This is a genomic window from Chryseobacterium sp. Leaf405 (assembly GCF_001425355.1).
In the GTDB taxonomy this organism is placed as follows: domain Bacteria; phylum Bacteroidota; class Bacteroidia; order Flavobacteriales; family Weeksellaceae; genus Chryseobacterium.
Map to the genome: position 1 here is coordinate 1 of NZ_LMQN01000006.1, position 57,671 is coordinate 57,671.

54 protein-coding genes and 2 pseudogenes (1 of these 56 running past the window's edge) are annotated in these 57,671 nt (G+C 34.4%); 33 read left to right on the forward strand and 23 right to left on the reverse strand.

Annotated features, from left to right (window positions below):
* Positions 1-103: 103 nt before the first annotated feature.
* Positions 104-484: a hypothetical protein gene (locus tag ASG22_RS04725; RefSeq protein ID WP_055981347.1), complete on the reverse strand. Its 381-nt coding sequence runs from the start codon at positions 482-484 to the stop codon at positions 104-106.
* A gap of 134 nt (positions 485-618) precedes the next feature.
* Here ASG22_RS04725 and ASG22_RS04730 point away from each other — a divergent pair, with 134 nt between their 5' ends.
* Positions 619-1,320 (forward strand): CoA transferase subunit A, encoded by a 702-nt coding sequence (locus ASG22_RS04730; protein WP_055981350.1) that lies wholly within the window; start codon positions 619-621, stop codon positions 1,318-1,320.
* Positions 1,321-1,470: 150 nt separating this feature from the next.
* On the opposite strand, the gene ASG22_RS04735 is transcribed toward ASG22_RS04730, so the two are convergent.
* A complete protein-coding gene (locus ASG22_RS04735) occupies positions 1,471-3,264 on the reverse strand; it encodes an ABC transporter ATP-binding protein (protein WP_055981353.1) in 1,794 nt (597 codons plus the stop codon).
* A gap of 121 nt (positions 3,265-3,385) precedes the next feature.
* Between ASG22_RS04735 and ASG22_RS04740 the strand changes: the two genes are divergently transcribed.
* Positions 3,386-4,039, forward strand: coding sequence for a CoA transferase subunit B (locus tag ASG22_RS04740; RefSeq protein ID WP_055981356.1), 654 nt, complete (start codon positions 3,386-3,388; stop codon positions 4,037-4,039).
* Between the two features lie 59 nt (positions 4,040-4,098).
* On the opposite strand, the gene ASG22_RS04745 is transcribed toward ASG22_RS04740, so the two are convergent.
* The 3 genes from ASG22_RS04745 to ASG22_RS04755 all read right to left on the reverse strand — a co-directional run bounded on the left by ASG22_RS04745 (position 4,099) and on the right by ASG22_RS04755 (position 10,264).
* Positions 4,099-5,745: a RagB/SusD family nutrient uptake outer membrane protein gene (locus ASG22_RS04745; RefSeq protein WP_055981358.1), complete on the reverse strand. Its 1,647-nt coding sequence runs from the start codon at positions 5,743-5,745 to the stop codon at positions 4,099-4,101.
* A gap of 10 nt (positions 5,746-5,755) precedes the next feature.
* Entirely contained in the window at positions 5,756-8,869 is a 3,114-nt protein-coding gene (locus tag ASG22_RS04750) for a SusC/RagA family TonB-linked outer membrane protein (RefSeq protein ID WP_055981534.1), read from the reverse strand.
* Positions 8,870-9,463: 594 nt separating this feature from the next.
* Complete coding sequence (locus ASG22_RS04755) at positions 9,464-10,264, reverse strand: DUF4197 domain-containing protein (RefSeq protein ID WP_055981361.1); 801 nt, start codon at positions 10,262-10,264, stop codon at positions 9,464-9,466.
* Positions 10,265-10,367: 103 nt separating this feature from the next.
* Here ASG22_RS04755 and ASG22_RS04760 point away from each other — a divergent pair, with 103 nt between their 5' ends.
* The 15 genes and pseudogenes from ASG22_RS04760 to gldG all read left to right on the forward strand — a co-directional run bounded on the left by ASG22_RS04760 (position 10,368) and on the right by gldG (position 30,600).
* Positions 10,368-12,623, forward strand: a complete 2,256-nt coding sequence (locus ASG22_RS04760) for a beta-N-acetylhexosaminidase (protein WP_055981364.1) — start codon at positions 10,368-10,370, stop codon at positions 12,621-12,623.
* A gap of 33 nt (positions 12,624-12,656) precedes the next feature.
* On the forward strand, positions 12,657-13,652 hold the full coding sequence (locus ASG22_RS04765) for an isoaspartyl peptidase/L-asparaginase family protein (protein WP_185113784.1): 996 nt from the start codon (positions 12,657-12,659) through the stop codon (positions 13,650-13,652).
* Between the two features lie 22 nt (positions 13,653-13,674).
* Positions 13,675-14,337 carry a copper homeostasis protein CutC gene (locus tag ASG22_RS04770; protein WP_055981370.1) on the forward strand — a complete coding sequence of 221 codons (663 nt, stop codon included), beginning with the start codon at positions 13,675-13,677 and terminating at the stop codon, positions 14,335-14,337.
* Positions 14,338-14,476: 139 nt separating this feature from the next.
* A pseudogene (locus ASG22_RS20680) lies at positions 14,477-14,572 on the forward strand (GxxExxY protein); the annotation flags it as partial.
* Positions 14,573-17,056 carry a beta-mannosidase gene (locus tag ASG22_RS04775; protein WP_055981373.1) on the forward strand — a complete coding sequence of 828 codons (2,484 nt, stop codon included), beginning with the start codon at positions 14,573-14,575 and terminating at the stop codon, positions 17,054-17,056. It begins immediately after the preceding pseudogene.
* A 25-nt stretch (positions 17,057-17,081) separates the two neighbouring features.
* Positions 17,082-17,990, forward strand: a pseudogene (locus tag ASG22_RS04780) (AEC family transporter).
* A gap of 383 nt (positions 17,991-18,373) precedes the next feature.
* Positions 18,374-20,821 (forward strand): primosomal protein N', encoded by a 2,448-nt coding sequence (priA, locus tag ASG22_RS04785; protein WP_055981378.1) that lies wholly within the window; start codon positions 18,374-18,376, stop codon positions 20,819-20,821.
* A gap of 158 nt (positions 20,822-20,979) precedes the next feature.
* Positions 20,980-22,452, forward strand: coding sequence for a D-alanyl-D-alanine carboxypeptidase/D-alanyl-D-alanine-endopeptidase (gene dacB, locus ASG22_RS04790; RefSeq protein WP_055981381.1), 1,473 nt, complete (start codon positions 20,980-20,982; stop codon positions 22,450-22,452).
* Positions 22,453-22,546: 94 nt separating this feature from the next.
* Entirely contained in the window at positions 22,547-24,472 is a 1,926-nt protein-coding gene (locus ASG22_RS04795; RefSeq protein ID WP_055981384.1) for a M1 family metallopeptidase, read from the forward strand.
* A 173-nt stretch (positions 24,473-24,645) separates the two neighbouring features.
* A complete protein-coding gene (locus ASG22_RS04800) occupies positions 24,646-25,548 on the forward strand; it encodes a T9SS type A sorting domain-containing protein (protein ID WP_055981387.1) in 903 nt (300 codons plus the stop codon).
* A 195-nt stretch (positions 25,549-25,743) separates the two neighbouring features.
* Positions 25,744-26,940 carry a glycine C-acetyltransferase gene (gene kbl, locus ASG22_RS04805; protein ID WP_055981390.1) on the forward strand — a complete coding sequence of 399 codons (1,197 nt, stop codon included), beginning with the start codon at positions 25,744-25,746 and terminating at the stop codon, positions 26,938-26,940.
* 76 nt (positions 26,941-27,016) lie between these two features.
* Positions 27,017-27,454, forward strand: coding sequence for a hypothetical protein (locus ASG22_RS04810; RefSeq protein ID WP_055981537.1), 438 nt, complete (start codon positions 27,017-27,019; stop codon positions 27,452-27,454).
* Between the two features lie 118 nt (positions 27,455-27,572).
* Positions 27,573-28,124, forward strand: coding sequence for a CopD family protein (locus ASG22_RS04815; protein ID WP_055981393.1), 552 nt, complete (start codon positions 27,573-27,575; stop codon positions 28,122-28,124).
* 78 nt (positions 28,125-28,202) lie between these two features.
* On the forward strand, positions 28,203-28,931 hold the full coding sequence (locus ASG22_RS04820) for an ABC transporter permease (RefSeq protein ID WP_055981396.1): 729 nt from the start codon (positions 28,203-28,205) through the stop codon (positions 28,929-28,931).
* 4 nt (positions 28,932-28,935) lie between these two features.
* Positions 28,936-30,600 carry a gliding motility-associated ABC transporter substrate-binding protein GldG gene (gene gldG / locus ASG22_RS04825; protein ID WP_055981398.1) on the forward strand — a complete coding sequence of 555 codons (1,665 nt, stop codon included), beginning with the start codon at positions 28,936-28,938 and terminating at the stop codon, positions 30,598-30,600.
* A 62-nt stretch (positions 30,601-30,662) separates the two neighbouring features.
* Here gldG and ASG22_RS04830 read toward each other — a convergent pair whose 3' ends face one another.
* The 10 genes from ASG22_RS04830 to ASG22_RS04870 form a co-directional block, all read right to left on the reverse strand.
* Positions 30,663-31,106, reverse strand: a complete 444-nt coding sequence (locus ASG22_RS04830) for a hypothetical protein (RefSeq protein ID WP_055981401.1) — start codon at positions 31,104-31,106, stop codon at positions 30,663-30,665.
* Positions 31,107-31,191: 85 nt separating this feature from the next.
* Positions 31,192-31,383: a bacteriocin-like protein gene (locus ASG22_RS04835; protein WP_055981404.1), complete on the reverse strand. Its 192-nt coding sequence runs from the start codon at positions 31,381-31,383 to the stop codon at positions 31,192-31,194.
* 413 nt (positions 31,384-31,796) lie between these two features.
* A complete protein-coding gene (locus ASG22_RS04840; RefSeq protein WP_055981407.1) occupies positions 31,797-32,711 on the reverse strand; it encodes a helix-turn-helix domain-containing protein in 915 nt (304 codons plus the stop codon).
* 141 nt (positions 32,712-32,852) lie between these two features.
* On the reverse strand, positions 32,853-33,692 hold the full coding sequence (locus tag ASG22_RS04845; protein ID WP_055981411.1) for an SDR family NAD(P)-dependent oxidoreductase: 840 nt from the start codon (positions 33,690-33,692) through the stop codon (positions 32,853-32,855).
* Between the two features lie 125 nt (positions 33,693-33,817).
* Complete coding sequence (locus ASG22_RS21450) at positions 33,818-33,940, reverse strand: hypothetical protein (RefSeq protein WP_262483942.1); 123 nt, start codon at positions 33,938-33,940, stop codon at positions 33,818-33,820.
* A 130-nt stretch (positions 33,941-34,070) separates the two neighbouring features.
* Positions 34,071-34,808, reverse strand: coding sequence for an SDR family oxidoreductase (locus tag ASG22_RS04850; protein WP_055981414.1), 738 nt, complete (start codon positions 34,806-34,808; stop codon positions 34,071-34,073).
* A gap of 116 nt (positions 34,809-34,924) precedes the next feature.
* Positions 34,925-35,494, reverse strand: a complete 570-nt coding sequence (locus ASG22_RS04855; protein ID WP_055981418.1) for a Crp/Fnr family transcriptional regulator — start codon at positions 35,492-35,494, stop codon at positions 34,925-34,927.
* A gap of 97 nt (positions 35,495-35,591) precedes the next feature.
* Positions 35,592-36,410 (reverse strand): DUF2314 domain-containing protein, encoded by an 819-nt coding sequence (locus ASG22_RS04860; protein ID WP_055981421.1) that lies wholly within the window; start codon positions 36,408-36,410, stop codon positions 35,592-35,594.
* A 142-nt stretch (positions 36,411-36,552) separates the two neighbouring features.
* Positions 36,553-36,966, reverse strand: coding sequence for a hypothetical protein (locus ASG22_RS04865; protein ID WP_055981423.1), 414 nt, complete (start codon positions 36,964-36,966; stop codon positions 36,553-36,555).
* Between the two features lie 2 nt (positions 36,967-36,968).
* Positions 36,969-37,397 (reverse strand): DUF4268 domain-containing protein, encoded by a 429-nt coding sequence (locus ASG22_RS04870; protein ID WP_055981426.1) that lies wholly within the window; start codon positions 37,395-37,397, stop codon positions 36,969-36,971.
* A gap of 133 nt (positions 37,398-37,530) precedes the next feature.
* On the opposite strand from ASG22_RS04870, the gene ASG22_RS04875 reads away from it, so the two are divergent.
* The 6 genes from ASG22_RS04875 (at position 37,531) to ASG22_RS04900 (ending at position 42,293) form a co-directional block, all read left to right on the forward strand.
* A complete protein-coding gene (locus ASG22_RS04875) occupies positions 37,531-37,938 on the forward strand; it encodes an RrF2 family transcriptional regulator (RefSeq protein WP_047398206.1) in 408 nt (135 codons plus the stop codon).
* An 87-nt stretch (positions 37,939-38,025) separates the two neighbouring features.
* Positions 38,026-38,718, forward strand: coding sequence for a phosphoadenylyl-sulfate reductase (locus ASG22_RS04880; RefSeq protein WP_409991361.1), 693 nt, complete (start codon positions 38,026-38,028; stop codon positions 38,716-38,718).
* Positions 38,719-38,737: 19 nt separating this feature from the next.
* Entirely contained in the window at positions 38,738-39,646 is a 909-nt protein-coding gene (gene cysD, locus ASG22_RS04885) for a sulfate adenylyltransferase subunit CysD (RefSeq protein ID WP_055981431.1), read from the forward strand.
* Positions 39,647-39,783: 137 nt separating this feature from the next.
* On the forward strand, positions 39,784-41,025 hold the full coding sequence (locus ASG22_RS04890; protein ID WP_055981434.1) for a sulfate adenylyltransferase subunit 1: 1,242 nt from the start codon (positions 39,784-39,786) through the stop codon (positions 41,023-41,025).
* A 1-nt stretch (position 41,026) separates the two neighbouring features.
* Positions 41,027-41,911 carry a sulfite exporter TauE/SafE family protein gene (locus ASG22_RS04895; protein WP_055981436.1) on the forward strand — a complete coding sequence of 295 codons (885 nt, stop codon included), beginning with the start codon at positions 41,027-41,029 and terminating at the stop codon, positions 41,909-41,911.
* Between the two features lie 91 nt (positions 41,912-42,002).
* The gene (locus ASG22_RS04900; RefSeq protein WP_055981439.1) at positions 42,003-42,293 is read left to right on the forward strand and encodes a putative quinol monooxygenase; all 291 of its coding nucleotides are present in this window, start codon (positions 42,003-42,005) and stop codon (positions 42,291-42,293) included.
* A 255-nt stretch (positions 42,294-42,548) separates the two neighbouring features.
* Here ASG22_RS04900 and ASG22_RS04905 read toward each other — a convergent pair whose 3' ends face one another.
* Positions 42,549-43,358, reverse strand: a complete 810-nt coding sequence (locus ASG22_RS04905) for a T9SS type A sorting domain-containing protein (protein ID WP_055981442.1) — start codon at positions 43,356-43,358, stop codon at positions 42,549-42,551.
* 300 nt (positions 43,359-43,658) lie between these two features.
* Here ASG22_RS04905 and ASG22_RS04910 point away from each other — a divergent pair, with 300 nt between their 5' ends.
* The 9 genes from ASG22_RS04910 to ASG22_RS04950 all read left to right on the forward strand — a co-directional run bounded on the left by ASG22_RS04910 (position 43,659) and on the right by ASG22_RS04950 (position 53,043).
* Positions 43,659-45,779 (forward strand): TonB-dependent receptor plug domain-containing protein, encoded by a 2,121-nt coding sequence (locus ASG22_RS04910; protein ID WP_055981445.1) that lies wholly within the window; start codon positions 43,659-43,661, stop codon positions 45,777-45,779.
* A gap of 10 nt (positions 45,780-45,789) precedes the next feature.
* The gene (locus ASG22_RS04915) at positions 45,790-46,878 is read left to right on the forward strand and encodes an HmuY family protein (RefSeq protein WP_055981448.1); all 1,089 of its coding nucleotides are present in this window, start codon (positions 45,790-45,792) and stop codon (positions 46,876-46,878) included.
* A 25-nt stretch (positions 46,879-46,903) separates the two neighbouring features.
* Positions 46,904-47,782, forward strand: coding sequence for a hemin ABC transporter substrate-binding protein (locus tag ASG22_RS04920; protein ID WP_055981451.1), 879 nt, complete (start codon positions 46,904-46,906; stop codon positions 47,780-47,782).
* Complete coding sequence (locus ASG22_RS04925; RefSeq protein WP_055981453.1) at positions 47,766-48,806, forward strand: FecCD family ABC transporter permease; 1,041 nt, start codon at positions 47,766-47,768, stop codon at positions 48,804-48,806. The genes ASG22_RS04920 and ASG22_RS04925 overlap by 17 nt, the downstream gene beginning before the upstream one ends.
* Positions 48,806-49,576 carry a heme ABC transporter ATP-binding protein gene (locus ASG22_RS04930; protein ID WP_055981456.1) on the forward strand — a complete coding sequence of 257 codons (771 nt, stop codon included), beginning with the start codon at positions 48,806-48,808 and terminating at the stop codon, positions 49,574-49,576. Before ASG22_RS04925 ends, ASG22_RS04930 begins: the two co-directional genes overlap by 1 nt.
* A gap of 1 nt (position 49,577) precedes the next feature.
* Positions 49,578-50,228 (forward strand): class I SAM-dependent methyltransferase, encoded by a 651-nt coding sequence (locus ASG22_RS04935; protein WP_055981459.1) that lies wholly within the window; start codon positions 49,578-49,580, stop codon positions 50,226-50,228.
* 4 nt (positions 50,229-50,232) lie between these two features.
* Positions 50,233-51,261 (forward strand): hemin-degrading factor, encoded by a 1,029-nt coding sequence (locus ASG22_RS04940; protein WP_055981462.1) that lies wholly within the window; start codon positions 50,233-50,235, stop codon positions 51,259-51,261.
* A gap of 159 nt (positions 51,262-51,420) precedes the next feature.
* Positions 51,421-52,293: a ChaN family lipoprotein gene (locus ASG22_RS04945; protein WP_055981540.1), complete on the forward strand. Its 873-nt coding sequence runs from the start codon at positions 51,421-51,423 to the stop codon at positions 52,291-52,293.
* Between the two features lie 120 nt (positions 52,294-52,413).
* Positions 52,414-53,043 (forward strand): peptide deformylase, encoded by a 630-nt coding sequence (locus ASG22_RS04950; protein ID WP_055981464.1) that lies wholly within the window; start codon positions 52,414-52,416, stop codon positions 53,041-53,043.
* A 3-nt stretch (positions 53,044-53,046) separates the two neighbouring features.
* Here the strand turns inward: ASG22_RS04950 and ASG22_RS04955 are convergent, their stop codons facing one another.
* The 4 genes from ASG22_RS04955 to ASG22_RS04970 form a co-directional block, all read right to left on the reverse strand.
* Positions 53,047-53,361: a peptidyl-tRNA hydrolase gene (locus tag ASG22_RS04955; RefSeq protein ID WP_055981468.1), complete on the reverse strand. Its 315-nt coding sequence runs from the start codon at positions 53,359-53,361 to the stop codon at positions 53,047-53,049.
* 29 nt (positions 53,362-53,390) lie between these two features.
* On the reverse strand, positions 53,391-54,512 hold the full coding sequence (locus tag ASG22_RS04960) for a lactonase family protein (RefSeq protein WP_055981470.1): 1,122 nt from the start codon (positions 54,510-54,512) through the stop codon (positions 53,391-53,393).
* 28 nt (positions 54,513-54,540) lie between these two features.
* A complete protein-coding gene (locus ASG22_RS04965) occupies positions 54,541-54,792 on the reverse strand; it encodes a hypothetical protein (RefSeq protein WP_055981473.1) in 252 nt (83 codons plus the stop codon).
* A 78-nt stretch (positions 54,793-54,870) separates the two neighbouring features.
* Positions 54,871-55,242: a winged helix-turn-helix transcriptional regulator gene (locus ASG22_RS04970; protein WP_055981476.1), complete on the reverse strand. Its 372-nt coding sequence runs from the start codon at positions 55,240-55,242 to the stop codon at positions 54,871-54,873.
* A gap of 293 nt (positions 55,243-55,535) precedes the next feature.
* Here ASG22_RS04970 and ASG22_RS04975 point away from each other — a divergent pair, with 293 nt between their 5' ends.
* Positions 55,536-56,453 (forward strand): ClpXP adapter SpxH family protein, encoded by a 918-nt coding sequence (locus ASG22_RS04975; protein WP_055981479.1) that lies wholly within the window; start codon positions 55,536-55,538, stop codon positions 56,451-56,453.
* A 121-nt stretch (positions 56,454-56,574) separates the two neighbouring features.
* Here the strand turns inward: ASG22_RS04975 and ASG22_RS04980 are convergent, their stop codons facing one another.
* The 3 genes in view from ASG22_RS04980 to ASG22_RS04990 are tightly spaced (at most 27 nt apart) and all read right to left on the reverse strand, a layout consistent with a single transcriptional unit that may run on beyond the window.
* Positions 56,575-56,997: an organic hydroperoxide resistance protein gene (locus ASG22_RS04980; protein ID WP_055981482.1), complete on the reverse strand. Its 423-nt coding sequence runs from the start codon at positions 56,995-56,997 to the stop codon at positions 56,575-56,577.
* The gene (locus ASG22_RS04985) at positions 56,998-57,432 is read right to left on the reverse strand and encodes a MarR family winged helix-turn-helix transcriptional regulator (RefSeq protein WP_055981484.1); all 435 of its coding nucleotides are present in this window, start codon (positions 57,430-57,432) and stop codon (positions 56,998-57,000) included.
* Between the two features lie 27 nt (positions 57,433-57,459).
* A protein-coding gene (locus tag ASG22_RS04990) for an NAD(P)H-dependent oxidoreductase (protein WP_055981487.1) crosses the window boundary here: on the reverse strand, positions 57,460-57,671 show its 3' end. Its footprint extends 421 nt past the window's final position; only the last 212 of its 633 coding nucleotides appear in the window; the start codon falls outside the window, past its right edge; it ends in the stop codon at positions 57,460-57,462.

Consider the following 57,671-nt stretch of genomic DNA (forward strand, 5'->3'; position numbering starts at 1 on the left):
CGGCGGCTTTGCCGCCGCAGCCAAAAATTTATAAAATGAGCTCAAACAAATGCTGCGATCGGGGCTAGGATTCAGTCAGTTTTAGAACATTTCCTAAATGGTATCAATCATCATCCGTTGATTTCAATGCCCAAGCAATCAAAGGAGCCTGCATAAAAAGTCTTGCAAATCTCTTATTATCGGTATTCAAACCAAAAGAATCTCTTCTGTTTTTATACTGAGCAATGTTTCCGGGAAGAACTGCGGCAAAAAATCCGGCAACGAATTTTCCCATCGTTTTTCTGTATTTTTTAGGAGTGGCAATTACCGTTACTCCTAATGCGATTTCTGCGATACCCGAATAAACAACGGTATCATCTTTTTCCAAAGGAACCCATTCCGGAACCTGAGCCTGAAATTCTTTTCTTGCAAAGGTAAGGTGACCAATTCCTGCAGTAATCAGAAATGCCCCTAAAGCAATTCTTGAAATGTCTTTCGTTTCCATAATATTAAATACTTTTGATTGTGATGTTTTATAATTTAACCAAAATTCAGACCATATAAAATTCAAATATTTCCAAAACACGATAGATATGAGAAAAATTATTAAATTTAAGCCAACAGAAAATCTAATATTTCATGATAGATAAAAGAGTAAAAAATGCAAAGGAAGCCATCGAAGGAATTGAAGATGGAATGACGTTGATGTTGGGCGGATTTGGTCTTTGCGGAATTCCTGAAAACTCAATTAATGCTTTGGTAGATAGCGATGTGAAAGACTTAACTTGTATTTCAAACAACGCCGGAGTAGATGATTTCGGATTGGGATTATTGCTTCAAAAAAGACAAATCAAAAAAATGATTTCGTCTTACGTAGGAGAAAATGCAGAGTTTGAAAGACAGATGCTTTCCGGAGAATTGGAAGTTGAGCTGACTCCGCAGGGAACTTTGGCAGAAAAATGTAGAGCAGCACAGGCGGGAATTCCTGCTTTTTACACGCCTGCAGGTTTCGGAACTGAAGTGGCGGAAGGTAAGGAAGTAAAAGATTTCAAAGGAAAACCTCATATTTTGGAGCACGCTTACGAAGCAGATTATGCTATTGTAAAAGCCTGGAAAGGTGATCATGCAGGAAATCTGATTTTCAAAGGTTCGGCAAGAAACTTTAATCATCCGATGGCTGGAGCTGGGAAAATTACCATTGCTGAGGTGGAAGAATTGGTTGAACCGGGAGAATTAGATCCAAATCAGATTCACATTCCGGGAATTATGATCCAAAGAATTTTTCAGGGTTCAACATTTGAAAAAAGAATCGAGCAGAGAACGGTTAGAAAAAAAGATTAATTTTTTGATCAGTTTCTTAAAAAATAATACCCCGAATTTAATTTTCGGGGTATTATTTTTATCAATTGTTGTCATTCTCAGCGAAACAACGCCAAATTAGGAAATCTTTACTGATGTGAAAATTCACTCATTTATCTTCTAATTTCTATTTTAGACTAAAGTTTTTCGTTCCCCAATCTGCTGTCTCCACATCGCATAATACAAACCTTTTTCCTCAATAAGATTGAGATGCGAACCAGTTTCTATGATTTGTCCGCGTTCCAACACATAAATTCTGTCTGCATGCATAATCGTACTTAATCGGTGTGCAATAAGAACTGTTATTTGTTCTTTTTCTTTAGAGATTTCTTTGATAGTTGTTGTAATTTCTTCTTCCGTAATACTGTCTAACGCAGAAGTTGCCTCATCAAAAATCAATAAATGTGGTTTTCTCAATAAAGCTCTGGCAATAGCAATTCTTTGTTTTTCACCACCGCTCAATTTCAGTCCGCCTTCGCCGATTACGGTTTCAATTCCGTTTTCTGCACGTTCCAAAAGAGGCAGACAACTGGATTTTTTTAAGGCTAATTGCAACTCATCTTCCGTTGCAGATGGGTTTACAAACAAGAGATTTTCTTTTATGGTTCCCGCAAAAAGTTGGGTATCCTGTGTTACAAATCCGATCTGATTTCTCAATTCATCAAAATCAAACTCTTTTCCGTTGACATTATTATAAAGAATGGCTCCGTCCTGTGGCCTGTATAAACCGACAAGCAGTTTTACCAATGTACTTTTTCCTGAACCACTTGGTCCGACAAATGCTATTGTTTCGCCGTTTTTTACATCAAATGAAATAGAATTGATCGCTTTATAATGAGCACTCTGATGTTGAAAAGAAACTTTTTGAAATTTTAAATCCTCAATCGCACCGATCTTTTTAGGTGTCAAAGGTTTTGGCTCCACTTCTTTTTTCATCACACGGTCAAAATTCTGAAGCGATGCCTCGGCTTCACGGTAAGAAATAATAATATTCCCGATTTCCTGCATAGGTCCGAAAATAAAGAATCCGTAAAACATCAATGATAAATATTGTCCCGGAGTAACGATATTTTTAAAAATCAACAATAATAAAGTAAACGTGATTACTTGCTGTAGAAAATTAACCAAAGTTCCCTGTACAAAGCTCAAAGAACGGATACTTTTAACTTTTCGTAGTTCCAGATTCAGGATTTTGTAGGTGTTGTTGTTCAGACGTTCCACTTCCTGATTGGTTAATCCCAAACTTTTTACGATCTCGATATTTCTAAGGCTTTCCGTGGTACTTCCAGCCAAATTGGTGGTTTCTGTTACAATGCTTTTCTGAATATTTTTTATTCTTTTGCTTAATAAATTGGTCACTACTGCAATAAAAATAATTCCAACTACATACACCGGCATAATCGTCCAGTGCAAACGGATTGCATATACCGAAACGAAGATAATACTCACCAAAATTCCGAAAAATACATTGATAAAATTATTGATAAACTTCACCGAATCTTCACGTACTTTAGTTAAAATCGAGAGCGTTTCGCCACTTCTCTGATCTTCAAATTCCTGAAAAGGCAATCTCATAGAATGCTGAAGACCATCCGTGAAAATTTTTGCCCCAAATTTTTGAATAATCACACTCACCACATAATCCTGAAATGCTTTGGCGATTCGGCTGATCATCGCTGTTCCGATCAATAAGCCTAAAAAGTAGAAAACTCCATGATAGATGTCAGTTCCATACAGATATTCATTCATGCTTCTGGGAAGTAGTTTTTCTTTGTCGAAAAAATTAGGATGAGTAACTAATTTGTCTAAAATATTCCCCGTAATTGCCGGAGCAAATAGAGAAAACACCTGATTTATAGAAGCTAATAGAAGAGAAATAAAAATCAGCCACTTATAAGGTTTTAAATAATTTAATAAGATTTTCATTAATAAAATTAAAAGTCTACAAATTTACAACAATTTAAGACGTAAAATTTATCTTATGATAAGAAAGAAACTATTTCGTAATTCTGAAAAAATGGCTAATTTGGCGGGATAAGATTATGCTATGCTAACGAAAGAACAAATTGCGCAAAGAATTTCCAGAGAAGTAAAAGACGGGTATTATGTAAATTTAGGAATCGGGATTCCGACATTGGTTGCCAACTACGTTCCGGACAATCTTTCTGTTGAATTTCAGAGTGAAAACGGAGTGTTGGGAATGGGTCCGTTTCCTTTCGAAGGGGAAGAAGATGCAGACATCATCAATGCCGGAAAACAAACGATTACGATTTTGGACGGAGGTTCATTCTTCGATTCTGCTTTCAGTTTCGGAATGATCAGAAGCCAAAAAGTAGATTTAACTATCCTTGGAGCGATGGAGGTTTCGGAAAATGGAGACATTGCCAACTGGAAAATCCCCGGAAAAATGGTGAAAGGAATGGGTGGTGCAATGGATTTGGTGGCTTCGGCAGAAAATATTATCGTTGCAATGATGCACGTTAACAAAGCTGGAGAGAGCAAAATTCTTAAAAAATGTACACTTCCTCTGACTGGAATCAACTGTGTGAAAAAAGTGGTGACTGAACTGGCCGTTTTAGACGTTACTCCTAATGGTTTCAAACTTGTTGAAAGAGCGCCGGGAGTTTCGGTAGAACATATCATACAATCTACAGAAGCTGATTTGATCATCGAAGGTGAAATTCCTGAAATGCAGTTTTAATAAAATAAAAAAATCCGTCTTACTAGTGTGAGACGGATTTTTTTATATAAATTTTACTTTTAGTAAGCTGGATTTTGCGGGAAATTCTTGTTTTGATTTAAATCCAATACCGTTTGAGGAATTGGTCTTAAAATTTTCTGAACTCCATTATTTCCATTAAAATTTGATGCACTGGTAATTTTATAATTATACTGAACAGCCCTTGAAACAAGAGTTCCGGTACGTTTCAGATCAAACCATCGGTTGTATTCTCCCAACATTTCTCTGCCACGTTCATCTAAAATATAATTAATATTGAATTCTGCCGGTGTCGCATCTGCAACTCCTGCTCTTGCTCTTACTACATTTAATCTTGCCAATCCTGTTGCTGCATTTCCTGATTTTAAATAAGCTTCTGCTGCAATAAGATATGTGTCTGCCAATCTGGAAACAATAATATCTCTGGTGCTTACAGGACCTGTACTTGATGGAGTAGTGGTTGCCGGATCATCAAATTTTTTAACCGGAATAGTCTGATAATCTAAATTTTTAACCAAAGTGTAAGCAGCATCGTATGTTCCTTTATCATGATAAATAAAGCCTGTAGCCAGTTTTGGAGCATTTGCAGTCATCCACGTTGCTTTGTCTGTAGCGGTATACCACATAGGCTCATAAAAATGTTTAATTTTAAGAGTTGACTTGTCTGCTACCCTGAAATAATCGTAATATCTTTCGTATACAACATTCATAAAAGTAGATTCCCATCGTAAATCTCCCTGTTTGAATAAATTTAAAGCATAGGTTGTCGGGCAAAGATTATAACTTCTAAGTGGAGCATTTCCATTGGTTTCTGCCCCTCCCAAATAAGAACTGAAGTAATAAAACTGTTTATTTCCTAAGGTCGTCGGTGATGCTGATGTTGAATTAAAATTATATTGCACAGAGAAAATTGTTTCTGCATTGAGATCTTTATCAGGATGAAACAAATCAGCCGGAGCAATTGTTAAGCCCTGACCTGCAATGGCAGCATCGGCATAAGTTGCCGCCGTAGCAAAGTCTGTAGAAGAACCGAAACTTTCATATCCTCTAGTAAGATATACTTTAGCCAAAAGATCATTTACTGCTTTTTTATTTACTCTTCCACTGGTAGCATAGGCTGTAGTTCCAACTGCTGCAAGTGATGCTTCCAAGTCTTTAATAATATAAGTATAAACGTCCTGTGCCGAATTTCTGTCAAACTGTAAAACGGGCGTCGTAAAATTTTCTTCTACAATAGGTACTCCGCCATAGGTCTGTACTAATAAGAAATAAGCATTGGCTCTCAAAAACCTTGCTTCTCCAATCCAAACAGGAACATTTGCATTAGATTCTGTAATAGCTGAATAATAAACGGTCTTATTAACAGATTGTATCAGTTGATAGCATGCCATATACAATTGATCTACCCCTTCCGAAGCTGGAATAAGCTGCGTATATTGGCTGAGACCAGCTGGTTCAGGACTTCTCCCTTCAGCATACATATCAGTTCCTGCTACAAAAAGCCACGGGTCTCCTCCATAAATACCTTTTAGCCAAGCATAATTAGTATTCACAAGCAACTGAAAACCGGTTGCTGTTTTATAAGCTTCGTCCGCAGGTACATATGATAAACTTTCTTCTTCTATAAAATCGCCACACGAATTAAAAAGCGAAGCAGCAAATAGTAATGTTAATATTATTTTTTTCATGATTATTTAATTAAAATTTAGCACTTAATCCCAATTGTGTAGTTACCGCTGCAGGTCTGTTTATTCCCATATTAGCCGCTGCCCATTCCGGATCATATCCATCAAATTTTGTAAATACAAACGGATCGAGTACGTTTACGTAAATTCTTAAATTGCTTATTTTGATTTTTTGAAGGAAGTCAGGGGAGAAGGTATATCCTAAAGAGATATTTTTCACTTTGGTAAATGAGATATCTCTGTAATAGCCAAATCCTGTTGACCAGAATGCTCCCGCTCCGGTGGCTACAGGTCCGGGTCTTGGATTGGTATTATTTGCATTTGCAGCTAGTCCAGCACTGTTGGTCGGCACAAAATATTCCATTGCCATTTTCTGGCGCCCTCTGTCAGATACATCAGCGAAATTTTGATGGAAAGTACTTAAAACTGTTTGTCCCTGACTGGTAATTATCGAAAAATTAAAATCAAATTTACCTATAGTAAGTCTTGAATAAAAACTTCCCTGCCATTTCGGTACAGAACTTCCAATTACCGTTCTGTCGTTAGCATCAAATTTACCATCTCCGTTGATGTCTTTTGGTCTTGCCTGCCCCGGAGCCATTCCATAAGCTGCTGCCTGGGTAGCTTCGCTTTCCTGCCAAACTCCGTCATAGACATAATTAAAATTAGGATTCAGACTAGATTCCAAAATAAGTAGATTTCCTTTGTCACTTACCTGATCCTGATTGTAAATAGATTCAAGTTTGTTTACATTTTTAGTGAAGGTGAAAGTGGTCTCCCAATTGATAAGATTACTTTTTATATTTTTTGTAACTAATAAAACCTCAACTCCTTTGTTACTTACGGAACCAACGTTTCCATAGGTATACTTTAGACCCATTTCTGCAGGTAACTGCTGCCTGTAGATCAGATTTTCTGAAAGACGATCATACACATCTACACTACCTGTGATTCTATTTCTTAGAAAACCAAAATCCAATCCAAAGTTAAGTTCTCGTGTTTTTTCCCAGGTAAGAAATTGATTGGCAAAAACTGAAGATTGTAGCCCCGGAACTAACGCATTACCGTTGGCATAAAAAGTTTGTTGATCTAATAATGCCAATGATTGGTAAGGTGCTACATTGTCATTTCCTGTATACCCGATACTTGCTCTCAGTTTTAAGTCTGAAATCGTTTTTACATTTTCAAGGAAAGATTCTTTATTGATTTTCCATCCTAATGCTAAAGAAGGAAATGCTGTCCATTTATTCTCTTCGGAAAGTACGGAAGAACCGTCCCATCTGGTAGATGCTGTCAATAAATACTTGTCTTTAAATCCATAATTTAATCTTACTGCATAAGAGTTCAAAGTTCTTTTCATGTAAGGAGTTGCCTGAAGCTGATAGCTGCTCTGAAGACCGAATCCTAAGTTATAGAACCCCATATCAAAAGGCTGTCCGTTTGAATACCCGTAAGATGATTCATCTTCATTGGAATACAAACTTTGAAGCAATAGTAGGCTTACATCATGCACATCATTAAAAGTATGCTTTAAATCAATTTGGTTGTCCCAAGTATAATTGAAATTTTCGGTTTTACTTACCGATGCAGAATTTTTGTTGATTAAAGCAATCCCGACATTGGTCTGAGCTGTATTAGATATTCCTAGGTTACTATTAGAAAATCCTACTGAAAAAGTAGTTTTAAAAGACAACCATTTTTTTGGCTGATATTGGAAAAATAAATTTCCTAAAGTTTGCCAGATTCTTTCATTTTGTCTTGAATTAGCAATCTCCAGTAATGGATTTATCGTACTTGTTTTATTAATTGCCCATGATCCGTCAGGGTAGGTAAGTTTCCCTGGCAGTAAAAAAAGTTGCCCCTGAATATCATTTCCATTGGAATCGATTGCATAAGGCGAAATAAGCGGACTGAAGCTAAACGCAGATCTCATTGCCGAATCACTTCCGTATTCTGTTACGGTTCTTGCTACCGTAATATTGGCACCTGTACTAAATTTAGAATTTATTTTATGATTGATACCAAGTTTGAACGTATATTTATCATTAGAATCATTAGCAATGATACCTTCATTTCCCTGAATACCAAAGGATAAATTATATCCAAACCCACCGTCTGATCTTCCAGAAATATTCACGTAATGATTTTGCATCGTTCCGGGTTGTAATACCGCATCATACCAATCAAAATTGTATCCGTTATTAGCTCTCTGTACTAGTAGAGGGCTCTGATTTCCTGCTAAAGTTGCAAGCTGTGCTGGTGTTTGGTTATTTGGTGTTGCATTCAGATATGCAGCTTGATGAAAATTCCACCATTCTGCTCCCGTCATCATCTTTGGTAAACGGGTTGCTGTTCTAACTCCATAAGAAGTTTCCAATGAAACATTGATTCCGGCTTTGGCTGTTGCTCCGTTTTTTGTGGTGACCAAAACAACACCGCTGGCCCCTCTGGAACCATAAATTGCTGCTGAAGATGCATCTTTCAACACATCCATTCTGGCAATATCCTGAGGATTTAGAAAGTCGATATTGTCTGTAGGAACACCATCTACAACATACAGAGGATTTCCGGATGAGATAAGTGAATTGTTACCACGAATCGTCATTTTAAAACCATCACCGACTCTTCCTGAATTTGAAGTGATATTCACCCCGGCCATACTTCCCTGAATTGCCTCAAGTGGGCTTGTCGTGTTCCTTTCTACAATTTTATCCGAGCTTAATGTATTAACAGAACCAGTTAGATCTGATTTTTTCACACTTCCGTAACCTACCAAAACAACCTGTTCAATAGCTTTTGTCCTCTCTTCCTTCAGCGGAATTGTGATAAATGAACGATTATCCACTGCAATGATTTGCGACTGGAAACCATCATTCTCAACAGAAAGTGAGGATTGATCTTTTAAGAGTTTAATAATGAAATTACCCTTGTCATCGGTTGTAACGGAATTTTCTGTACCTTCTTCCTTTACCGTTACGTTAGGAACAGGAGCCTGTTTGTCGTTTGTAATCTTCCCGCTTACCTCCTTACCCTGCTGCGCAAAAACTACTGCAGAGGAAAACAGAAACAAAACAGCAAGCTTTTGACGAACCCGAAAGCCAGATTCTGCTATTTTTTCAAATGACATAATTTTAGTTTTTTGATGATTTAAATTTTTGCTTTTCAATAAAAAATCTGAGGTAGCTACTTCTCAAATATTTAATGAAAAAAATTAATTAAAAAATTCTATGTAATCGATTGCGCATTCCGATAATTTTATTTGTTTTCTATATTAACCTTTTTTTAATAAAATTTTTATTTTTTTTAATATAATGTTAATTTTTAAATTTAAATATTTGAATATCAGTTTTTTAAATTTTATTTAGAGTCAATACGAAACATGATTTTTGTCATATTTTAATGTTTTTATAGCTGGTTTATTTCCCCAAAAAATATGAGTACTGTAAATTTTCCTAGGTCTGTGAAAAAAAATAGTAAAAAAAATAGGTGAAAATGACGAAATAATATAATTCCTAAATCTGCTTCAAAAAAATTAGAGTTATTCTTAAAATAATGATAATAAATTTGAAAAAGTATTTGGAATTTTATGGTTAAATGTAAAAAGTGAAATTGATCAATAAAAAAATCCACCTCACAAATAGTAAGATGGATTCTTTATGTAAAAAATATTTATCGTTAACTAAGTTTTAAGTTGTAAAGTTTTGTTTCAGTATACAAAAAACTATTTACCATCCTGTGCCCCAAAAACTTTCTGCAAAATGCTTGTAGTTCTCATTGCAGGTGTATTTCTGATTCCGCTTTCTTTGTCGGCCACCATTTTAAAAACACCGTTGATGGTCTCAGTGGTCACATATTCATTAAGATCAGTTGTTACCGCTTGCCCTGTAAGCGTATTATATTTTGAAATTAAATTTGTCCAGACTTTATCAGCACCTACTTTTCCTAAAGATGCCTTCACTTTTGGCTGAAAAGCAGTAAATAATTGGCTTTGAGTTTTTCCCTGGAGATAATTGGTCGCAGAATTATCACTTCCCAACAGAATATTTTTAGCATCCGTAATTGTCATTGAAGTAATTGCTTTGGTGAAAATCGGGGCAGCTTCCGTCACAGCGTCTTCTGCGGCTCTGTTCAATAATTTCACTCCCTGATCAGCCAGACTTCCTAAACCAACAGCACGTAAAGTGGTATCAATTTTTCTTAATTTTTCAGGCATTAAAATTTTGACTGCTTCATTTTTCAGGAAACCGTCTGTTACTCCCAGTTTTTTTACGCCTTCAGTAACGCCCAGACTTAAAGCTTCTTTTAATCCCGAGGAAATTTGTGTTGATGTTAAACTTCCCAAATTAATAGGCGAAGTTGTCGTTTTTGTTGAAGTCGTCGTTGTGGTGGTTGACGTTTTTATGGGAGCATTCAGGTCGACTCCGGTTCTGTCTTTTACAGTAGATTTTATAATATCAAAAATTTGCGCTTGGGCAGAAACTGAAAATAGCAGTCCGCTTACCAATAAAATTGTTTTTTTCATCGTTGATTTTTGCAAAATTAGATGTTTTTAATTTCAATTAGTTAAAAATAGCGAAGAATTTTTCAGAAAAGAATTATATTCGCCTAAATCTTAAACTTATAAAATGCAGCGTTTTTTACTGATATTTTCTGTATTATTTTCAAGTCTTTTTTTCTCTCAAACCAGATTAAATTTAATTCCTTATCCTCAAAAAGTGGAATTCGAAGAAGGAGAATTTCTTATACCTGAAAATTTTAAGTTAGATGAAAATCTTCCAAAAGAAGAAACGGAATATTTAAAAAAACGGTTAGGTTCAGATCTGAAATTTAAAGTTTCTAAAACTGCAGAGGTAAGTTTGGTCTATGTTAAACTTCAAAAATCAGTATATTCAAAACAAAATGATGAGTTCTACAGACTTGACATTACGCCAAAACAGATTATTATCAAATCTTATACAAAACAAGGATATTTTTTGGCTCTTCAAACGTTAATTCAATTATTCGAACAATACAAAAATTCAGGGAAAATTCCTGCGATGAAGATTGAAGACGAACCAAAATTTGCGTGGCGCGGAATGCACTTAGACGTTTGCCGTCATTTCTTCACTGTTGAAGAAGTAAAACAATATATCGACTATTTGGCAATGTACAAACTGAATACTTTTCATTGGCATTTAACAGACGATCAGGGTTGGAGAATTGAAATTAAAAAATATCCAAAATTAACGGAAATCGGTTCAAAACGTAAAGAATCGATGATTGGTGCTTACGTTGATAATACGTTTGATGGAAAACCTTACGGGCCGTATTTTTACACTCAAAATCAAATAAAAGATGTTGTGAAATATGCAGCGGAAAGACACATCACGGTTGTTCCGGAAATTGAAATGCCAGGTCATGCGTTGGCGGCTCTATCAGCTTATCCTGAATTGGCATGTACAAAAGGACCTTTCGAAGCAGCTACAAAATGGGGTGTTTTCGATGATGTTTTTTGTCCAAAAGATGAAACTTTTAAATTTTTAGAAAATGTTTTGGATGAAGTAATGATTCTTTTTCCCTCACAATATATTCACATCGGTGGTGATGAATGTCCGAAAACAAGATGGAAAGAATGCGCTCATTGTCAGGAATTAATCAAGAAAAATAATCTGAAAGACGAACATGGATTACAGAGTTATTTTATCCAAAGAATTGAAAAATATGTAAATTCTAAAGGTAGAAAAATTATCGGTTGGGACGAGATTTTGGAAGGCGGATTGGCGCCAAATGCTGCCGTAATGAGCTGGACTGGTGTAAACGGAGGAATTGAAGCCGCAAAAACCGGTCATTTTGCTGTGATGACTCCTGGCTCTTATTGTTATTTTGATCATTATCAGGGAGATCCTGCAACGGAACCTAATGCCTTCGGAGGTTTTACGCCATTGGATAAAGTGTATTCTTACGACCCAATTCCGACAGAATTGAATGTAAATCAGGCAAAATATATTAAAGGTGTTCAGGCAAATTTATGGACGGAATATATTCTTGATTTTAAACAGGTTCAGTATATGATTTTCCCGAGATTATTTGCACTTTCAGAAGTGGGTTGGGGAACTTCAGATCCTAAAAATTATAAAGAATTTGAAGGAAGAGTGATTAATGAATTTAAGGTGTTGGATAAAATGGATGTAAATTATGCAAAAAGTATTTACAACGTTTCAGGAAAAGTTATTCCAAATAATAATGGTATTTCTTACGAACTTTCAACGTCTCAAAATTTAAACGGAATCCGATATACTTTAGATGAAACAGTGCCAACTGTAAATTCTCAAATCTATCAAAATGTACTTCCTGTTTCAAAATCTTTAACTATAAAATCTGCATATTTTGAAAACGGACAAGTAAAAAGTGCAGTTTCTTCACAAACGTTTACAGTTTCAAAAACAACAGGTAAAAAGATTACATTAGAGCAACAGCCGAGCGAAAATTATTCTTTTGGCGGTGCTTTCACTTTAGTTGACGGAATTATCGGAAATCAAAGACAGTTAGGAAAAACTTGGCTAGGTTTTCAGGGAAAAGATGTTATAGCGACAATTGATTTCGGGGAGAAAACTCAGTTTTCAGAGGTCTATTTTAACACATTAGATAATAAAGGAAGCTGGATTCATTTGGCAAAATCGGCTCAGATTTTTGTTTCGGATGACGGAATGGATTTTAAAATGATTAAAGAAATCGGGAAAGATGAAATTCTTTCGGCTAAAGGAAAAATCAGGTTGAATGTAGAAAATCAAAATTCAAAATATATTAAAATTAAAATAGAAAATGCAGGAATTATTCCAGCTGGAAATCCGGGAGCAGATTCAAAAGCATGGCTTTTCGTTGATGAAATCGGAGTAAATTAATAGATAAAACCTGCATCTAATAACTACAAAATTATGAACTCAAGAAGAAAATTTCTTAAAAATACAGCGCTTGCATCATCCGCATTATTATTGAATCCATTGGATTTAATTGCGAAAGATTTACCTGAAAATAATACAAAAATAATCAACAAACCTATCGTTCTTTCCACATGGAATTTCGGTTTAAGAGCCAACGAAGAAGCCTGGACGATTCTTGGAAAAGGAGGAAGAGCTTTGGATGCGGTAGAAAAAGGCGTTCGTCTGGTTGAAAATGATCCGACCGAAAGAAGCGTGGGGTACGGTGGTCGCCCAGACAGAGACGGAAGGGTAACATTGGATGCATGTATTATGGATGAAAACTATAATATTGGCTCAGTTGCGGCTCTGGAAAATATTAAAAACCCAATTTCCGTAGCAAGAGCGGTAATGGAAAAAACGCCTCACGTAATGTTGGTCGGCGACGGAGCTTTGCAATTTGCCGTTTCTCAAGGTTTTAAAAAAGAAAATATTCTAACGGCTGAATCTGAAAAAGAATGGAAAGAATGGTTAAAAGACAGTAAATATCAACCCATTGTCAACATCGAAAACCACGATACCATCGGAATGATCGCTATGGATGCGAACGGAAATCTTTCCGGAGCCTGCACAACTAGCGGGATGGCTTTTAAAATGCATGGAAGAGTAGGAGATTCTCCCATTATTGGAGCGGGTTTATTTGTTGATAATGAGGTTGGTGCAGCTACGGCAACAGGTCATGGTGAAGAAGTAATCAGAATGGTCGGAACACATTTGGTGGTCGAATTGATGAGGCAAGGAAAAAAACCACAACAGGCTTGTAAAGAGGCTGTTGAAAGAATTGTGAATATTACCAAAAGAAGAAATAAAAATCTGAAAGATATTCAGGTTGGTTTTATTGCGATCAATAAGAAAGGAGAATATGGCTCATATTGTATTCAGGATGGATTTAATTTTGCGGTTTATGATCAAAAAGGAAACCGTCTTGAAAAACCTGAATTTGCTTTGAAATAACATTGAACTTTAAACTAAAAGAATGTCAAAAATAGAAATAGCTTGTTTCAACTCCGAATCTGCAATCATTGCATTCGAAAACGGAGCAGACAGAATAGAATTGTGTGACGGATTAAGCGAAGGCGGAACAACCCCCGATTTTGAAACCGCAAAACAATTGAGAGAAAAAATAAACATTCCGATTTTTGTTATGATTCGTCCTCGTGGTGGTGATTTCACGTATTCTGATTTGGAGTTTGAACAGATGAAATCGGATTTAATTCGATTAAAATCATTACATGTTGACGGTTTTGTTTTTGGAATTTTGGATGAAAATGATGAAATTAATATTGAACAAAATAAAGAATTGGTCGAACTGGCAAATCCTTATCCATGCACTTTTCACAAAGCTTTTGACAGAGCAAAAAATTTGGAAAATTCTTTAGAAAAAGTAATTGAATGTGGTTTTAAAACTGTCTTAACTTCAGGTCAAAAGCCAAACGTTTCAGAAGGTAAAGAAAATCTTAAAAAATTGGTAGAATTATCCAACGGGAGAATAGAAATCCTTGTCGGTGGGGGGCTTCGCTCCACAAATATTGAAGAAATCAGAGATTTTACAAAAGCAGGATATTTTCATTCTTCAGCAATTACTGATGGTGGAGCTTTTGCGGTTGCGGATGAAGTTATTGCTTTGAAGAGTAAATAATAACAAATTTTAGCGCAAAGATTTTATTTTAACTTTATATTTATTTAAGGAAGCAAAGAATGCGACAAAGTCGCTGATTAAGCTGAATGGCTGGAACCTGAGCTTCATAAAATCAATTTTTAATTGATTCTTCTTTGCTCACTTAAAATTGACAAATATAAAACTTGGTCTTCTCATTAATTTTAATACGCCTCTTATTAAAGATGGAATCCATAGAATTGTAAATAAATTATAAATGAAAAAATCTATACTTTTTGCTTTCCTTTTCATTCAAATTTTAATTAATGCTCAATTTTCCGAGCGAAATTTATCATCAGAAAATTGGAAATTCAAAAATGCAAAAGACCAAAATTGGCTGACCGCCACGGTCCCGGGGACGGTTCATTTGGATTTAATGAAAAATAAAATCATTACTGATCCTTATAAAGACGAAAATGAAAAAAAAGTTCAGTGGATTGAAAATGAAGATTGGGATTATCAGACCAATTTTAAAGTTTCTTCGAAAGAATTAGAGAATCAGAATATTGATTTGATCTTTTATGGTTTAGATACTTTTTCAGAAATTTATCTGAATGGAAAATTATTGAAGGAAACCGATAATATGTTCAGAAAATGGGAAATTCCTGTTAAAACATATTTAAAAGCTGGAGATAATTTATTGAAGATTAAATTCAAATCTGCCATAAATGAAGGAAAAGAATTAGCTAAAAAAGGCCCTTTCACTGTGCCCGAATCTCCCAGAAGTTTTGTGAGAAAAGCGCAGTATCAGTTTGGTTGGGATTGGGGACCGAGATTGGTAACGGCGGGAATTTGGAAAGAGGTAAAGCTTGAATTTTGGAATAATGCAAAACTTGAAAATGTAAAAATCGAACAGAAAGTTATAACCAAACAAAAAGCAGAATTAAATATACATTCAGAAATTCTTGCGGATAAAGATGGAAAATATTCAGTTTTAATTAATAATAAAATCAACCAAATTCAATTAAAAAAAGGAAAAAATACAATACAAATTCCTTTTACAATTGATAATCCTAAACTTTGGCAGCCGAACGGTTGGGGTAATCCGAATTTATATAATATCAAAGTTTCTTTACAAAAAGATTCGAAAAATTTATCTGAAAAAACAGAAAGAATTGGTTTAAAAACAATTGAATTAATTCAACGAAAAGACGAAAAAGGAAGATCTTTTTATTTCAAAGTTAATGGAAATCCGATGTATGCAAAAGGAACAAATTGGATTCCGTCTGACAGCTTTTCACCAAGAATTAGTAAAGAAAAATACCAAAAGCTCATCAAAGACTGCAAAGATGCCAACATGAATATGATTCGTGTTTGGGGCGGCGGAATTTATGAAAATGACGAATTTTACAAAGCTTGCGATGAAAACGGGATTTTAGTTTGGCAGGATTTTATGTTTGCAGGAAGTTTTTATCCGGCAGATGAAAATTTTCTGGATAATGTAAAAGAAGAAGTAAAATATCAGATCAACCGACTTCAAAATCATGCTTCATTAGCTTTATGGTGCGGAAATAATGAAATTGATGAAGCAATTGTCAATTGGGGTTACCAAAAGCAATTCAAATATTCAAAAGAAGATTCTTTGCAGGTTTGGAAAGATTATAAAAAGATTTTTCATGATGTGATTCCGAATTCGATTACCGAAGTTGCAGCAAAAGATAAATCGATTTATTGGGAAAGTTCTCCGTCAATCGGTTGGGGACATAAAGAAAGTCTGACGGAAGGAGATTCTCATTATTGGGGAGTTTGGTGGGGAGAACAACCGTTTGAAATTTACAATGAAAAAGTTCCAAGATTTGCTTCTGAATATGGTTTTCAGGGAATGCCGAGTTTAGAAAATATAAAAGCTATGTTCTCTGGAAATCCTGATTTGAGTTTAGAAAATCCAACGATAAAAACACATGAAAAAAATGCCCGCGGCTTTCAGATTATTGATGAATATATGAAGCGTGATTATGTTGTGCCGAAAGATTTTGTGAAGTATAATTATGTTTCACAGTTGCTTCAGGCACGTGGAATGCAGATTGCAATTGAAGCACACCGTCGTGCAAAACCGTATAATATGGGAACGTTGTATTGGCAATTAAACGATTGCTGGCCAGTTATTTCGTGGTCGTCGATTGATTATTTGGGAAATTGGAAAGCATTGCATTATCAGGTGAAAAGAAGTTTTGAAAATCAGGTGATTTTAACGGAAGAAAAAGATGGCATTTTAAATTTTTATGCTGTTAATGATGAACTTAAAAGGTTTGAGGGAGTACAATTAGAAATGGAAGTTAATAAATTTAATGGTGAAAATATTCTTACGGCAGTTTCTGTTCAGAAGCAAAAATTAGATGATATTATAAAGTTTGATGCTTCGTCAGTCGCTGAATTAGTTGGTGATTCAAATAAAAATGAATTATTTTTGAATTTAATTCTTAGAGGAAAAGATGAAAAAGTCATTGCCGAAAGCAATTATTTCTTCGCAAAACCAAAAGATTTAAAACTCACAAAACCCAAAATTAGAATCAAGAAACTCTCTTCAACAGAAATCGAAATTTCTACCGATGTTTTAGCGAAAGACGTTTACTTAATGGGAGATACTCATTTTAGTGATAATTTCTTTGATCTGCTTCCAAAAACTTCAAAAAGAATTACCCTTACAAAGCCATTGGAAAAAATTGAGGTAATGAGTTTATGGGATACGATGAATCCGTAAATTAGCATTTTATTTCTTCGAATTTATGGTGAATTTTATTCTGATTGCGGTTTGTATTTTGGCAGGGATGGCTTTGAAAGCAACAAAATCTATCCATCCCGATGCGCACAAAGGTATCAACACCTGGATTCTTTACCTTGCGCTTCCGGCAGTGTCATTCAAATATTTGCCTAAAGTTCACTGGACGACAGAAATGCTTTTTCCGATCATAGCAACTTTTCTCACTTCTGTTTTCTGCTTCTTTTTCATGATGTTTTACAGCAAACGTAAAGGATATTCGAGGCGGTCTAGAAGTACGTTGGAATTGGTGAGCGGTTATAGCAATACTTCATTTTTGGGCTTTCCTTTGGTTGCAGCTTTTTATGGCGAGAGCCTTTTAAGCATTGCTGTCATATGTGATCAAACGATGTTTTTTTCTCTTTCAACATTGGGAATTATTGCTGCAGTAAGAGGCGGTAGCAAATCAGGAAAAGTAAGTGCAGCATTTATTTTTAAAAGATTAATCACTTTTCCCCCATTAGTCGGTTGTATTGCGGCATTAGCTTTATCTCAGTTCATCGATTTTACGTTAGCAGAACCATTTTTTGATAAATTGGCAGCAACGGTAAGTCCATTGGCATTATTTTCTGTCGGCTTACAATTAAAATTTAATGGTTGAAAAAAATTAATTCCTCAAATGTCCGTTTCTATGCTTTATAAACTGATTCTGGCTCCTGCAATTACTTTAGGACTGGCTTTTCTTTTTGGAATTAAGGGAAACATCACCAAAATCACCATTTTTGAATCTGCCATGCCCGCGGTTCTCACTTCAAGTATTATCGCTGAACAATTTAGATTAAATACCAAACTTACAAATTTAACAATCGGATTTAGCATCATTGTCGGACTCTTTACTTCTGCATTTTGGTATCAGATTATCGAATATATTTTCTAAAATCATTAATACTTATTAGTAATTATTCATTACTCATTATTTATATTTTTTTGGAGCTATTTCCGGCTTTTCACTATATCTTTTGGGTTACGGGCTTCGCTCCGCTCCGCCCGCAACCCAAAAGGATGCCGTTGCAATCCGGGCTAGAGATTGTGTTATCCTTAAAATATTTGTCATTGCGAGGAGCGAATCGACGAAGCAATCTCATTGAATGCTAATGTAATTTGAAACTTTTTTACATTGCTTAGATTCTTTCAGAATGATAAACTTTACATTAAATTATGAATTAAAAGATTGCTTCGTCGATTCGCTCCTCGCAATGACCCAACAAAAAATTGCAGTTCACAAAAGAAAAAATTAATTTTACACTTTAAATATTTCTCTTGCAATACGCTCAAATTGTTTTACCGTTAAATTTAAAAGGATCTTTCACCTATAAAGTTCCGGAAGAAATAGCCTCTGAAATTCAGATAGGAATGAGGGTTTTGGTTCCATTTGGCGGTAAAAAGATCTATACGGGAATTGTTTTTGAACTTCACAACAACGAGCCGACAGAGTTTGTGGCGAAGGAAGTTATCAGCATGTTGGATGATAAACCAATCGTTCCGCAGGAGCAGATTAATTTCTGGAATTGGCTTTCCGATTATTATTTATGCGGTTTGGGGGAGATTTACCGTTTTGCATTTCCCTCTTCTTTGAAACTGGAAAGTGAAACGTATTTAAAATTAAAACCTAATATCACTGTTGATTTTGAAAACCTTGATGTCAACGAAATGTATCTTATTCAGGCGTTGGAAGTTCGACAACTGATTAACTTAACGGATATTGAAGCTTTTATCCCGAAAAAAGATATCATCAGGACTATCAACTCATTGATTGATCTGCAATATATCGAAATTGATGAAAAAATTGCGGAAAAATACAAAGCAAAAGAAGTCGCTTATGTAAAAATTAAAGATGAGGTTTTACAAAGAGAAAATCTTACGGAAATCCTTTTATCATTAAAAAGAGCTCAAAAACAAAAAGATCTTTTCCTTCATATTTTAGAAAAACAGACTGAGAATCCTGATTTGAATATCAAGAAATCGGAGTTATTTGAAGACGGTTATTTCGGAAGTTCGCATTTTAAAGCATTGGCAGATAAAAATTTGGTCGAAGAATATTATATGCAGAAAGACCGGATTGAAAGCTATGAAGGAGAAATTGAAAATATCGAAGAACTCTCCGAGTCTCAGAAATCGGCGAAAATTGAAGTCGATGAGGCATTTGAAGAAGGTAAAAATGTACTGCTTCACGGTGTGACTTCATCAGGAAAAACACATATTTATTTAGAGAAAATTAAAGAATGCATTCAGGAAGGAAAAAATGTTTTGTTTTTGCTTCCTGAGATTTCTTTAACGAAACAAATTACCCAACGATTAGAAAAAAAATATGGCCGGCAGCTCGGTTTTTATCATCAGAAACTGACTGATTTTGAACGGGTAGAAGTCTGGAGAAGAATTAAGCAAAATGATATTAAAATCCTGATCGGAACCCGAAATGCATTGTTTTTGCCTTTTCAGAATTTAGGATTAATTGTTGTAGATGAAGAACATGATTCTGCATACAGACCACGGGAAGCTTCGCCATATTTTAATGCCAAAGATGCGGCGTTGGTATTGGGAAATTTCTATAATGCGAATGTGATTTTAGGTTCTGCAACACCCTCCGTGGAAAGTTATTACAATGCCCGAAAGGATAAAATGAAATATATTTTTCTTGAAGAACGTTTCGGGAATGTAAGTCTTCCTGAATATGAATTGATTAATTTTAAAGAAGCCCAGGATTCCAAAAAAGTTTCGGGGAATTTTTCTTTGCATTTGGTTGATGAAATTAAGAGAGTTTTAGACGAAAAAAATCAGGCAATTGTTCTTCACAACCGTCGTGGCTATGCAAATGTCATAGAATGTGAAACTTGCGGTTATGTAAATTATTGTTCCAATTGCGACGTGGTGATGACGTATCACAAAGCTGCCAATGAAATGAAATGTCATTATTGCGGTCAGCGGGCATCAAAACCAAAAACCTGTCCGAAATGTCATTCAGAAAACTTAAATGAAAGAGGGGTAGGAGTAGAACAAATTCATGAAGAAGTTATTAAATTATTTCCTGAAAATGAAGTGGACAGAATGGATGTTGATTCCATGCGGAAGAAATTTGCCTACGAAAAGTTATACGAGAAAATTGAGGATCGGGAAACAGATATTGTCGTTGGAACTCAGATGATTTCCAAAGGATTAGATTTTGATCATATTGAATTGGTAGCGATTCCGAAAGCAGATTCTATGTTGTATGTTCAGGATTTCCGAGCGGAAGAAAGAGCATATCAATTGATTACTCAGGTTTCAGGAAGAGCGGGACGAGTTTCTGGGAAAGGGAAAATTTTAATTCAGACTTTTAATCCGGATCATTCTGTTTTTCAGTTAATTAAAATGAATAATCCCGCAAAGGTTTATAAATATATTTTAACGGAAAGGCAAAAATTTCATTATCCGCCTTTCACGAAATTAATTATGATTGAGCTGAAACACAGAAAAGAAGACAAAGTAAATCGTGCTTCTCAGTTTTTAGGTTCAATTTTAAGAAAATATCTGCCTGAGGAATGTGTTTTGGGTCCGGAAAAAGCTCAGATTGCAAGACTTAATAATTTATATCAATTTCAGATTATGCTTAAACTTCCAAGAGGTAAAAAGTATGATGAATATAAGAAGCTGGTTTTGATAAGTCTAAAAGAATTTGAAGAAATTACTGCTTATCAAAGCATTAGAAAAGACGTTTTTGTAGATTTTTAACAATTTTTAACAAACTTTATAGAGTTTTTATAATAGTCCACTGAATCACCATACAACAATATTTTCTACATTTGGACGTTGATTATATGTTTGGGTTTTAACTCTCGATTTAACCAATTGATTTTTAATCTATCCAAATTATAACAAAATGAAAATAGATGGTAAACTTCAGAAGATATATTTCAAGCGTTGCGGTGCTGGCTTCAGGTTTTTTCCTGGCACAGTCTACCGTTTCTACAGTTCTGTATTCTCCGGCTTATGACAATCAAAAAAGCAGTTTAAACTTACCTTCTCCTATCACTTCTATGGTGGAGAAAGCTATTTTGTCGCCTAAAGAGCTTGTAGACATTAATGTAAACACGATGATGACCGACCCTGTGTTGAAAAATGCAACCTGGGGATTCGTAGTGTATGACCCGAAAACGAAGAAAGTAATCTCTTCGTATAACGAAAACACTCCTTTAGTTCCGGCTTCTACAACGAAATTATTAACCACAGAAACAGCAATGAATATGTTGGGTGAAAATTACCGTTGGAATACTCAGTTGGAATATTCGGGAAGTGTGGATGAAAATGGAGTTTTGAATGGTAATCTTTATATTGTAGGTAGTGGCGACCCGTCTTTGGGAACCAATAAAGCAGGTGCTTGGGCTTACAGAGATATCGTTTCAGATTTTAAAGAAGGACTTTCTCGTGAGGGAATCAAAAAAGTAAATGGTGATATTATTATTCAGACAGCGCTTTTCAAAGGTAACATTTCGAAGCTTCCGGAAAATGTTGTTTGGTTAGAAAGTAATAACTATTATTTACCGGCTGGTACAACTCGTGAGATCAATCCTGCGAATGAAAAACTGATTGTTAAGAAAGGAAATAATTTCTCTGCAGAAAAGAAATTTTTCTACGTTTCTCCTTATAACAACCAGATGGTTTATGCCGATAAATATGAAGGTAATGGTGCTTTAACAACAAAATTACCTGATGCTCCTGCTTTTCTTGCCAATTCTTTCAGAACAACTTTAGTAAAAAGCGGAATCGCAGTAACAGGAAAAGTAACACCAAAAATGACAGATGTAAGTCCTGAAAGCAGAAAATTGGTTTCAGTTTACAAATCTCCGACGTTGAGTGATATTATTTTTTATACCAATCAGCACAGTGATAATGGTTTAGCTGAGGCATTATTAAAAACAGTTGGTTTCCAGAGTTTGGGAGATCAGACAACTGAATCGGGTAGAAAAGTAGTGACTGAGCATTTAAAAAATGAAGGTTTCGATATGATGGGTTTAAATTATATCGACGGAAGCGGACTTTCAAGAAGCAATAATGTAACACCGATTTCTCAGGCTAAATTTTTAACTTCTTTAATGGATGAAAAATATTACAAAACATATTTCAATTCACTTCCGGTTGGAGGACAATCTGGAACATTGAAAAGAATGTTTAACGGTCTTGGGAACGGACAGGTTTTTGCTAAAACAGGAACTTTAAATAAGGTAAAAACATTGGCTGGATATATGAAAACCAATTCGGGGAAAACGTTAGTATTTTCTTTAATGGTAAATAATTATTCAGGATCTGTAGACATGGTAAAGAAAAGAATGGAAAAAATTCTTGAGCCAGCTTTAGATTTATAATGTATGAAATTGTTAAAATTTAATTAATATAAGAGCCTTTTAATCAACGATTGAAAGGTTTTTTTATATCTTTGATACCATATATAATCTAAGCATGAAGAAATTTTACTTTTTACTTTTGAGCCTGTTTGCTTTTCAGCAGTTTTATGCCCAGAACGATAATATTGAAAATAAAGGATTAATTACAAAGGAAATGAAATCTTTTGCCCACAAAATGTCAGTGGGAAATACCAATCCAAATACTCTAAACTATGATCTTCAGTATCAAAGATTAGATGTCACGATAAATCCTTCGGTAAGAAGTATTGCAGGATCTGTTACTTCTCATTTCAAACCTAATCAAAGTATGAGCAGTATTTATTTTGATCTGGATAGCCAAATGACCGTTTCTCAGGTTCAGTATCATGGTAATACGCTTGCTTTTCAGCAAATTACGAGTACTAAAGAACTGAGAATTAATTTTCAATCTGCGCTTACCGCCAATGTTTTGGATTCTTTAACGGTAACTTACTCTGGAATTCCGCCAACGACAAATAATTCTTTTTTCAACGGAACCCAGGGAGGAACAGCAGTTTTATCAACTTTAAATGAACCTTACGGTGCACAAGACTGGTTTCCAACCAAGCAAAGTCTTAATGATAAAATTGAAAGAGTTGATATAAAAGTAACTACACCTTCTCAATACAGTGTTGCTTCGAATGGTAAACTGATGTCTGAAACAACTCTTCCAGGCAGTCAGAAACTTACTTTCTGGAGAACGCAATATCCTACGGCAGCATACCTGATTGCCCTTTCTGTTACCAATTTTGTTAAGTTAACAGATACCATCGGGAATCCACCTTTTCCATTTATCAATTACGTTTTCCCGGCAACAGCTACCAACACAACAAACATGAGTAATATTGAATGGACGAAAACCGTAATGAATACTTTTGAAACGTATTTCGGACCTTATCCTTTCAGAAATGAGAAATACGGGCACATGGAGTTTCAGGCCGGCGGCGGAATGGAGCATCAGACGATGAGTTCAATGGGTGGCTGGACAAAACAACTTATTGCACACGAGCTTACCCATCAGTGGTTTGGTGATAAAGTAACTTGTGGTGCATGGAATGATATCTGGCTGAATGAAGGTTTTGCAACATTTGGTGAACATGTAGCGAATGAAAAACTATTAATGACGAATGCAGAATTTCTAAACTACCTTTTGATACAAAAAAATTACGTTACAGGCGCACCGGAAGGAAGTGTTTATGTTGCCGATTCCAATTTAGGAAATGTTTCAACAATTTTTAATGGAAGATTATCTTATTCTAAAGGCGGATATGTTTTAAGAATGTTAAAATGGATTTTAGGAGATGCTGTTTTTTATCAGGCACTTCAGGATTATCATGCAAGACCGAGCCTAGCTTATAATTATGTGAAAACTCAGGATTTTAATGCGTCTCTTTTAACTTCAACAGGAAGAGATTTTACAGAATTTTTTAATGACTGGATTTACGGTGAAGGGTATCCAATTTACGACATCAGGTGGAGACAGTCAGGAAATACGGTGACTTTCAGAGCATCTCAAACCCAGAGTCATCCATCTGTAAGTTTTTATGAAATGCCGTTGCCCGTAAAAGTGAACGGAACAGGAGGTCAGGTTGCTTATTTTGCTTTAAATAATACAATAAACAATCAATATTTTGTACAGACAGTGCCTTTTCCGGTGGCAAGTGTAGAATTTAATTATGAATATCAGATTTTAGAAAGAAATTCAACCGTTACTCAAGATAATACATTGGGAACTTCAGATCTTACTAAAGAAGATTTTGCTTTATATCCAAATCCTGCAAAAAATGAATTGAATCTGAAAGGAATTAATAAACCAACGGATTTTACCATTTATTTTACAGACGGAAAATTAGTAAGAAAAGGAACTTATCAACCTGAAAAATCAATTAATATTTCAGAACTCGTTCCCGGAGTTTATATTTTTAAAATAAATGATAAGAATATTAAATTTTTAAAAAAATAAATAATGAAGCCTCCAAATTTGGAGGCTTTTGTTTTAAAGGGCTGGAATTTATTTCTCATGCTAAAAATTATTAGAAATAATTCTACATACAATGAATTTTAACGTTTGTAGGTTGGTTTTTTAATTCATTTTTTATAACTTGTTGATTCAATATTAATTAAAAATATTTTATTATGAGAAAAGTTTTATTTCCTTTAATGGCATTATTATCATTTAGCACTTTTTCGATACATGCACAAACCAGTAAAATTTCTTTTGAAGCTTCTGAGGGATATTCCGTTGGAAATTTAGGAGGGCAACAGGGCTGGACAGCTTGGGGAGGAGTTCCTGCTACCAATCCCAGAGTTGCCAATTCCAATGCTACAGATGGAGTAAATTCATTTACGATGGCAAGTGAAGGAGATGTTCTTGATTTTTGCGGAGTTGAGAAAAATATCTCCAGCTTGGTTACAGGAGATGATGTAGAAATTTCTTTCGATTACAAATTTGACGATATTGATGGATCAGATTATGAAATGGCGATATATAATGACGGTACAAATTATTACTATACAGCAGTTTTAAGAATTGATTATCAAACGGGAAGATTGGAATATAGAAATGCAACTACATTTGCCAATGGCCCTATTTTAACCCCAGATCAATGGTATAATTTGAAAATTGTCATTAAGAAATCTGACAATACTTTGCAATATTTAGTTGATGGAGTTTCTATTTATTCAGGACCATTAGGAACTTATAAAAATGCCCAGATCATCGACTTTGTGTATGATGATTTTGGAAGCGGATTTAAAGTTGATAACCTTAGGGTGACTAATTTGGCTAATTTAGCAACAAATGAAGTTTCTAGAAAAGAAGCAGTTACCATTTCACCAAATCCTGCAATTGACCGTTTAAATATTGAAACAGAAGAAAAAATCAATACGATTTTAATCTTTGATGCAAAAGGAAGTTTGGTAAAAACTCTGTCCAATCCTGATAAAACAATTACTGTTTCTGATCTGAGTACCGGAAATTATCTTATAAAAATAAAAACGGATAAATCTGAATTTACAAAGAAATTTATCAAGAAATAATAGTATTAAATTAAAATTTAAAATCCTTCAGAATTGAAGGATTTTTTGTTTAATAAAAGGTAATTGTTGTGGCTGGATAATAAGTGATTAAAGATAAAATATTGAGATTTTAATTGAACAATCAGAATAAAAATCACAAAAGCTGTGAGTTTACAGCGATTTTATTAAATTAGCACATCTAAAAAATTATTAGAAATGATCTCTAAAAAGTATCTTGAAAATTTACAGAACGAACTACAAAATATTGATAATGATGGTCTTTACAAAAGAGAAAGAATCATTACTTCGCAACAAAGTGCAGAAATAGAAGCCAACGGAAAGAAACTTTTGAATTTCTGTGCTAACAATTATCTGGGATTATCAAACAATCCGGAAGTGATGAAAGCTTCTCAGGATATGATTGAATCTCACGGTTACGGAATGTCATCGGTTCGTTTTATCTGCGGAACTCAGGATATTCATAAAGAATTGGAACAGAAAATCGCTGACTTTTTAGGTCTTGAAGATACAATTCTGTATGCCGCTTGTTTTGATGCCAATGGTGGAGTTTTTGAACCGTTATTCACAGAAGAAGATGCTATTATTTCAGATGAATTGAACCACGCATCCATTATCGATGGTGTTCGTCTTTGTAAAGCGGCAAGATATCGTTACAAAAATAATAATATGGAAGATTTGGAGGCTCAGTTAATTGCGGCTTCTGAAAAAAATCACCGTTTCAAAATTATTGTCACTGACGGGGTTTTCTCCATGGACGGAATCGTTGCGGATTTAAAAGGTGTTTGTGATTTAGCCGATAAATATGATGCTTTGGTAATGGTTGATGATTCTCACGCCACAGGTTTTATCGGAAAAACGGGTCGTGGAACTCACGAGGCAAACGAAGTGATGGGTAGAGTAGATATCATTACTTCTACTTTAGGAAAAGCTTTGGGCGGTGCTTTGGGCGGATTTACATCCGGTAAAAAAGAAATCATCGATATGTTGAGACAGCGTTCAAGACCCTATTTATTTTCAAACTCATTGGCTCCGGGAATCGTGGGTGCAGCTTTGAAAGTATTGGATATGATCTCAGACGATACTTCTCTTCGTGATCAGGTGATGGAAAATGCAGAATATTTCAGAGCGGAAATGAAAGCCAAAGGTTTTGATATTCCTGATGGAGATGCTGCTATTGTTCCGGTAATGTTGTACGATGCACCTTTGGCTCAGAAAATGGCGGAAAAATTAATGGATGAAGGAATTTATGTGATCGGATTCTTCTATCCGGTTGTACCAAAAGGGAAAGCAAGAATTAGAGTTCAGCTTTCTGCAGCGCATACAAGAGCACATTTGGATAAAGCAATTGCTGCTTTTGAAAAAGTAGGAAAAGAATTGAATATTATTTCTTAACATTAGAAAATAAATAAGCTCTACATTTGTAGAGGTGAAACAGAATTTCTATATTTACAGAAATTCTGTTTTTTTTATGAGTAAAATATATGTGTTTCTATTGGTGCTTTTAACGATTGTTTCATGTAAGACGAAAATGAATCAGTACGTAAAAAATGAAAATAAGGTAAATAAAAGACACGGCAAATGGAAAGAAGAATATTCTTCGGATAATGGAATCTTGGTTGCCATCGGAAGATATAAGAATGGCGAAAAGGTCGGAACATGGAAAATGTCCTTAAACAATCAACTTTATCAAAAAGATAGAATAGGTAAAAAAATGACCAGAACCAAAGTTTTTTATCAGAACGGAAATTTGATGGAAGTAGGGAAATCCCGATTAGACATTAATGAAAACCAACGCCACTGGTACTACTTTGGTGACTGGAAATATTATGGTGAAAACGGGAAACTTCGTTACATTAAAAAATATGCAGACGGTAAAAAAATCGACAGTATTTCATTCAACAAATAATCTATTATGTTATTCGGGCTTTATAAAATCGGAATATTGTTTCCAGATATGATATTGATAAAGCATTTTACCTTCACTTGAATAACAAAATCATTATATTTGCTCACAAATTTTTACGATGCTTTACACCATAATAAAAGCGCTTCATATTATCTTCATGGTCAGTTATTTTGCGGGAATTTTTTATCTCGTAAGAATTTTTGTATACTATAAAGATACCGACGAATTTTCCGATGAAAAAAAGAAAATTCTGAGAGAACAATATACTTTTATGGCGAGAAGATTATGGAATATCATTACCGTCCCGGCAGGTGTTATTATGACATTATGCGGGCTGACAATGATTTTTCTGAATTTAAATCTCATGAAAACGCCTTGGTTTCATTTAAAACTGACATTTTTGGTCGGTTTGGCAATCTATCATTATTGGTGCTGGAAAAAAGTGAAACATTTGGCACAACTCAACGGAAATACCTTAGAAACACCTAATATAAAATTAAGACAGTTCAACGAAATTGCCACATTTATTTTATTTTTGGTCGTTTTTACCGTCATTTTAAAATCTCAGGTCATTGAATATTGGTGGCAATTAATCACAGGATTTTTCGTTTTGGTGTTTTTAATCATGATGACCGTGAAATTAGTTAATAAAAGAAAGAAAAATAATTAAAGGCTTTAGGCTAAGGCAGTAAGCGGGAAGCTTTTGCCTGCCGCTTATGGCATATTGCTTACTGCAAATTAAAAAACTATGATTGCAATTTTTAAAAAGGAACTTTGGAGCTATTTTGGGAATTGGAGCGCATGGATCATCATTGCGGCTTTCAGTTTGATAGCGACATTGTTTTTGTTTTTTTTCGAGAATGATTCTAATATTTTCGACATCGGAATCACTTCTTTACAGAGTTATTTTGTTTTGGTTCCGTGGTTGCTGATGTTTATAATTCCGGCATTGTCTATGAAAACTTTTGCAGAAGAACAGCAAACCGGGACATTAAACTGGCTGTTTTCACAACCTTTGAAAATTTCTGATTTGGTTCTTGGGAAATTCTTATCAGTTTGGGTTGTCGGGATTTTATGTTTAATTCCTTCATTGATTTATCTTTACACGGTTTACGTTTTGGGCGTTCCTGCCGGAAATATTGATATGGGAATGACGTTTGGAAGTTATTTTGGACTAATTTTTCTGATTGCTGCATTTTCAGGAGTCGGAATTTTAGCTTCTTCGCTTTCTCAGAATCAGATTATGGCTTATTTGCTGGGCGTTTTCATGTGCTTCATCATGTATTTCGGAATCGAGCAGTTGGCAAGTTATAAATTGTTAGGCGGAGCAGATTTTATTTTGCAGAATATCGGTTTTTATCAACATTTCTTAGGCTTTACCAGAGGTTTGATTGATTTTAAAGACGTTGCATATTTTGTTTTGATTATCGGTGTTACACTAGCTTTATCCAACCATTTTATCACTAAAAAGAAGTAGAATTATGAAGAAGATAGAATTCAAATCGCCATTCGGAATTTTACTGTTTGTCATTTTGCCGTTGGTCATTATTTTAGCCATCTCAGGCATCAGATTAGATTTAACCAAAGAAAAAAGATATACACTTTCCGAAAGTACAATCAAGGTATTGGAATCGGTTAAAAAGCCTATTTATATTGAAGTGTATCTTGAAGGAGATTTTCCTGCAAATTTTAAACAGCTTCAGAGCGAAACGAAATTTATGCTGGAGAATTTCAGAAAGGTAAATTCAAATGTTGATTTTAAGTTTGTTGATCCTATTAAATCCAGGCTGACTGATACTTTAAAGTCAAAAGGTATGTTTCCGTCGGTATTGGATGACAGAAAAGATGGTAAAACGTCGCAGATTGAAATTTACCCGTATGCTCTTATTAAAAACGTAAGAAATAAAGTTACAATTCCTCTTATCACAGAACAAAATTATGTTGATAACGACGAACTGATTAATAAATCTGTTGAAAATTTAGAATATAATTTAGTTTCTAAACTTAAAATAGCGAACAGTGAAGTTTTCAAAAAAGTAGGAGTTCTGGTGAACCAAGATGAATTAAGTCCGGGGGAATTTCAGGAATTTATGAATCTTGCGCTGGAAAATTATGATGCTGGACCCATTATTCCGAAAAATCAAAAGGAATTAAGTTTAGCCGATGTTCCGTTACTGAAACAGATGAGTGCTTTAGTAATTGCAAAACCGAGGAAAGCATTTACAGATCAGGAAAAAGTAATATTGGATCAATACATCATGAACGGCGGAAAAACGTTGTGGATGATTGATGCAGTAAATGCCGAAATGGATACTTTGATGAGGTCTGAGAAACTGATGCCATTTCCAGTTGACCTTAATATGACCGATTTCTTTTTCAATTATGGATTGAGAATTAATCCGGCTTTGGTGAAGGATGTAAAGAAATTTGCCAAATTAAAATTCGTGGCGGGTGAAGTTTCCGGAAATGCACAGTATTCTACGCAGCCGTGGCCTTATTTTCCGTTGGGAATTGCTGAAAATGATCATCCGATTACCAAAAATATCAATCCTGTTAAATTTGAATTTCCGACTTCTATTGATACGTTGGGAAGAAAAAATATTAAAACTTCAGTACTTTTTGAGTCCAGCGAAAGAACTTCACTGAAACAGGTTCCGAACTACGTAAGCCTAGAGGAAATCAATAGTGTTGACAGTCTAGGACAAATGGAAAAGCCAAGTACACCAAGGATTTTTGCCGTTGCCCTGCAGGGGAAATTTACTTCAGCGTATGCTTCAAGAATTGAAAGAAAAGGCTATCCTAATTTCAAAGCTTCAAGTCCTGAAAACAAAATGATCGTCATCGCAGACGGAGACATCGCAAGAAACAAAGTGGTAAAAGGAAAACCGCTGCCTCTTGGGATGGATGTTCTTACACAGGAACGTTTCGGAAATGAGCAGTTCCTAAAAAATGCCCTAGATTATCTGTTAGACGACAGTAATTTAATGGAATTGAGAAACCGTAACATCGAAGAAAGGCTTCTTGATCGATATTTAATCAACGAAGAAAGGAACTACTGGCAATGGTTTAATTTGCTGCTTCCTTTAGCCATTATCGGTCTTTTAGGAGGGTTGTTCTTCTGGTTGAGGAAAAAGAAGTTTGGATAAATGGTATAGAAAAAGAGAAACGTGAGTTTCTCTTTTTGTTTTTTATATAAAGTGACAATTGCTTAAGAATTTGAATATTGAAAAGGAAGATTAACAATATCAATTACCTTTTCACCTTTATTGTTTTTTCCGGGTTCCCATTTTATATTGTTAGTTGCTTTTTCGACGGCTTTCTTTACCTCACTGTTGAAAATCTGATTGGCTCCATAAGTAGAAATGTTCAGAATATTTCCGTCTGTATCTATTTTAAGAATAATTTTTGTTGTTAGTTTTTTACCCAGATCTTTAAGAGTTGCTTTATTCATGTTTTTACTAACATTATTAATAAATGCTTTATTCCCATTAGGATATTGGGCAGGAAATGCAGTCATTGGAGGAGGTGGAACAGACATGTCCTGAGGCTGCTTCGATTCAAATTTATCTTTCACTTTTTCTTCTTTCTTTACTTTTTGGGCAAATCCGAATCCAAAGAGTAGCATCATGAAGAGTAAGACTGTTTTTTTCATATTTTTTGAATGATGAGTAAGAAATATTATTATAAAAGACATAATAAGAATGAATAGTTTTAAAACTATTCATTCTCATGATTAATTAGCACCAAAATCCACCTCCGCAGGCATAATTATGACAGCTTGTACCTCCTGTTGAAGGTGAACACATTCCCCAGCCATAGCTTCCGTCGTCATTTGCATGGCATAATTTCCATCCATCACAAGGAGCGGCAGCTACGGCTCCAGATACTGATTTCATTTGATTTCTTGAAAGTTTTTTTAAATTTTTCATGGTAATAATTGTTTTTAGTTTTCCTACTCTCTTTAAGCTTTTCGGATTCCGCTTATATAATTCCTAAGGTAGTGATTTTATTAATTACTTTTATTTTATTTGAAATATTTTTCAAATAAAATTTTCATAAGACCTTGTTATGGAGTTTAATAGATCATAAATTTATAAAAGAAAAACAGTGTTGAAATAATCAAATTGCTTCTGTCATTAGTAATTTTCGGTACTTTGAAGAGTTTGTTTTTTTGGTTAAAGAACAAGTTTGGATAGCATAAACTGAAAAAGAGAAACCGAAGTTTCTCTTTTTTATATTTTAAACAAGCTGAATGATCTATTTTTTATATCGGTTTGATCCCATCATTTTAATAGGATTCTGCCTCACATTAAAAATATCATTAATTGTTAAAGGTAAAATCTTAATTAAACAACCTCCTAAACTCACCCGGCGACTGATTCACCTTCTGCTTAAATAACTTACTAAAAGACTGCGGATGCTCAAATCCCAGTTCATAAGCAATCTCACTTACAGAAAAATTCGTTGTGCTTAGGCGTTCTTTTGCGGTATCAATAATTTTATTCTGAATATGTTGTTGAGTGTTTTGTTGAGTGTGAATTCTCAATAAAGTTCCAAGATAATTGGGTGAAATATTCATCTGTTCAGCGATGGTTTTTACAGATGGAATGCCGTGTTCGATGAGGTTTCCATTTTCAAAATATTGAGAAAGAACTTCCTCAAATCGTTCCAATAATTCGTGACTTGATTTTTTCCTCGTGAAAAACTGACGTTCATAAAAACGTTCGGCATAAATCATAAATAATTCAAGCTGAGCAACAATCAATTCCTGCGTGAATTTATCGATATTGGTCTGATATTCTTTTTCAATATTTTTAAACAAATCAACAATAATTTTCTCTTCTTTATCCGAAAGGAAAAGTGCTTCATTGATTTGGTAACTGAAAAATTCATAAGACTTTATTTTCTTTGCCAGGGAAGTTCCCCAAAGAAAATCGGGATGAATCAGCAGTAAATATCCGGTGGGTTCTACTTCAACATCAGGTTTCATTTCTATTCTTAAAAACTGTAGCGGAGAAACAAAACACAACACTCCGGAATCAAAATCATATTCCTGCTGGCCATAATTAAACTTGGCATTCACATTCCGTTTCAGACCGATCGAGTAATAATTCTGAATCCACTTTAATTCTGTATCATTCACGGGATAGCGAACCTTGCTGTAATCTATCAGGCTGATCAACGGATGTTCAGGGTTCGGAAGATTGCAGAAAGCATGAAAATCAGAAAGCGTATTAAAGCGAAATATATTTTTCATAATGACTAAGTTATTTAATTATTTTGAATGATTAAAATATCAATTTAGTTTGTCATTCCGTAAGAATCCAAGCAATATTTAAAACGAAACTTAGATTTCAATGGAATGACAAGCATGGTGTTTTACAATGAAATCTACATCTTAAATCACCGTAGAAAACGTAAGTTCGCTCCATTTCTCCGCATCATCTGTAATCAGTTTAATCTTATTATTCAGATATTCATCGGTACCGCTTCCTAATAAGAAATGCACCGGCGGATTTTCCACTTCACTGATGGCAATGATGGCTTCAGCACCTTTATCCGGATCGTTGGGTTGGTTTCCATTAATTTCATCAAGGTGAGCCTGCTCAGAATTTCTTGCCGTTTCGTATTCTTCAATTACATTTTCCGGCGTTCTTACCGACTCTTTGCTAAGGAAATCTGTTCTGAAATATCCCGGATAAACTACAGTTGCTTTCACTCCGAAATCCTTAATTTCTTCTGCTAAAGATTCTGTTAAGCCTGCCACAGCAAATTTTGTTGCACAGTAAATTCCCCACCCCGGAAAGTTTCCTGAATACCCTCCAATCGAAGAAATATTAAAAATATGTCCTGATCTTTGCTGACGAAGGTGTGGCATTGCATTTCTGATGACGTTCAGGGTTCCGAAAACATTAATGTCGAAATTTTCTCTTGCTTCTTTATCTGAAAGCTCTTCCAGCGTTCCGATCTGTCCGTATCCTGCATTGTTGACAATTACATCCACTTGACCGAAATAATCAACACTTTTTGCAATCGCTGATTTTACATCTTTATCGTCTGCTAAATTTACTTCAAGCGGTAAAAAATTCTCTGAAGCATCTCCGATTTCTGTAATTAAAGATTGAGAATTTCTGCTTGTGGCAACGACACGATAGTTTTGTTGTAATAATTTTTTAACTAAGGCTAAGCCTAATCCTTTTGAAGCTCCTGTCACGAACCATACTTTTTTTGTTTCCATTTTTTAAATATTTATTGTTGTTAAATGATGGTACAAAATTGCAAAGAAACATGAGCTTAAAAGTATCTCAATCAACGAATGATGTAACCGAATCGTGAATGAACTTTTTAAAGTAATTATTTTTTTTAAAACTGATTTAATTCGTTCAGCGTTCGGATGATCTCAACCGAAACTGTTTCGCCATTTCCCAATCCCGGACGGACAGAACTAAAATTGGTTTTAACTTTCCCAACTTGGGACGAGCTCAACTGAAATGAGTTTGAATATTCCCGAAATGGAATTAGTAGAATTAAAAGTAGTTAAGATTTTCCTGTAATTATTTAAATAAAAAAGAGAAACCCGAAAGTCTCTCTTTTTTGATTTTTAAATATCATTTTTTTACCACGGACTGATTCCGCTTTCATCCTCAATATCGTTACTGTAAAATTGTCCGGTAGGTGCATTTTCATCCGTCAGCGTATGTTTAATGATGAAATTGGCTGCACTTTCCACAGAACCTGGACCGCTGTGAGCGTTGAAATCTGTTGCAGTGTAACCCGGATCAATCACATTTACTTTGAAAGGTAAATCTCTCAGCTCGTAAGCCAGAACAATCGTGTAAGCATTTAAAGCTGATTTTGACGGTCCGTACGCTGCATTTTTTACGTGATAATATTGCCAGTTTGGATCGCTATGTAAAGCCAATGAACCTAATCCGGAAGTAATATTGCTGATTCTCGGGCTCTCTGATTTTTTAAGCAAATCTAAAAAAGCCTGTGTAACATTGATTACCCCGAAGAAATTAGTTTCAAAAACTTCTTTAATGTTGTTAACAGATGTTTCTGCCGCAGTTTGAGGATGTACACCCAAGATTCCTGCATTGTTGATCAGAATATCCAGTCTTCCCTGTTCGTTTTCAACGATATTTTTTGCTTTAGAAATCGATTCGGGATTGGTAACGTCAATTTCTATTGCTTTAATATTTTGGAATCCCTTTTCTGCTAATTCTTTTACAATGTCTTCACCTTTTGAAAGATCACGGCTTCCTAAATAAACGAATAATCCTTTTTCTGAAAGTTGTTTTGCGGTTTCAAGACCAATACTTCTGTTGGCTCCTGTTATTAATACTGTTTTCATTTTCTTGTTTTAAATTGATGATGTAAAATTCCGTCAATTAAATAAGATGGCATTTGTCATTTGGCAAAAAGAGAATTTATTTTAAATAAAGATTAATAGCTCTAAAATCTTTACATCTATTTAATATTTTTTCTGATTCTGCTTAAAGAAGATTGGGTAACTCCCAAATAAGAGGCAATGTAAGACAATGGAATTCTGTTGACAGCAGTAGGGTATATCTCCAAAAACTTCAGGTAACGGGTCGTTGCATCTTCAGCAACAAGCGGACTTCTCCTTTCCACTTTTTGAATTAATGCCCTTGAAATGATTTTATGAACAATAGCATCAAAACCCACGATGGTCTGTAAAAGCTCCAGCCAGTCTTTTCTCTGGAAAACAATCATTTTACAATCTGTTACCGCCTGAACGTAAGCACTTGAACAAATTTGATTATCAAAGCTTTCCAGATCTACGACCAAGTTGTTTTCTTCGATGAAATATTTAGTGATTTCCTCACTTTTGTTGTTGTAATAGCAGACACGTAAAATTCCTTCCTGAATAAATCCAACCTGTTTTGCAATTTTTCCCGCTTCTGAAAAATACTCATCTTTCGAAATGTTGATCTCCATTGCTTTGCTTGCGATAAAATCTATTTGCTGCTGATTAAGGTTCCCAAATCTTAAAATAAAATCAAATACTTCTTTCATCAACGCAAGTTAGGGAAAGTAATGTTTCCGGCATTTGCCATTTGGTAAAAAATAAAAAGAGAAACTTTCCGGTTTCTCTTTATTATAATGAAGTAATTTATTTTTCAAAAACAGGAATTAAATGTTCCCAATTCAACTGTCTTGCGAAATCTAATGCTGTTTTTCCTGTGTTTGTCTTTATATTTTTATCGGCTCCGGCTTCAAGAATTATTTCAACAGAACTCAGATTTCCGGCAATGGTTTCTTTATGAAGAAGCGTAAGTCCTTTCTCATCCTGATGGGTCAATTCTCCAGGATATTCATTAAGAAATTTTACAAATTCTTCCGTCATATTTTTACTCATTGGATGCTCTACAATATTTTCCGGATGTTCTTTTTGTTCGTACACTACCTCAATATCATTAAAATCTCCAAAATCCATCTGCCATGCATCATCATGATCTTGCCTTTCTTGTTTAGACATATCTGATCTCATTTTCTGAATGGTAAATCCACCGTAAGCTTTCGGTAAAGGATCTGCAGAGGATGAAAACAATTTTGAAATTCCTGTTGATTTTTTTGTTTTTTGAGGAGTTGCAAAAAGCCAGTCGCTGATCTCGTTCAGAGGAACTTCAACATAATCTCCAACCTGAATATTAGTTAATTCATTGGGTTCATTAATAAGATAACCTTTTACATTATCGCCGTCAAAATCTATTTCATTGATCCACATGTGCTCTACGATTGGGTCTTCGGAAGATGGGTTTTCCTGAGAAAAAGCGACTTTAACGCAAGAAACCGTCAACGCTGGAATAATTCTTCTGTATTCCCAGGATTGCTCTCTCCAGAAATATTTGAATGTTTCCTGCGCTTTTTTGTACGCTTCAATCATTTTCGAATCTGCACCATCTGCAAAAAATATGGGACTGTTTTCCATTGTATTTAAATATTTTGTGATTTAGTTGTAAAGAGATATCAAATTTATTGTGTAAAACATGATGAATAAACAAAAAAATGATACTTTGGTCTGACTAAAATACGGAAATATTTAAAAAGGAGTTTGAATATTGTGTGAAATTTTACTTTTCAATGTCAATAATAGTTTTCCATTGTTTTAAAACATCTACAAATTCATCTAAAGGCATTTCAATAATTGCTTCATTGATTAATATGCTATTTTCGAGGTAGAAAGTTTTGGATTCCAGATGAATATAGCCATGAAGATCGTCATAACAAAAAAAGGTAAACCATTTTCCTTCTACATTATATGCCTTCAAACCTTCTTCATCCCAATAACCACCAAATAAATTTTTGAGGTGAAAATCTAATGTGTCATTTCCCCAATTTTCAACTACAATTAAAATTTCTTTTAAATACGAATGAAGAGTTGTTGGCTTATTAAAATTACTGTTAAGCAAATTTTCTAAATTAGCATAATATGGATTATTAAAGCTGATTTTATTACTTAAGATATTGAAATCTATTAATTTCATAATTAAACATCTTTTATAAAATCTTCATATTCATAATAAAATCTCTCAAAACCATCCATCTTCTCAACAAAAAATTCAAAAATTTCCTGCCATGTATTTTTATTGAAAACCGAAATTCCGTCTTTCTCAACCCAAATTCTGCTGATTATTTTTCCGTTTTCCAACGTGTAAAATTCTTCTTTATGAAAATCTCCGATATAATCTTTTAGAATATCTTCGAGTGACCAGATTTTGTTATAATAAGCATCTCTGAAAACGTCATCTTTCATTTCGATATCCAAAGAAACTTCTGCTTTCTTGTTGTCTGCATAGAATTTAAACGAAAAATCCTTCACTTTTGTATCATACAAAATCCATTTTCTTGGGAAAGACTTTCCAAAAGCCGTCCAAAATTCTTTTTTTAATTGCTGTGCTTCCTGTTTATTGAACATAGAACAAACTTAATGATTAATAGGTAAAACTGCAAAGATGAAGAATCATAAAACTTTCAGTTACGTTTTTAGGGTTAATGGCTCTTCGATTTTGCGATTTTCCCACAATTAAAATTTTCTTATTTTTGTTGTAATGCTGTCAAAAAAATCTCAATATGCTTTTAAGGCACTGTCATACCTTGTAGAAAGAAGGAATGATGGTCCTATTCTTATTTCTGAAATTGCGGAACGGAAGAAGATTCCGCTGAAATTTCTGGAAAATATCCTGCTTGAACTTAAAAAAGCGGACATTCTTGATAGTAAAAAGGGAAAAGGAGGAGGATATTTTTTCAAAGAAAATCCTGAAAATGTGAAATTGGCTAAAATTATACGCCTGGTAAACGGACCGATTGCGCTTCTGCCTTGTGTAAGCTTAAATTTTTACGAAAAATGTGACGACTGCAACGAAGATCACTGCAGTTTACATGACGTTTTGATAGAAGTTCGGGATGCTTCACTTAAAATATTAGAAGAAAAAACGTTACTGGATTTGATCGACTGATCTGATCCTTTTTTTGAATAATTAGTCTACTCGTTTGGTAGGATAATTATTTTATCTGATATTTGCAGTACTTCAATGAACAAAATTATGATTTCAAAAGAAGATGCAGATATACTGAAGCAGCTTTCAGCGGAAGAGGGATTGAAATTGATCTCAACAAAATTCTCGGAAGGAGTTGTTTTCTCCACATCACTTGGTCAGGAGGATCAGGTGATTACGGATATTATTTTCAAAAACCAGTTGCCTATAAAAGTTTTTACGTTGGATACGGGAAGACTTTTCTATGAACATTACGAATTACTTTCACAAAATAATGCAAGATATAAAACCAAAACGGAAGTTTATTTTCCGGAAAATTCTGATGTGGAAAAATACGTGAATGAAAAAGGTATCAATGCTTTTTATCATTCAGTTGAAAACAGAAAAGAATGTTGTTTTATCCGAAAAGTTAAACCTTTAAACAGAGCTTTAGAAAATGCCAAAGTCTGGATTACAGGTTTACGTTCTGAACAATCTGAAAATCGTGAAAATATGCCGATTATCGAATGGGATGAAGAGCGAAGATTATACAAATACAATCCGTTAATTCACTGGAGTTACCAAGATGTTTTAGATTATTTGGAACAACATAATGTTCAGGAATTGTCTTTGCATAAAAAAGGTTTCATCAGTGTGGGTTGCCAGCCTTGTACAAGAGCCATTGTCGAAGGCGAAAATCCCCGTGCCGGACGCTGGTCGTGGGAAAGTTCACAAAAAGAATGCGGTTTGCATACCCATTAATTCAAAATTTAAACTAAAAATGAGTACATATAAGTTAGACTATCTGGAACAGCTGGAAGCCGAAAGTATCTATATCATGAGAGAAATTGCGGCTCAGTTTGAAAAACCTGCGTTGCTTTTCAGTGGTGGGAAAGATTCTATCACGTTGGTTCATTTGGCAAAGAAAGCTTTTGCTCCGATGAAAATTCCGTTTCCGTTGGTGCATATTGATACGGGACACAATTTCCCGGAAGCGTTGCAATTCAGAGATTATTTAGCAGAAAATATCGGTGCAGAATTAATTGTAAGAAAAGTTGAAGATACCATTAAAGCTAAAAACTTAACCGAACCTAAAGGAAAATTTGCTTCGAGAAATTGGCTGCAGACGCATACGTTATTGGAGACGATTGAAGAGTTTCAGTTTGATGCCTGTATTGGCGGTGCGAGAAGAGATGAGGAAAAAGCCAGAGCCAAGGAACGTTTCTTCTCTGTTCGTGATGAGTTTGGGCAATGGGATCCAAAATTACAGCGTCCAGAATTGTGGAATATCTACAACGGAAGAATCAATAAAGGTGAAAATGTGAGAGTTTTCCCGATTTCCAATTGGACGGAGCTTGATGTCTGGAATTATATTAAAAAGGAAAATATCCAGTTGCCACCGATTTATTTTGCTCATGATCGTGATGTAATTGAATATGACGGACAGTTAATTGCGGTTTCCGATTTCATTCAAATTGATGAAAATGATACGATTGTCAATAAAAGAGTCCGTTACAGAACCGTTGGCGATATGACTTGTACCGCAGCCGTTGAAAGTTCAGCAGAAACTTTGGATGGGGTGATAAATGAAATTATCGCATCAAAAATATCTGAACGTGGCGAAACCCGAATTGATGATAAAGTGACGGAAGCGGCAATGGAGGACCGAAAAAAAGGAGGATACTTTTAAATAAGTAATGAACAATGAATAATCAGTAATGCAAAATATACTGCATATTTTATTCATTGTTTAAAATTAAATTATAGAAAAATGAGCGGTTTGAAAAAATTACTCACTACCAATTACTCATTATTAATAAAATAAACGTGGACATACTAAGATTTATAACAGCGGGAAGTGTAGACGACGGGAAAAGTACCCTGATCGGAAGGCTTTTGTATGACAGCAAAAATATATTGATCGACCAATTGGAAGCGTTGGAAAGACAATCAAAAAATAAAAATGAAAATGGGATTGATCTTGCGATTTTGACAGACGGTTTAAGAGCTGAAAGAGAGCAGGGAATCACAATTGACGTTGCTTACAGATATTTTTCAACACCAAAAAGAAAATTTATTATTGCGGATGCGCCGGGACATATTCAGTACACCCGAAATATGATTACGGGAGCTTCTAATTCCCAGTTGATTGTCATTCTGATTGATGCAAGACAAGGTGTGATCGAACAAACCAGAAGGCATTCGATCATTGCTTCTTTGCTGAAAATGAAAAATGTGGTCGTGACGATAAATAAAATGGATTTGGTGGATTATTCTGAAGGAATTTATAATGATATTAAAGCTCAATATGAATTGGTTGCTAAGAAACTAGGTTTGGAAAATGTGAATTATTTCCCTATTTCTGCCTTTCATGGTGACAATATTGTTGACAATTCTGAGAATATGCCTTGGTATAAAGATTCTACTTTGTTGGATTTTTTAGAAAATGTTGAAATTAATTCGGATGAAACTTTTGAAAATCCGAGATTCCAGGTGCAGTATGTGATTCGTCCGCAAACTGATGAATTGCATGACTACAGAGGATATGCCGGAGCAGTAATCTCAGGTATCTATAAAAAAGGCGATGAAATTACTGTTCTTCCTCAGAATATTCAGACTAAAATTTCGAAAATTGAAACAGGCGGAAAAGAAGTAGATTTTGTATTCGCCAACCAACCTGCGGTTTTACATGTTGAAGATGATATTGACATCAGTCGAGGTGATTTTCTGGTTAAATCTGATAATTTGCCCAAGGTTGAAAATGAAATTGAAGCCGTTGTCTGCTGGCTTGATAAGAAAGAATTAAATGAAGGGAATAAATATTTTATTCAGCATAAAAGCAAAGTCTTAAAAGCAATTGTTAAGGAAATTGATTATAAAATTGATGTCAATACTTTAGAAAAAACTTCAACTTCTGAAAGCGTGAAATTAAATGAAGTGGTAAAAGTTCGTTTAAAAATTGCTTCGCCATTGGTTTTTGACAGTTTCGAGGAAAGTAATGCAACGGGAAATGCTGTTTTGATAGACGAAACGAGTAATTCTACTGTTGGAGCTGTAATGATTTTATAAGATGGTAATTTCAAGAAAGATTCAGATCAGGCTCAATGTTTTTTTTATAACGATTGCCATACTATTTATCGGAGTTTTTTCGATGTATGAATTGGGTTATCTGGATGAACTTTTTACCATTTTAGCCAAAGACAATTATATTTTTTACTGGATGTTATTGGTTGGGGTATTGGCTGAAATCGTTGCAGGATCCATGGGGATGGGCTACGGCGTTATTTGTACCACCACGCTTTTATTTCTTGGAATTCCTCCACATGCGGTAAGTGCAAGTATACATTCTGCGGAAAGTTTTACGACAGCAGCCGGAAGTGTGAGTCATATTAAACTGAAGAATGTAAGTAAAAGTTTAGTTAAAAAATTGGCAATTCCCGCAATTTTCGGAGCGATTATTGGAGCTGTTTCCCTGACTTATCTTGGAGAATATTATTCTAAAATCACGAAAACTATTATTTCCTTTTACACATTGTACCTGGGAATTCAGATTTTATCGAATGCTTTTAAAGAAAAGCGGGATAAAAAATTAAAAAAGACAACCAATTTAACGAGATTGGGATTATTTGGAGGATTCATCGACTCCTTTGCCGGAGGAGGATGGGGACCGTTGGTAACGGGAACTTTAATTAAGAACTCTTTTACACCAAGATTTGCGGTCGGAAGTTCAACGGTGGCGAAATTTATTTTAACCTTAACGGCAGCTATTACCTTCATTTTTACATTGGGAATTCAGCATTGGAATATTATTCTCGGACTTTTGATTGGTGGAATTTTTACAGCACCTTTTTCTGCGATGCTGACGGCTAAACTTCCTGTGAAAGGTATGTTTATTGTAATCGGCACTCTGGTAATTGTTATGAGCTCAATTACGATTTATAAATCTGTTTTTTAATGATAAAATCTGTTAAATATTGAAAAATAAAAGGGTGAAGTATTTCATCAGTTTTGAAAATATTTTACATTTACACCTTTAAAAAATAACAATGAACATAAATGTAATTGCGCTATTCAAGTTTAATGAAAATTACCTGATGGAAGCGGTGGAACTTTTTCAGATTTTGGTAAGAGAAACGAGAAAAGAAGAAGGTTGTCTGCAATATGACCTTATTGAAGATAAAGATAATAAAGGTACTTTTTTCATGGTAGAGTTGTGGGAAAGCGAAGAACATCTGAATCGTCATAATGGGCAGGATCACTTACTAGATTTCAGAAGAGATGTTTCTAAAATGTTGGAAAGCTCGACATTGGTATATAAAGGATTTAAGACTTTATAAGCATTAAAATAGTATAATTAAAAATCTAAAAGGCTGTTCACAATTGTGGGCAGCCTTTTATTAGAAAAAATAGAAAGTATTAAAATTTAGATATTAATGAGATAATATATATTTTATCTCATTTAATCTGTAAGACAAAAATACATAATTATTTTTAATTATTCTAAATAAAAATATATTTATTTCTCAAAAAAATACTGATCTATGATGGTCATAAATCAGTATTTTACAATGTAAGTTATTGTCTAATAAATCTTACTTTTTAATAAATTTTGATTTCACTACTGAACCTTCTGCCGTTTCAACAATGATGTAATAAACGCCTGTTTGAAGAGCACTGATATCAAATGATCTACCTGATAATTTACCTGCGGCAACTTTTTGTGCTCCCGCAGAATAAATTTCAATATTTTTCGGATCTTTTTTAGCAACAAACTGTAATGTTGTATTTTCTGAATTTACGGCAAACTTAACTTCTTCTTTAGATTTTGAAGCATCTGTAACTGCAAGATTTGCTGTAACATCATATCTAACATCATCAATATCAACAGCTGTGTGTGGCGCAGGAACAGCATTTACAGTTTTAAATACAATATAGCTTGACGAAGAACTTGGAATTGATACTGTTATAGTCTGAAATGTATCAGATGTAAGCATTGTTGCAATTCCTAAACCAACAAATGTAGTCATATCAGTTGGGCTTGAAGCCAGACCAACCTGAATAGTTACCGGAGCAGAAGCTGCGTTTCTACGAGCTTTAAAGCTAACACTCTTATTTCCTGTCGGCGCAACAATTTGTGGTGAAATTAAATATTGAGGAGTATTCATGTTTGCTCCTGAATAGGATTGGATATATTTATTTCCGGTGGTTACTGTATCATCAAACACAATCATCATAGGCCCAGGGTTACCTGTAGCAGTAGGTAGTAGAGATGACCAGTTGCTTTGAGGGAAAGTCGCATTTCCACTTGTGAAATTGTTAAAGTTTTCATTAAACGTAGCTACTTGCGCATTAGCAGTAATAGCCGAAAGCATCAAAGTCCCAATAAGTAGTCTTAATTTCATAACGTTATGTTTATTTAGAATTATTCTACAAAACTAATTAATTATTTTTAAACATTCTAAATAAAAATATGATTTTTATCTTGTTTGTATATTAAGATCATTTAATATGATATTCTTCTTTAATTATTAAACTGAACTTCATTTAGCTTATTATAAAAAATGTATATGTTCAAACGCTATCATTTATTTAGCTTACATTTTTCAGATATTTTGAGTTTTGTAAAAAATCATGGTATTAAAAGTTGTTTATTTTTAATTGTTCTAAATAAAATCCTATATTTGCTGAAAATTTTTGCATCTATGAAGAAGAAAGTGCTTTCCATACTATCCTTATCCATGTTCTTTTGGATGAATGCACAGGAAAATGATTCTCTTAATCAGAAAAAAATAGAAGAAGTTGTCATCACAGGTCAATATACTCAACAATCAATTAATAAATCTATTTATAAAGTTGAAGTAATAGATGCACAACAGATTAAAAATATGGCTGCTACCAATGTTGCAGAGGTTCTTAATCAAAGTTTAAATATCCTCATTACTTCAGATCGTAATTCAGGAAATTCTACTGCAAATCTTATGGGACTTGGTGGAGAGTATACAAAAATTTTGATTGACAATATTCCTGTTGTAGGGGATATAGGTCTGGGAAATAATATTGATCTAACAAAATTGAATATAAACAATGTAGAGCGTATCGAGGTTGTAAGAGGTTCTATGGGGGTAGATTACGGAAGTAATGCTGTTGCGGGAGTTATCAATATTATTACCAAGAAGAATAGTCATAAAAAATTAACGTTGAATGCGTCTTTACAGGAGGAAACAGTAGGAAAAGAATATAATTGGTATAAAAAAGGAGAAGGAAGACATATTCAGAATCTAAATATTGGATATAATATTAATGAAAACTGGTATGTAGGTGCCAATATCAATCATAATGATTTTCAAGGATTCAAAGGAAATCAACAGGGTTATAAATATTTTGAGCAAGACGGAGGTAGAGGATATGCGTGGCAGCCAAAAGATATTTTGAATGTTGATGGGATTTTACGTTATACTAAAAATAAAACTTCTATTTTCTATAAATTTGGATTTCTAAATGAAAAACTTAATTATTATAATCCAAAAGTTACTGAACTTTATTTAGGGGAAGGTAACAGAACATTTATTTCTACAGATAGAGATTATAAAACAACGAGATATATCAATCAGCTAAATGTTCAGACAAAGTTAGGAGCAATTAATTATACTGGTGATTTCTCTTACCAGACTCAGGACAGAAAATACAAAGAATTTGTCTACGATATTCCTAACAGAACGGTTAGAAGTACTATAAATGATTATCAATCTTATAATAAATCCGATGTATTATATTCCAGAGGAGTTTTCAGTAATTTTCTTGATAATGATAAATTAGATTTCCAGCTTGGATATGAATTAGATCATACAACTGGGTTCGCAGGCAATATTGCAGGAAATTTTGCAGGTACAGATGACATAAAGAGAAAGATTTTTAATTATGCCAATTTCATGTCAATTGAATGGAATGCTACAAACTGGTTGTCAATTCGTCCCGGTTACCGTTTAGCTTTAAGCGATAAATTTGATACCCAACATAATTATTCATTAACAGCAAGAGCAAAAGTTACGGATAATGATAATATCCGTCTTGTAGTAGGGAGTGCCAATAGATTCCCGAATTTTGATGAACTATACACCTATCAGGTCGACAGTAACCATGATATTCAGGGGAATCCCGATCTTAATCCGGAATCGGGAATGACAGTTTCTTTAAATGCCGATAAAAAAATAACAACAGATTCAGGATGGAATTTAGGAGTTGGTGCGAGCGCAACTTACCTAAAAGTAAAAGACCGAATTGAAATGGCACAGATCAGTAGTAATCCTCTGAAATTTAAATATATTAATATTGATAATTTTGAAAGTTATCTGTTTGAAGCTAATTTCAGAGCCCAAAAAGGACAATTAAGTCTTTCTGCCAATGCAGCCTATTACGGGATCTCAAGACTTTTGAATCAGGAAGGGCTTTCATCACCTGATGATTTCTTTTATACATTTGAGGCAAATCTTGCAGCCAATTATATAATCCCGACAATAAATACTACATTGTCTTTATTTTATAAATATACAGGGAAAACTCAAATTCCTACTTTGGTATCAAGCCTTAATACCTCTCCAAAATATATTATTGGGGAACGTGCTGATTTCCATATGATGAATTTCACGGTGACTCAGCTGTTCTTTAAAAATCATTTTGAAGTAAGTGCCGGTGTTAAGAATATTTTTGATGTGTCATCTGTAAGAGATACTACTGTCGCAGGTAATATTCATGAATCCGCTGATCCAAGTTCTAATCTTTTCTACGGCCGAAGCTATTTTGTAAGACTAGGCTATAACTTCTAAAATCTTAAAAATGAAAAAAATACTGTTTTATCTTTTAATTGGAGGGTCTTTTATAGCACAATCTTGTATTAATGATAATGATGATCCGGTTGCAGTTTCCAAGACCGACGGATTTACCGTAGATGCCAACGTAGGTGGTGCGACTCAGCCAAACCAGGTGTGGTTCGATTTCGGAACAAATTCTATGGCTGTTAACCAGAGATTAGATTGGGATCTTGCTTTTTATGCAGGAAACGAGTTTAAAGTAATGCTGAACTCTTCGCTGAAGATGGCGGCAACAAAAATTCCCAATGCAACGGATATTAAACAAGTAACAGCAGCAAGTGTTGCTACTTTAACAAGCCAGGTTGTTGTGGCACCATACAACGCTGCAAACATAGCATATATTGATGATGTAAAAGGAAATTTTCCTTCCGGGTACACTGCTATTGGAGAAATTAGAGCAAACGACTCTGAAAATGGAATCTATCTTGTTAATATGGGTGTCAAATTGTTTACCGGAAATATACCGGCGGGTGTTGCAGAAACAGGAACAGAACCAAGAGGCTGGATGAAAATCCAGGTTATAAGACAAGGCAATGGTTATAAAGTGAAATATGCGCCACTTGATGAAACTATGAATATCAGCGAATTAAATGTAACCAAAAACTCAGCATACAATTACAATTTTGTAAGCTTGGTAAATAATAAAGAAGTATCTATTCAGCCAGAAAAGAAAAATTGGGATATAGGCTTTACGGTCTTTACGAATGTAATTGAAGGATTGGGAACTTATATATATGCAGATTTTGTAATAATCAATAATCTGGGTGGTGCAGGAGCTTATGAAGTTCAGGCTACAGGAACTACAACAGGAGCTGAAGCCTATAATAATTTTAAATTCTCAGATATTGATCAGTCTAAATTTGTTTATAATGATCAGCGTGTGATCGGTAGCAACTGGAGAGAAGCAGGACCTTCCGGATCTCAGGTGAAAAGTACTGTCTTTTATGTTATAAAAGATACAGAAGGATATTATTTTAAACTAAGATTTAAAAATATGACTGACGAAAAAGGAGAAAGAGGTCATCCTCAATTCGAATACAAACCATTATTCTAAATCTTAAATCAAATAAAAGTATATCATGAAAAAATTCATTCTTGCCGCATCTGTGTTGGTAGCAGTGTATTCTTGCAAAAAAACGGAAGGCGGTAAAACAGAAAATAATACAGAAGTTTCATCAGAAACTCCAAAATCAAATAATAAAATTGTAACACTTAACGGTGGAATTACAGAAATCGTTGCCGCCTTAGGCCATGAAAAAGAAATCGTTGCAACAGACGTTACAAGTACCTATCCGGAATCTTTGAAAGCTACGGCTAAAGATTTAGGGCACATGAGAACAATGACCATCGAGCCGATTATGGCAGTTTCTCCAACGTTGATTTTAGCTTCTGATAAAGATATTAATCCGGATTTGATGAAGAAAATTCAGGATTCAAAAATTAAAACTGAAGTTTTCAAACAGGAATTTACAGTTGATGGAACTAAAAAACTAATCGTTGAGGTAGCGAAAGCAATCGGAAATACAGATTATCAGAAACTGAATGATAAAATCGATGCTGATTTAAAACAGGTTCAGCCCATTGCTAAAAAACCAAAAGTACTGTTCATTTACGCAAGAGGAAATATGCTGATGGTTTCTGGTAAAAACACGCCAATGGCAGCTTTGATAGGACTTGCAGGTGGTGAAAATGCAGTCAATGATTTCGAAGATTTCAAACCATTAACTCCGGAAGCGGTGGTAAAAGCAAATCCTGACGTGTTATTCTTCTTTACAACTGGATTGGAAGGTGCAGGTGGAAACGAAGGTGCTCTTAAAATGCCGGGTGTTTCTCAGACAAACGCAGGTAAGAACAAGAGAATTATCGCAATGGACGGAGGCTTGATTTCAGGTTTCGGACCAAGATTAGGAGAGGCAGCTGTAGGATTAAACAAACTTTTAATTGAAAGCACAAAGTAAATTATACTTTTACATCACAATAAGTACCATACTGCTTGCCATTATAGCAGTATGGTCTCTTAATACAGGGGTTTACGATTTTGGTGGTAAATCTGCTTTTGAGGTGTTGAGGAAAGTAATACAGGGAGATGAAAGTTTATCATTAAGTGATAAGTATGTAGTCTGGGACGTGAGAGCATCCAGAATTATTATGGCAATTTTAGTGGGGAGTATGCTTGCCGTGTCGGGAACTACATTGCAGGGATTATTTAAAAATCCTTTGGCGACAGGGGAAGCGATTGGTTTAACTTCGGGAGCCACATTACTGGCGGCAATTGCAATTGTTTTAGGAGGATATTTCAAACAGTATCTTCCTGAAATGGTACAGTTTTCACTGACGGGTATTTCCGCTTTTATAGGGGCTTTATTGGCTATGATGCTGGTGTACAGAATTTCCACAAGTTCAGGAAAAACAAATGTTGTCATGATGTTGTTAAGTGGTGTTGCCATTACATCAATCGGTTTTTCTATTACCGGTTTTTTGATTTATATTTCAAAAGACGAACAATTAAGAGATCTTACTTTCTGGAATATGGGAAGTCTGGCAGGAGCAACCTGGACGAAAAATATTGTATTATCGGGTGTTATTTTAATTGCCTATAGTATTTTATTACCGAAAGGAAAAGCATTAAACGCCATGTTATTGGGTGAAAAAGATGCTGAACATTTAGGAGTAAATGTAGAAAAACTGAAAAAACAAATCGTGATTATCACATCATTAATGATTGGAACTTGCGTGGCATTTTCAGGAACAATTGGTTTTGTCGGGCTTATCGTACCGTATATTTTAAGACTTTTATTTAAATCAAATTATACATTCATTTTGCCACTGTCAGCCGTCTTAGGAAGTATTTTACTTTTAATTGCTGATACCATTAGCCGAAGCATTGTAGCTCCGTCAGAATTGCCAATCGGTATTTTGACATCATTAATTGGAGGTCCTATTTTTATCGCTATTTTAATTAAATTCAAAAAATCACTGTAATGATAAAGGCACAGCAGATCAACTATAAACACAAAGAATTTCACATTCTTGATTCCGTTGATGTTTCTTTAGGATATGGTGAATTTTTAGCCATTGTCGGTCCGAACGGAGCAGGAAAATCCAGTTTGTTAAGCGTTTTGGCGAATGAAGTAAAATCAAAACAGGAGATTTTATTCAAAGATAAAAACATCAGTGATTGGCAGGTGCGAGAATTGTCTAAACATAAAGCAAAATTTTCTCAGCACAACAGCAACGATATTCCGCTTGAGGTAAAAGATGTTGTGATGATGGGGCGTTACCCGTATTTCGATGCTCAACCGAGACAGGAAGACCACGAAGCCATGAACAATATGATGTATGAAACAGATGTTTATCATTTAAAAGACAGAGAATACAATACGTTGTCAGGCGGTGAAAAACAGCGTGTGCATCTTTCCAGGGTAATGGCTCAGTTACAAAATGAGATCGAAAAAAAACTTGTTTTTTTGGATGAACCATTGAATAATTTAGATATAAAACATCAATACAAAGCATTGGAAATCATTAAAAAATTTACTGAAAATTCTAATTCTGCGATTGTTGTTCTTCATGATCTGAATTTGGCAGCACAGTTTGCCGATAAGATTTTATTGATGAAATCTGGAAAGGTTGCTGCGTATGGAACACCGACCGAAGTTTTTACGGCTGAAAATATCAGCAAAGCATATAATTTTCCGTGTACAATTTGTGAACATCCTATCACAAATAACCCAATGATTATTTTTGGATAATATGGACAAAGAAAACTTAAAAATATTAGCCCAAAATCTCGCCAATCCTCAAGGTGAAAAAGGTATTGAAATCGGCGAAATGATGAATGCTACCAACATCGGAATGACGCTGGAAAGTATAAAAACACTTTTGATAGAAGACGATGAGGCAATTTTGGAAATAGGACACGGAAATGCAGCCCACGTTAAAAGTATTTTAAATAAAGCTCAAAATATAAAATATACAGGAATTGATATTTCTGAAACGATGCATACCGAAGCCAAAAGATTAAACGAAAAGTTTAAAAATCAGGCTGAGTTTGTTTTGTATGAAGGAAATCAATTTCCTTTTAAAGATAAAACTTTCGATAAAATATTTACGGTCAACACCGTTTATTTTTGGGAAAATCCGGTTGAATATTTAAATGAAATTTATAGAGTTTTAAAAGATAACGGAACTTTTGTTCTCACTTTCGGACAAAGAGATTTCATGGAAACTTTACCTTTCACCCAATTCGATTTTACATTATACAATACCGATCAAATGGAGGAGACAGTTTCTAAAAGTCATTTTAAAAGAATGAAAGTTTCCGAAAAGGAAGAAGAAATAAAAAGTAAAACAGGCAACGAAACTATCAAAAGAAAATATACAGTTTTAACCATAAAAAAATAAAGTAATGAGCACATTAGTTAACGATTTAAAAGAAAAATGGGAAGCTCTGAAAGCAGAAAATCCGCATTTGAGAATCAGAAATGCAGCTGAAGCACTTAATGTAAGTGAAGCAGAATTATTAGCAACAAATATAGGTGAGGGAGTGACGATTCTTACACCGGAATTTCAAAATATTTTAACGGAAGCTGAACAATTAGGAAAGGTAATGGCTCTTACGCGTAACGAAGAGTGCGTTCACGAAAGAAAAGGCGTTTACCAGAATGGGGATTTCAGCAGTCCGCACGCACAGCTTTTCGTAAACGAAGATATTGATTTAAGAATTTTCTTAAACCACTGGAAATTCGCTTTTGCAGTGATTGAAGGTGACAGAAAAAGTCTTCAGTTCTTTGGAAAAGACGGTTTGGCACTTCATAAAATTTATTTGACAAAAGATAGCAACGAAGCAGCTTTCGATGTGATTGTTGAAAAATTTAAAGCTGAAGATCAAAATCAGGTATTGGAATTTGAAGCAGCAGCTCCAAAAGCTGAAGAGAAAGCGGATGCTGAAATTGATGTTGAAGGTTTCCAAAAAGCTTGGACGGAATTGAAAGATACGCACGATTTCTTTATGATGACGAGAAAATTCGGGGTTTCAAGAACTCAGGCATTGAGGTTGGCTCCGGAAGGTTTTACGAAAAAAATCGATACCTCCAAAGTAGTGAATGTTTTGGAAGATGCATCGGAAAAACAACTTCCGATCATGATCTTTGTTGGGAACAGAGGCATTATTCAGATTCATACAGGTGAAGTGAAAAAAGTAATGTGGCATCAACAGTGGTTCAACGTTATGGATCCTGATTTCAACCTACACCTTGATGTAACGAAAATCGCTGAAGCGTGGATCGTGAAAAAACCGACGGAAGACGGAGAAGTTACGGCGATCGAAGTATTCAATAAAGAAGGTGATTTTATCGTTCAGTTCTTCGGAAAAAGAAAACCGGGAATTCCTGAGCTGCAGGAATGGAAAGATCTTGTAGCACAGTTAGAAAAATAAATAGTTAAATGATTTTTATTAAGCCGTTTTGTTTTTTGCAGGGCGGCTTTTTTAATGTAAAACTTGAAAAATGTAAATTTGTTTATTGTAAAGTTTGTCATTCTGACGAAGGAGAATCTCAACTTTACTTTTGCATCAAATCAAAACAACAAAATTAATATGAAAAATATTTTAACAGCGATATTACTTATGATTTTCTGTTCATTTAATGCACAGAATTTCAAAGCCTATCAGTTTTATAATCAAAAAGGGAAGGAAATTAAAACTGATAAATTAGTCAAAGAACTGGCTGATTACGATGTTGTTTTCTTTGGTGAAAATCATAACAGTTCAATCAATCACTGGCTTCAGTTGAAATTGACGGAAGCTTTGTTTGAAAAGAAAAACGGACAGCTTATTTTGGGCGCTGAAATGTTTGAAAGAGATAATCAGTCACAATTGAACCAATATTTAACCGGGAAATTTGATGCTAAAACATTAAAAGATTCTGCCCGTTTATGGAATAATTTCACAACAGATTATAAACCTCTGGTTGATTTTGCGAAAGATAAAAAACTGAATTTTATTGCAACCAATATTCCAAGAAAATATGCTTCTCAAACTGCAAAAGAAGGGTTGGAATCTTTAAATAATTTAACGGAAAAAGAGAAAACATATATTGTTCAGTTGCCGATAAAAGTAACATTGGAAACGCCCGGATATCCTGAAATGAAAACGATGATGGGTGAGCACGCAGACGGTACGAAAGTGATGAATTTTATCTCAGCTCAGGCCATAAAAGATGCAACAATGGCAGAATCTATTCTGAAAAATTTTCAGGCAGGAAAAACGTTTATTCATTACAACGGAAATTATCACAGCAAAGAATTTGGCGGAATTTACTGGTACATCAAACAGAAAAACCCGAAACTGAAAATGGCGGTAATTTCTGTTTTTGAATCTGAAAATCTGGAGTTAAAAATTCCTGAGAAAGATTACATTCCAACAGATTTTAATCTGATTATTCCTGCGGATATGACGAAAACTTATTAAAAAAATAGAATAATTTATCCGTAGCAACTGGTCTTAGCCCGTTTTTTAATAGAGAAAGTTTACATTGGCTTTGACTAAAACTTATTTGCATTATTTATCTTTGTAAAACATTCAAAATAAATGAAAAAACTATCTTTTCTCGTCATACTTTTCATCGGAATAATCAATGCTCAAAAGTTGACGCAAAGTGAAATTTCACTGATCAATCAGGGAGATATAAAAGCTGCTTTGCCGATTTATCAGACGACGGATGAAAATCAGCATAAAATTCTATTAAGTCTTTCTACAGAAATTGATCCGCTTGATAAAAACACGACAACACTGGTTAATAGAATGAAAGAATCTCTGCTTGCAACAAACGGTGGGGTAGGAATTGCGGCGCCACAAGTCGGAATCAACAGAAAAGTAATTTGGGTTCAGCGTTTTGATAAGGAGGGCGAACCGCTGGAATATTTCATCAATCCAGTTATTGTTTGGAGATCAGAATTACAGAATCTCGGTCCGGAGGGAGATCTGTCGATTCCTGAATTCAGAGATCAGTTTTACAGAAGCAAAGTGATTCAACTGGAATATGTTGATTTGAAAGGTCAGAAATATTCAGAAATTGTAGAAGGTTTTACAGCGGTAATTTTTCAACATGAAATCGACCATCTTTTCGGGATTTTAATTTCAGATAAAAAAGAGAAAGAAGAAAACGATATTTATCAGGCTGTTGAAGCTTTTAAGAAAATTGATTCTTTAACAAGGTAAGTTTTAACTATTTTGTGGTGTCCACATCTTCAGGAATTTAAATTTCTTCGGATATTCTTCTCGTGGACAAAATGCCAAAGCAACTTCTTTATTATTAAGTGAAGATTCTGTCAATAAAACAAAATCATATTCATTTTTAAGTTGATCAAATTCTGTTTCGGTAGCTATACAAACAACCTTTTTAAATATTCCATTCATCCATTGTATCATATTTTCATTATGCTCAAATTTTTTGTAACAAGCTAATGATGCATGTGCCGTAATTACCGGAACCAATTTATCAGGAATGTCATCTTTTACAACAATGTACATTTTCATAATGAATGTTTTTATTTTTTATGTAAATTTTAATATTTCCTGATCTGCACACAGGAAACACTTTCAATTGTAATCTTTTTGCCTACTTTTTTCAATAAACCCGTCTCAGGATTTCTTTTAAATACAACTACATTTCCGCTTTGTGCGTTGGTTGCAATCAGGAATTTTCCGCTGGGATCAAGTCCGAAAACTCTCGGATGTTTTCCTTTTACAGATTGGTAACCGATTGTTTTTAATGTTCCGTCATTTTGAATAGAAAATATAGCAATATTATTTTCATTGCCACGGTTGGAGGCGTATAAAAACTTTCCATCAGGTGAAATATGAACATCAGAACTTTCAAAATCTTCTTTATATTTCTCGGAATGGGTGTTGATTCTTTGAAGATCACTTAATTTCCCATTTTCGTAGGAATAAACACTTACCGCGCCGCCCATTTCTTCGATACAATAGGCAAATTTTCCGCTGGGATGAAAGGTAAAATGTCTAGGTCCGCTTCCTGAAATCGTTTTGGTAAAGGGAACTTCCGCCTTCTGTAAAGGTTCAGTGTTCTCATTTTTAAATTGATAGGCTCTGATTTTATCTGCACCTAAATCGGGACAAAACAGATAACTAAAATCAGGAGAAAAAACCGTAGAGTGGATGTGCGCACGATCCTGTCTGCCTTTGTCTACACTTCCTTCCGTAAACTGAAAATTCTGAACAAAAGGTTCAATTTTTCCGCCTTCAGAAATCGGATAAACAGAAATACTTCCCTCCGTATAATTTCCATTCACGAGCCATTTTCCGTTTTTGTGAACAGTAATATACACAGGATTTTCACCGCCGCTTTTTTGTTTGCTGATGAAAGTTAAGGTTTTATTTTTAGGATTGAATTCAAAACTGCTCACACTTCCTCCGTTTTTCGTTTTACTTTCCGTACAGGCAAAAACATATTTTCCATCTGGAGAAACCGTAAGAAAAGACGGATTTAAAATTCCTGTAAATGTTGTAACTTTTGAAAGTTTTCCGCTGATCGTATCCAATTCATACACAAAAATTCCTTCTTTGTCTTTATCCCGATTGAACGACCCGAAAAAAGCGTAGGTATTTTGACAATAGAAATGAAGAACAGTGAAGATTGTAAGGGCAAAAGTGAGAAGATTTTTCAAAATGTTGATTGATAAAAAGGAAAGTGATTTAAAATTTCAAATTTCGGGATTTAATTTCTTTTTCCAATCCCTTTATGTCTGTCTGGTTTTTTACCAAAAAAAATATAAAAATTAATGGAAAAAATGTAAAAAAACCAAAACCATTTTTTACGGCACTATAAGCTGCTATGCCTATAAATAAGCCAATAAGAACAGCAGTTATGATATTGTTAGATTTTATTTTTTTCCTTTTTTCTAATAATTCTTCGTCACTTAATTCAGTAAATCCTTTTTTTTCCATATATTGAATGTTTAATTGTTATGTTTTCAGATTGGATTATTATAAATTTTTGCTGAGATTTGGCTTTATCTATTTCAATTATTCCTCCGAAGTTCTACCGTACAATGTATTTCTATATTCAATGCCCCAATTGGCAATTTCATCAATAATTGAAGACAGCGTTTTCCCGAATTCTGTAATTTCGTATTCTACGGTAACGGGTTTTGTATTGAGAACTGTTCGGCTGATCAAGTGATTCATTTCCAGATCCTGCAATTCTTTGGACAGCATTTTTGTTCCAATCCCGTCCACTTCTCTCAACAAATCCATAAAACGAAGCTTATCACCCTGGATTAACGTTCCTAAAATATGAAATTTCCACTTGCCCGAAAGGATTTCCATCGTGTCTTTTATGGCGAGAATACGGTTTTTACACATTGTAGAACTGTTGAGAATGGGTACTTTTTTCATGACAAAATTTCTTTACCGTAAATTTAAATATTATTTTTAATAGTTCCCTATGGGAAACTACTTTCTAAAAGGAAACTGATAGCGATTGTAAACTCTGCATTATTTATTTTTGTATTATAAGAATATTGGATTTTATAATGAATGAAGATATTTTGATCATTAAATAGTACTTATTATATCGTATTAATTAGAAATATAGTTTAATGAATTTTTATAAAATTTTAGTAATAAACTGTCTTACTGTAGTTTCACTATCGTGTAACGGACAGACGGACAAGAAAAATAATTTAAAAATGACAAACAATACAACGAGTAAAAATCCTCTTCTTTGCGATCCTGAAACTGGAGTATGCGGAATGCCTGAAACAAATGAAGCATCGGGAACTATTGTAGAAAAGACAGAAAAATCTGTTAAGGTTGTTTATTTTACGGACCCAATCTGTTCTTCTTGCTGGGGAATTGAGCCACAGCTAAGAAAATTAAAACTTGAATACGGAAATGATATTGAGGTCGAATATCACATGGGAGGTCTTCTTCCGGACTGGAGTTATAACAGCGGTGGTATCAGTAAACCGTCTGATGTTGCGCATCATTGGGATGAGGTAAGTGTTTATTATGATATGCCGATCGACGGAGATGTTTGGTTGGAAGATCCTTTGAATTCTTCTTATCCGCCTTCGATTGCTTTCAAAGCTGCACAGTTGCAGGATAAAGAGAAGGCTATTTTATTTATGAGAGAGCTGAGAGAATTGGTTTTCTTAAAGAAAAAGAATATTGCAAAATGGGAACATATTGCTGCTGCTGCTCAAAAAGTTGGTTTAGATACCAATCAATTGAAAACAGATTTCGAAGGAAATGCAAAAACGCTTTTTGAAAATGATCTAAAATTGGCAAGAGAGTATGGTGTGAGAGGTTTTCCTACAATGTTTTTTGTAAATGACGGTGGTAAAAAAGAAATGGTTTATGGTACAAAACCTTATCCTTTCTACGAAACAGCGGTGTTGACGATCAATCCGAAAGCTGAAAAAATTGATTTTGCTAAAGATTGGGAATCTCTGTTTAAAAAGTATAATTCTCTTACTGCAAAAGAATTTACAGAATTATCCGGAACTAATCGTAAAGACAGTGAAAGAGTCTTAAATGAACTGACTTCTAAAGGTAAACTGGAAAAATTAACAACAAAAAACGGAACACTTTGGACAAAAATTTAATTTGTCTTGATAAGCGTTTTTAGATTCGGACTCATCATCGGATTTAAATTGATTATTACTTTATTATAAAAAAATCAGCTTCCGAGGAAGCTGATTTTTTGATTTATTAATGGAAGAAATCTTAGTTATTCGTTACTGAAAGTTTAACTTCAATATTATTTCTTGTTGCATTCGAATAAGGACAGATTTCGTGCGCTTTTTCCGTTAAAGATTGAGCTTCTTCGATGGAAACTTCAGGAATATTGACATCCAATTCCACAGCCAGACCAAATCCTCCGTTGTCTATCTGTCCGATGCTCACCTGAGCGGTAACCGTTGTTTCACCCGTTTTTATTTTTGATAAACTGATCACTCTGTTCAGTGCGCTGTCGAAACACGCAGAATATCCTGCTGCAAAAAGCATTTCAGGATTTGCAAAATCATCGTTGGTGCCACCTAATGCTTTGGGCATTTTTACTTCAAGATCTAGAATTCCGTTTTCGCTTTTTACATGACCATTTCTTCCTCCTTTTGCCGTTACTTTTGTTGTATATAAAGTTTTCATTTATTTTTCTATTTTGATTAATATTTTTTGAATTGTTTCTTTTAAATCGAGTAGATCTTTGGTTTCAATACCAATTTTCTGCTGAATCTTCTCGGGAATTTCGCAGGCCTTTTGTTGAAGCTGCCTTCCGTTGTCAGTAAGAAAAATTTCAACTACTCTTTCGTCTTCTTTTTTTCTTTTTCTTATAAGAAATTCTTTAGCTTCCAGTCTTTTCAGGAGTGGAGTTAAAGTTCCACTGTCGAGAAATAGTTTGTCTCCGATATGACTTACGGTTAACCCATCATTTTCCCAAAGTACCATCATCACGAGATATTGAGGGTAAGTAATACCAATCTCATCAAGAAAAGGACGATACAATCCTGTGATCTCTTTTGCAATCACATACAACGGAAAACAAATCTGATTTTCTAATTGCAGCTGCTTTAAATTTTCCATGAGATTGAATGACTGGTTAATAAAATATTATTTTTTAATGATAAATTCCTCCATCGGAATTCTTACTTTCTTCATGTGTGAAAGGTAATCGTTTTCAATATCTCTATACCCTAAATACAATAAAGTCACACTTTTTAATCCAAGTTCTTTCAGTTTTAAAATCTCATCTACCACCTCGTTGCTAAAACCTTCTGCGGGTGTAGAATCAATTTTCAATTCTGCTGCCTGAGCCATTGCCA

Coding starts and splice junctions, on each gene's coding strand:
- ASG22_RS04725 (WP_055981347.1), bottom strand. CDS start 484: ATGGAAACGAAAGACATTTCAAGAATTGCTTTAGGGGCATTTCTGATT.
- ASG22_RS04730 (WP_055981350.1), top strand. CDS start 619: ATGATAGATAAAAGAGTAAAAAATGCAAAGGAAGCCATCGAAGGAATT.
- ASG22_RS04735 (WP_055981353.1), bottom strand. CDS start 3,264: ATGAAAATCTTATTAAATTATTTAAAACCTTATAAGTGGCTGATTTTT.
- ASG22_RS04740 (WP_055981356.1), top strand. CDS start 3,386: ATGCTAACGAAAGAACAAATTGCGCAAAGAATTTCCAGAGAAGTAAAA.
- ASG22_RS04745 (WP_055981358.1), bottom strand. CDS start 5,745: ATGAAAAAAATAATATTAACATTACTATTTGCTGCTTCGCTTTTTAAT.
- ASG22_RS04750 (WP_055981534.1), bottom strand. CDS start 8,869: ATGTCATTTGAAAAAATAGCAGAATCTGGCTTTCGGGTTCGTCAAAAG.
- ASG22_RS04755 (WP_055981361.1), bottom strand. CDS start 10,264: ATGAAAAAAACAATTTTATTGGTAAGCGGACTGCTATTTTCAGTTTCT.
- ASG22_RS04760 (WP_055981364.1), top strand. CDS start 10,368: ATGCAGCGTTTTTTACTGATATTTTCTGTATTATTTTCAAGTCTTTTT.
- ASG22_RS04765 (WP_185113784.1), top strand. CDS start 12,657: ATGAACTCAAGAAGAAAATTTCTTAAAAATACAGCGCTTGCATCATCC.
- ASG22_RS04770 (WP_055981370.1), top strand. CDS start 13,675: ATGTCAAAAATAGAAATAGCTTGTTTCAACTCCGAATCTGCAATCATT.
- ASG22_RS04775 (WP_055981373.1), top strand. CDS start 14,573: ATGAAAAAATCTATACTTTTTGCTTTCCTTTTCATTCAAATTTTAATT.
- dacB (WP_055981381.1), top strand. CDS start 20,980: ATGGTAAACTTCAGAAGATATATTTCAAGCGTTGCGGTGCTGGCTTCA.
- ASG22_RS04795 (WP_055981384.1), top strand. CDS start 22,547: ATGAAGAAATTTTACTTTTTACTTTTGAGCCTGTTTGCTTTTCAGCAG.
- ASG22_RS04800 (WP_055981387.1), top strand. CDS start 24,646: ATGAGAAAAGTTTTATTTCCTTTAATGGCATTATTATCATTTAGCACT.
- kbl (WP_055981390.1), top strand. CDS start 25,744: ATGATCTCTAAAAAGTATCTTGAAAATTTACAGAACGAACTACAAAAT.
- ASG22_RS04810 (WP_055981537.1), top strand. CDS start 27,017: ATGAGTAAAATATATGTGTTTCTATTGGTGCTTTTAACGATTGTTTCA.
- ASG22_RS04815 (WP_055981393.1), top strand. CDS start 27,573: ATGCTTTACACCATAATAAAAGCGCTTCATATTATCTTCATGGTCAGT.
- ASG22_RS04820 (WP_055981396.1), top strand. CDS start 28,203: ATGATTGCAATTTTTAAAAAGGAACTTTGGAGCTATTTTGGGAATTGG.
- gldG (WP_055981398.1), top strand. CDS start 28,936: ATGAAGAAGATAGAATTCAAATCGCCATTCGGAATTTTACTGTTTGTC.
- ASG22_RS04830 (WP_055981401.1), bottom strand. CDS start 31,106: ATGAAAAAAACAGTCTTACTCTTCATGATGCTACTCTTTGGATTCGGA.
- ASG22_RS04835 (WP_055981404.1), bottom strand. CDS start 31,383: ATGAAAAATTTAAAAAAACTTTCAAGAAATCAAATGAAATCAGTATCT.
- ASG22_RS04840 (WP_055981407.1), bottom strand. CDS start 32,711: ATGAAAAATATATTTCGCTTTAATACGCTTTCTGATTTTCATGCTTTC.
- ASG22_RS04845 (WP_055981411.1), bottom strand. CDS start 33,692: ATGGAAACAAAAAAAGTATGGTTCGTGACAGGAGCTTCAAAAGGATTA.
- ASG22_RS04850 (WP_055981414.1), bottom strand. CDS start 34,808: ATGAAAACAGTATTAATAACAGGAGCCAACAGAAGTATTGGTCTTGAA.
- ASG22_RS04855 (WP_055981418.1), bottom strand. CDS start 35,494: ATGAAAGAAGTATTTGATTTTATTTTAAGATTTGGGAACCTTAATCAG.
- ASG22_RS04860 (WP_055981421.1), bottom strand. CDS start 36,410: ATGGAAAACAGTCCCATATTTTTTGCAGATGGTGCAGATTCGAAAATG.
- ASG22_RS04865 (WP_055981423.1), bottom strand. CDS start 36,966: ATGAAATTAATAGATTTCAATATCTTAAGTAATAAAATCAGCTTTAAT.
- ASG22_RS04870 (WP_055981426.1), bottom strand. CDS start 37,397: ATGTTCAATAAACAGGAAGCACAGCAATTAAAAAAAGAATTTTGGACG.
- ASG22_RS04875 (WP_047398206.1), top strand. CDS start 37,531: ATGCTGTCAAAAAAATCTCAATATGCTTTTAAGGCACTGTCATACCTT.
- ASG22_RS04880 (WP_409991361.1), top strand. CDS start 38,026: ATGATTTCAAAAGAAGATGCAGATATACTGAAGCAGCTTTCAGCGGAA.
- cysD (WP_055981431.1), top strand. CDS start 38,738: ATGAGTACATATAAGTTAGACTATCTGGAACAGCTGGAAGCCGAAAGT.
- ASG22_RS04895 (WP_055981436.1), top strand. CDS start 41,027: ATGGTAATTTCAAGAAAGATTCAGATCAGGCTCAATGTTTTTTTTATA.
- ASG22_RS04900 (WP_055981439.1), top strand. CDS start 42,003: ATGAACATAAATGTAATTGCGCTATTCAAGTTTAATGAAAATTACCTG.
- ASG22_RS04905 (WP_055981442.1), bottom strand. CDS start 43,358: ATGAAATTAAGACTACTTATTGGGACTTTGATGCTTTCGGCTATTACT.
- ASG22_RS04910 (WP_055981445.1), top strand. CDS start 43,659: ATGAAGAAGAAAGTGCTTTCCATACTATCCTTATCCATGTTCTTTTGG.
- ASG22_RS04915 (WP_055981448.1), top strand. CDS start 45,790: ATGAAAAAAATACTGTTTTATCTTTTAATTGGAGGGTCTTTTATAGCA.
- ASG22_RS04920 (WP_055981451.1), top strand. CDS start 46,904: ATGAAAAAATTCATTCTTGCCGCATCTGTGTTGGTAGCAGTGTATTCT.
- ASG22_RS04930 (WP_055981456.1), top strand. CDS start 48,806: ATGATAAAGGCACAGCAGATCAACTATAAACACAAAGAATTTCACATT.
- ASG22_RS04935 (WP_055981459.1), top strand. CDS start 49,578: ATGGACAAAGAAAACTTAAAAATATTAGCCCAAAATCTCGCCAATCCT.
- ASG22_RS04940 (WP_055981462.1), top strand. CDS start 50,233: ATGAGCACATTAGTTAACGATTTAAAAGAAAAATGGGAAGCTCTGAAA.
- ASG22_RS04945 (WP_055981540.1), top strand. CDS start 51,421: ATGAAAAATATTTTAACAGCGATATTACTTATGATTTTCTGTTCATTT.
- ASG22_RS04950 (WP_055981464.1), top strand. CDS start 52,414: ATGAAAAAACTATCTTTTCTCGTCATACTTTTCATCGGAATAATCAAT.
- ASG22_RS04955 (WP_055981468.1), bottom strand. CDS start 53,361: ATGAAAATGTACATTGTTGTAAAAGATGACATTCCTGATAAATTGGTT.
- ASG22_RS04965 (WP_055981473.1), bottom strand. CDS start 54,792: ATGGAAAAAAAAGGATTTACTGAATTAAGTGACGAAGAATTATTAGAA.
- ASG22_RS04970 (WP_055981476.1), bottom strand. CDS start 55,242: ATGAAAAAAGTACCCATTCTCAACAGTTCTACAATGTGTAAAAACCGT.
- ASG22_RS04975 (WP_055981479.1), top strand. CDS start 55,536: ATGACAAACAATACAACGAGTAAAAATCCTCTTCTTTGCGATCCTGAA.
- ASG22_RS04980 (WP_055981482.1), bottom strand. CDS start 56,997: ATGAAAACTTTATATACAACAAAAGTAACGGCAAAAGGAGGAAGAAAT.
- ASG22_RS04985 (WP_055981484.1), bottom strand. CDS start 57,432: ATGGAAAATTTAAAGCAGCTGCAATTAGAAAATCAGATTTGTTTTCCG.